At 65.1% G+C, this 42,526-nt stretch carries 38 protein-coding genes; 16 read left to right on the forward strand and 22 right to left on the reverse strand.

Annotated features, from left to right (window positions below; all coding sequences use genetic code 11):
- Nucleotides 1-19: 19 nt before the first annotated feature.
- Nucleotides 20-289: a hypothetical protein gene (locus tag ACE04A_RS04415; protein ID WP_448717595.1), complete on the reverse strand. Its 270-nt coding sequence runs from the start codon at nt 287-289 to the stop codon at nt 20-22.
- Nucleotides 290-401: 112 nt separating this feature from the next.
- Here ACE04A_RS04415 and ACE04A_RS04420 point away from each other — a divergent pair, with 112 nt between their 5' ends.
- The 3 genes from ACE04A_RS04420 (at nt 402) to ACE04A_RS04430 (ending at nt 5,113) form a co-directional block, all read left to right on the forward strand.
- The gene (locus ACE04A_RS04420; protein ID WP_448717596.1) at nt 402-3,557 is read left to right on the forward strand and encodes a CheR family methyltransferase; all 3,156 of its coding nucleotides are present in this window, start codon (nt 402-404) and stop codon (nt 3,555-3,557) included.
- Nucleotides 3,550-3,927: a response regulator gene (locus tag ACE04A_RS04425; RefSeq protein WP_279997452.1), complete on the forward strand. Its 378-nt coding sequence runs from the start codon at nt 3,550-3,552 to the stop codon at nt 3,925-3,927. Before ACE04A_RS04420 ends, ACE04A_RS04425 begins: the two co-directional genes overlap by 8 nt.
- Before the next feature lie 88 nt (nt 3,928-4,015).
- Entirely contained in the window at nt 4,016-5,113 is a 1,098-nt protein-coding gene (locus tag ACE04A_RS04430; protein ID WP_279997451.1) for a mechanosensitive ion channel family protein, read from the forward strand.
- 3 nt (nt 5,114-5,116) lie between these two features.
- Here the strand turns inward: ACE04A_RS04430 and ACE04A_RS04435 are convergent, their stop codons facing one another.
- Nucleotides 5,117-5,371, reverse strand: coding sequence for a hypothetical protein (locus ACE04A_RS04435; protein WP_279997450.1), 255 nt, complete (start codon nt 5,369-5,371; stop codon nt 5,117-5,119).
- Between the two features lie 120 nt (nt 5,372-5,491).
- On the opposite strand from ACE04A_RS04435, the gene ACE04A_RS04440 reads away from it, so the two are divergent.
- From ACE04A_RS04440 to ACE04A_RS04450, 3 genes are all read left to right on the forward strand, one after another.
- Complete coding sequence (locus ACE04A_RS04440; protein WP_279997449.1) at nt 5,492-6,004, forward strand: CinA family protein; 513 nt, start codon at nt 5,492-5,494, stop codon at nt 6,002-6,004.
- A gap of 220 nt (nt 6,005-6,224) precedes the next feature.
- A complete protein-coding gene (locus ACE04A_RS04445) occupies nt 6,225-7,061 on the forward strand; it encodes an alpha/beta fold hydrolase (protein ID WP_259245683.1) in 837 nt (278 codons plus the stop codon).
- 395 nt (nt 7,062-7,456) lie between these two features.
- Nucleotides 7,457-7,879: a GreA/GreB family elongation factor gene (locus tag ACE04A_RS04450; RefSeq protein ID WP_259245682.1), complete on the forward strand. Its 423-nt coding sequence runs from the start codon at nt 7,457-7,459 to the stop codon at nt 7,877-7,879.
- A gap of 117 nt (nt 7,880-7,996) precedes the next feature.
- Here ACE04A_RS04450 and pcaG read toward each other — a convergent pair whose 3' ends face one another.
- The 7 genes from pcaG to mdlC are packed head-to-tail and all read right to left on the reverse strand — an operon-like array spanning nt 7,997 to nt 16,150.
- Nucleotides 7,997-8,602 carry a protocatechuate 3,4-dioxygenase subunit alpha gene (pcaG, locus tag ACE04A_RS04455; RefSeq protein ID WP_259245681.1) on the reverse strand — a complete coding sequence of 202 codons (606 nt, stop codon included), beginning with the start codon at nt 8,600-8,602 and terminating at the stop codon, nt 7,997-7,999.
- Between the two features lie 13 nt (nt 8,603-8,615).
- Entirely contained in the window at nt 8,616-9,326 is a 711-nt protein-coding gene (gene pcaH / locus ACE04A_RS04460; RefSeq protein ID WP_279997467.1) for a protocatechuate 3,4-dioxygenase subunit beta, read from the reverse strand.
- Between the two features lie 25 nt (nt 9,327-9,351).
- Nucleotides 9,352-10,296 (reverse strand): ketopantoate reductase family protein, encoded by a 945-nt coding sequence (locus tag ACE04A_RS04465; RefSeq protein ID WP_279997447.1) that lies wholly within the window; start codon nt 10,294-10,296, stop codon nt 9,352-9,354.
- Nucleotides 10,293-11,744, reverse strand: coding sequence for an MFS transporter (locus tag ACE04A_RS04470; RefSeq protein ID WP_485819889.1), 1,452 nt, complete (start codon nt 11,742-11,744; stop codon nt 10,293-10,295). The genes ACE04A_RS04465 and ACE04A_RS04470 overlap by 4 nt, the downstream gene beginning before the upstream one ends.
- A gap of 28 nt (nt 11,745-11,772) precedes the next feature.
- On the reverse strand, nt 11,773-12,963 hold the full coding sequence (locus ACE04A_RS04475) for a 4-hydroxybenzoate 3-monooxygenase (protein WP_448717602.1): 1,191 nt from the start codon (nt 12,961-12,963) through the stop codon (nt 11,773-11,775).
- A gap of 40 nt (nt 12,964-13,003) precedes the next feature.
- Entirely contained in the window at nt 13,004-14,467 is a 1,464-nt protein-coding gene (locus ACE04A_RS04480) for an aldehyde dehydrogenase family protein (RefSeq protein WP_448717603.1), read from the reverse strand.
- Nucleotides 14,468-14,503: 36 nt separating this feature from the next.
- Nucleotides 14,504-16,150, reverse strand: a complete 1,647-nt coding sequence (mdlC, locus tag ACE04A_RS04485) for a benzoylformate decarboxylase (protein WP_485819890.1) — start codon at nt 16,148-16,150, stop codon at nt 14,504-14,506.
- A gap of 198 nt (nt 16,151-16,348) precedes the next feature.
- Between mdlC and ACE04A_RS04490 the strand changes: the two genes are divergently transcribed.
- Nucleotides 16,349-17,260: a LysR family transcriptional regulator gene (locus tag ACE04A_RS04490; RefSeq protein ID WP_448717605.1), complete on the forward strand. Its 912-nt coding sequence runs from the start codon at nt 16,349-16,351 to the stop codon at nt 17,258-17,260.
- Here the strand turns inward: ACE04A_RS04490 and ACE04A_RS04495 are convergent.
- The 5 genes from ACE04A_RS04495 to ACE04A_RS04515 all read right to left on the reverse strand — a co-directional run bounded on the left by ACE04A_RS04495 (nt 17,257) and on the right by ACE04A_RS04515 (nt 23,469).
- Nucleotides 17,257-19,002 (reverse strand): long-chain-fatty-acid--CoA ligase, encoded by a 1,746-nt coding sequence (locus ACE04A_RS04495; protein WP_259245674.1) that lies wholly within the window; start codon nt 19,000-19,002, stop codon nt 17,257-17,259. The two genes, ACE04A_RS04490 and ACE04A_RS04495, sit on opposite strands and share 4 nt — an antisense overlap.
- Nucleotides 19,003-19,039: 37 nt before the next feature.
- On the reverse strand, nt 19,040-20,191 hold the full coding sequence (locus ACE04A_RS04500; protein WP_448717606.1) for an acyl-CoA dehydrogenase family protein: 1,152 nt from the start codon (nt 20,189-20,191) through the stop codon (nt 19,040-19,042).
- Between the two features lie 26 nt (nt 20,192-20,217).
- Nucleotides 20,218-21,042 carry an SDR family NAD(P)-dependent oxidoreductase gene (locus ACE04A_RS04505; protein ID WP_448717607.1) on the reverse strand — a complete coding sequence of 275 codons (825 nt, stop codon included), beginning with the start codon at nt 21,040-21,042 and terminating at the stop codon, nt 20,218-20,220.
- Nucleotides 21,043-21,059: 17 nt separating this feature from the next.
- Nucleotides 21,060-22,244, reverse strand: a complete 1,185-nt coding sequence (locus ACE04A_RS04510; RefSeq protein WP_485819891.1) for a lipid-transfer protein — start codon at nt 22,242-22,244, stop codon at nt 21,060-21,062.
- A gap of 88 nt (nt 22,245-22,332) precedes the next feature.
- Nucleotides 22,333-23,469 carry an AraC family transcriptional regulator gene (locus ACE04A_RS04515; protein WP_448717609.1) on the reverse strand — a complete coding sequence of 379 codons (1,137 nt, stop codon included), beginning with the start codon at nt 23,467-23,469 and terminating at the stop codon, nt 22,333-22,335.
- Between the two features lie 192 nt (nt 23,470-23,661).
- Here ACE04A_RS04515 and ACE04A_RS04520 point away from each other — a divergent pair, with 192 nt between their 5' ends.
- Nucleotides 23,662-24,831, forward strand: coding sequence for a CaiB/BaiF CoA transferase family protein (locus ACE04A_RS04520; RefSeq protein WP_485819892.1), 1,170 nt, complete (start codon nt 23,662-23,664; stop codon nt 24,829-24,831).
- 54 nt (nt 24,832-24,885) lie between these two features.
- Nucleotides 24,886-25,893 (forward strand): tripartite tricarboxylate transporter substrate binding protein, encoded by a 1,008-nt coding sequence (locus ACE04A_RS04525; RefSeq protein WP_448717612.1) that lies wholly within the window; start codon nt 24,886-24,888, stop codon nt 25,891-25,893.
- Between the two features lie 86 nt (nt 25,894-25,979).
- On the opposite strand, the gene ACE04A_RS04530 is transcribed toward ACE04A_RS04525, so the two are convergent.
- The 5 genes from ACE04A_RS04530 to ACE04A_RS04550 form a co-directional block, all read right to left on the reverse strand.
- Nucleotides 25,980-26,354 carry a tautomerase family protein gene (locus ACE04A_RS04530; RefSeq protein ID WP_448717614.1) on the reverse strand — a complete coding sequence of 125 codons (375 nt, stop codon included), beginning with the start codon at nt 26,352-26,354 and terminating at the stop codon, nt 25,980-25,982.
- A 169-nt stretch (nt 26,355-26,523) separates the two neighbouring features.
- The gene (locus tag ACE04A_RS04535; protein ID WP_259245667.1) at nt 26,524-27,774 is read right to left on the reverse strand and encodes a quaternary amine ABC transporter ATP-binding protein; all 1,251 of its coding nucleotides are present in this window, start codon (nt 27,772-27,774) and stop codon (nt 26,524-26,526) included.
- A complete protein-coding gene (locus tag ACE04A_RS04540; RefSeq protein ID WP_100856960.1) occupies nt 27,771-28,628 on the reverse strand; it encodes an ABC transporter permease in 858 nt (285 codons plus the stop codon). The genes ACE04A_RS04535 and ACE04A_RS04540 overlap by 4 nt, the downstream gene beginning before the upstream one ends.
- Before the next feature lie 369 nt (nt 28,629-28,997).
- On the reverse strand, nt 28,998-29,999 hold the full coding sequence (locus ACE04A_RS04545) for an ABC transporter substrate-binding protein (protein ID WP_279997435.1): 1,002 nt from the start codon (nt 29,997-29,999) through the stop codon (nt 28,998-29,000).
- Between the two features lie 517 nt (nt 30,000-30,516).
- On the reverse strand, nt 30,517-31,803 hold the full coding sequence (locus tag ACE04A_RS04550) for a class I SAM-dependent methyltransferase (RefSeq protein ID WP_448717617.1): 1,287 nt from the start codon (nt 31,801-31,803) through the stop codon (nt 30,517-30,519).
- A gap of 207 nt (nt 31,804-32,010) precedes the next feature.
- On the opposite strand from ACE04A_RS04550, the gene ACE04A_RS04555 reads away from it, so the two are divergent.
- From ACE04A_RS04555 to ACE04A_RS04580, 6 genes are all read left to right on the forward strand, one after another.
- Nucleotides 32,011-33,165: a Bcr/CflA family multidrug efflux MFS transporter gene (locus ACE04A_RS04555; RefSeq protein ID WP_448717647.1), complete on the forward strand. Its 1,155-nt coding sequence runs from the start codon at nt 32,011-32,013 to the stop codon at nt 33,163-33,165.
- 327 nt (nt 33,166-33,492) lie between these two features.
- Nucleotides 33,493-33,729, forward strand: a complete 237-nt coding sequence (rpmB, locus tag ACE04A_RS04560; protein WP_050447723.1) for a 50S ribosomal protein L28 — start codon at nt 33,493-33,495, stop codon at nt 33,727-33,729.
- A 37-nt stretch (nt 33,730-33,766) separates the two neighbouring features.
- Nucleotides 33,767-33,934: a 50S ribosomal protein L33 gene (gene rpmG / locus ACE04A_RS04565; RefSeq protein WP_003810296.1), complete on the forward strand. Its 168-nt coding sequence runs from the start codon at nt 33,767-33,769 to the stop codon at nt 33,932-33,934.
- Nucleotides 33,935-34,086: 152 nt separating this feature from the next.
- On the forward strand, nt 34,087-35,316 hold the full coding sequence (locus ACE04A_RS04570) for an ABC transporter substrate-binding protein (protein ID WP_100856964.1): 1,230 nt from the start codon (nt 34,087-34,089) through the stop codon (nt 35,314-35,316).
- On the forward strand, nt 35,316-37,193 hold the full coding sequence (locus ACE04A_RS04575) for an ABC transporter permease (protein WP_448717619.1): 1,878 nt from the start codon (nt 35,316-35,318) through the stop codon (nt 37,191-37,193). Before ACE04A_RS04570 ends, ACE04A_RS04575 begins: the two co-directional genes overlap by 1 nt.
- Nucleotides 37,190-37,948, forward strand: coding sequence for an ABC transporter ATP-binding protein (locus ACE04A_RS04580; protein ID WP_448717620.1), 759 nt, complete (start codon nt 37,190-37,192; stop codon nt 37,946-37,948). Before ACE04A_RS04575 ends, ACE04A_RS04580 begins: the two co-directional genes overlap by 4 nt.
- A gap of 21 nt (nt 37,949-37,969) precedes the next feature.
- On the opposite strand, the gene ACE04A_RS04585 is transcribed toward ACE04A_RS04580, so the two are convergent.
- From ACE04A_RS04585 to ACE04A_RS04595, 3 genes are all read right to left on the reverse strand, one after another.
- On the reverse strand, nt 37,970-39,793 hold the full coding sequence (locus ACE04A_RS04585; RefSeq protein WP_448717622.1) for a SulP family inorganic anion transporter: 1,824 nt from the start codon (nt 39,791-39,793) through the stop codon (nt 37,970-37,972).
- Nucleotides 39,794-39,912: 119 nt separating this feature from the next.
- Nucleotides 39,913-40,461: a hemerythrin domain-containing protein gene (locus tag ACE04A_RS04590; RefSeq protein WP_279997431.1), complete on the reverse strand. Its 549-nt coding sequence runs from the start codon at nt 40,459-40,461 to the stop codon at nt 39,913-39,915.
- A gap of 114 nt (nt 40,462-40,575) precedes the next feature.
- Nucleotides 40,576-41,736: a D-alanyl-D-alanine carboxypeptidase family protein gene (locus ACE04A_RS04595; protein ID WP_447990771.1), complete on the reverse strand. Its 1,161-nt coding sequence runs from the start codon at nt 41,734-41,736 to the stop codon at nt 40,576-40,578.
- A 287-nt stretch (nt 41,737-42,023) separates the two neighbouring features.
- Here ACE04A_RS04595 and ACE04A_RS04600 point away from each other — a divergent pair, with 287 nt between their 5' ends.
- Nucleotides 42,024-42,482 (forward strand): HU family DNA-binding protein, encoded by a 459-nt coding sequence (locus tag ACE04A_RS04600; RefSeq protein WP_100856970.1) that lies wholly within the window; start codon nt 42,024-42,026, stop codon nt 42,480-42,482.
- Nucleotides 42,483-42,526: the final 44 nt, after the last annotated feature.

Consider the following 42,526-nt stretch of genomic DNA (forward strand, 5'->3'; position numbering starts at 1 on the left):
CGTCGCCCCGCCCCCGCTGTCATGGTTTGCTGCGCGAACCCGCACCCCGATTACGTTGGCTCTGCTGGTCTTGGCCCGTGCCGATCTGCGTGACGTGCCCTTCTTTCTTGGTCCGGTTCTGCGTGTCGCCGTGGCTGGCTTGCGCCTCGCGGGGCGTGTCGTCGGACGAAGGGTTGGGTTTGGTGTCTTTGGGTTTCATCGCAATGCTCCCTTTAACGGTTTGGACCTTGGCAAGCAGCAAGCGGCATTCCTGGAAATAGTCCGGTATAGCGAGCGCGGACAGCACCATTCATGGCTACAGCGCCACACAAGTATGTAGATTTTTCCGTCAGGGACACAGCGCGTTTCAGCATGCTAAGGTCGTCGAATATCATCACGGCTTTCCACCAATTCGGATAAACATGTCCCCAGCCAGCACCGCGTTTGTCGTAGGAATCGGCGCCTCCGCCGGAGGCGTTGAAGCGCTGGAGCATTTTTTTGCCGGCATTCCGCCTTCTCCGAACATGAGCTTCATCGTCGTGACTCATTTGGGAAGCGGGCGTACCAGCCATATGCCGGACATCATCGGGCGCCACACGGCGCTGCCGGTACACAGCGCGCAAGACGACATGCTGGTCGAGAACAACCAGATCTACGTGCTGGCCGCGGATGCCGATATTTCGCTCAGCCAGGGCCGGATCAAGGTTGCAGCCACGGCCGGCGCCCGCAAGGGACGGCGGCCGATCGATCGGTTCTTTACCTCGCTTGCCAAGGATTACGGCGCACGCGCCGTGGGCGTTGTGCTGTCCGGCAGCGACTCCGATGGCACCCTGGGGCTGAAAGCCATCAAGGAGTACGGTGGTATCACCATGGCGCAGACATCCAATGGAAACGGGCCCGCCTATGAAGAGATGTCGGGCAGCGCCATCAGTGCGGGCATCATCGACTTTCCCCTGCCCGCCGAAGAGATGGGCGCGCGCCTGCGCCAGCTTGATACCGACTTCGACCTGCCCTTCGGCCCCATGGCCGAGGATGAAGACAGCGGCGCCGTAGCGCCCGAAATGGAAAACATCAAGTCGGAAATCTACGAACTGCTGCTGACCCGGACCGGCCACGATTTCAGCGGCTATAAAAGCAAGACCTTCATGCGCCGCGTGCATCGCCGCATGAAGGTGAACCAGTCCAAAACGCTGGAGGGCTATCTTGAATTCCTGCGCCAGACGCCGCAGGAAGCGGGCGCCCTGTTCCGCGATCTGCTGATCAGCGTGACGGATTTCTTTCGCGATCCCGATGCCTTCGAGGCCCTTTCGCAGCAAGTCATCCCGCAGTTGCTTGAAGGCCGTGGCGTGGCAGATACGGTCAGGGTGTGGGTGCCTGGCTGCGCCACCGGCGAAGAGGTCTATTCGCTGGCGATTCTGCTGCGCGAGCAGATGGACAAGATGGACCTGCCGCCGCGCGTGCAGTTGTTCGCCACCGATATCGACGAACGCGCGCTCAGCGTCGCGCGGGCCGCGCGCTATCCCGCCGCATTGCTCGATAGCGTGACGCCCGAACGGCGCGACCGCTTCTTCATCGCCGACGGCGAAAGCTATATCGTCAGCAAGCAGGTGCGGGAACTCTGCATTTTTTCGCCGCACAACGTGCTGCGCGATCCGCCCTTTTCCCGCATAGACCTGGTGTCCTGCCGCAACCTGCTGATCTATTTCGGCGGCAACATTCAAAAGCAGGTGATCCCGACGTTCCACTATGCGCTGCGCAGTGGCGGCTATCTGTTCCTGGGCATGTCGGAAAACACCACGCAGTTCTCCGACATGTTCGGCTCCGTCGATAAAAAGCATCGCATCTTCCAGCGCCGCAGCGACATCGGCGTTCGGCCTCGCCCCCATTTCAGTTTGCCCTCCACCGGCATCCCGAACGCCCAGGACTTGCTGCAACGCCGTGTGCCGCCAAGCTCAGCCGGCCTGCGCCAATCCATCGACTCGCAAGTGCTGGGACAGCATGCGCCGCCGCACGTGCTCGTCAACAAGGACGGCGACGTGGTGTATTACTCCGGCCGTACCGGCAAGTACCTGGAAGCGGCCGCGGGCGTGCCCACGCGGCAGATCCTGGCGCTGGCCCGCAAAGACCTGCGCCTGGACCTGCGAGCCTTGCTCAGCGACGCCATGGCCAGCGGTGCGTCCGCCACGCGCCGCAACGTAGCGATAGAGGGCGACGACGGGCGCGTTCAACTGCTGCGCCTGACGGTCGACCCGCTGCTCGACAACCGCGAAGGCGAGCCCCTGTACCTGGTGCTGTTCACCGATGACGGCCCGCCGGTGAGCCGGGAAGAAGCAAACACCTATCTGCATGCCAAACAGTCGGGCATGGCCGAGCAGATCGAAAGCGAACTGCGCGAAACTCGCGACCGCCTGCAATCGACCATCGAAGAGTACGAAACCGCGCTCGAGGAATTGAAGTCGTCGAATGAAGAACTGGTGTCGGTGAACGAAGAGTTGCAGTCGTCCAACGAAGAACTGGAAGCATCCAAGGAAGAACTGGTGTCGCTCAACGAAGAGCTGCACACCGTGAATGCGGAACTGCAAGGCAAGGTGGATGAGCTTGATCGCAGCAACAGCGACCTGCACAACCTGTTTGATAGCACCGCCTTCGCGACGCTGTTCCTGGACGGCAACCTGGTCATCCGCAGCTTCACGCCACCGGTCTGTGAAGTCTTCCGGATCTTACCCAGCGACCGCGGCCGCCCCATCACTGACCTGGCCAGCCGGGTGCCGCTGCCCTCGTTCGCGCAAGACATCCAAGAGGTGTTCCGCGCGCAGACCATCATTGAGCGCCGCATCGACGCCAGTGGCGATGCCAAGCAGTATCTGCTGCGCCTTGCGCCCTACCGCGATTCCAACAACCGCGTGGATGGCGTCGTGGTCACCTTCATCGACATCACGCAGATCACGCAGGCTGAAAAACGGCACCGCATCCTGATCGCCGAACTTCAGCATCGCACCCGCAATTTGCTGGCGCTGGTGCAGAGCATTGCGTTTCGCACGCTGGGCCGTGGCGAACCGTTTGATCGCCTGAACAGCCGGCTGTCGGCGCTGAGCCGAGTGCAGGGTTTGTTAAGCGACGTTTCGCCCGAGGCCATCGATTTCGCGGAAATCGTACGCCGCGAATTGGACGCAGTGGGACACGGGCAGCATGTCTCGGTGCAAGGCGAACCCACCTTCATCAGCGCGGAATGCAGCCAGTCGCTTGCCTTGGCGTTGCATGAACTAGGCACCAACGCCGTCAAGCATGGCGCCTTGAAGCACGCGGGCGGCGAACTTGCCGTGCACTGGCACACGCAGACGCAGGACGACGAGAAAACGCTGGTCATCGACTGGCGGGAATCCGGCCTGCCCACGCCCCCGGACACAGACCGCAGGGGGTATGGACGCGAACTGATCGAACAGGCCCTGGGTTTCACCCTGCAAGCACGCACCACCATGGACTTCCAGCCGGACGGCCTTCGTTGCCGCATCGAAGTGCCGCTACGCGGATCATTCAATACCAACGCGGCACTGAATACGAGGGACCAAGATGGCTGAATCTCTGCCTCTGTCTTCGTGTCGATTATTGATCATCGAAGACGAATACGTCATTGCCGAAACACTGGCCGAGGCGCTGCGTGAAGCAGGCGCCAACATCGTGGGCGTGATCGGATGGCTGGACGAAGCAACGCGCTTTGCCAGCAACCATGCCGGCGAGTTCAACTGCGCGGTGGTGGATATCAACCTGCACGGTGCGCTGTCGTACCCGCTGATCGACATGCTGTCCTCGCAAGGAGTACACGTCGTACTGTTGACGGGCTTCGGCGTGGAGGCGCTGGAAGCGGCTTACCGCGAATTTCCGCGTTGTGAAAAGCCATTCAATCAGGACAGGCTTATCGGCATGCTCTGCTCCAAATTCGGCGCATAGCAGCGTTCAACCCGGTATACCCAACCCGGTATAGCCCACTCGGCACAACATTTGCTGCCCGCCCCCAGTCCAACCCTGCGGAGGCGGTATGTTGAGTTACTGGATTGCGCAGATGCGCGCGCTGTCGGACCACCCCATTGCGCTATGGCTGATTGCCGCAGCGGTGGCCGCGGCTGTTTTTCTCTTGCTGATGGTGGCCTTCCGCTTGGTGCGCACGCGCCTGGAACGGCGGGCCGACATGCCCGGCCAGACCTGGGCGGCGTCCACCCTCCGGGTCATGCAGCGCACCAGCTGGATCCTGCTGGCCATATTCTCTTTGCTGATCGGCATCGATGTGGCGGGCGCGCCCTTCCCCTGGAGCGAAGGCGGCGCGCAGCATCTCTGGTTCGTGCTGATCGCCCTGCAACTGGCGCTGTGGCTGGACCGCGCCGTGGACGTGGGTTTAAGCCGCGCGATGCCGGCGCGGGGCACGGTGACGGCCACCTTGCTCAGCTTCCTGCTGCGCGCCCTGGTGTGGGTCATAGCCCTTTTGGCCATGCTGGACAACCTGGGCGTGAACATCACCGCGCTGGTCGCCAGCCTGGGGATCGGCGGCGTGGCGGTCGCGCTGGCCGTGCAGACCATTCTTAGCGACCTGTTCGCCTCGATATCCATCGGGCTGGACAAGCCCTTCGAGGCGGGGGACTTCATTGTGTTCGGGCAGGTCGCCGGCAGCATTGAGCACGTGGGCTTGAAGACCACGCGCATTCGCAGCCTGGGCGGCGAACAGATTGTCTGCTCGAACACCGAGCTGCTCAAGCAGACCATCCAAAACTACAAACGCATGCAACAACGGCGCATCGTTTTTTCGGTGCGGGTGACGTACCACACCGATGTCGAGCAGGTGGCGGCGGTGCCGGGAATTATCCGCGCTCAGATCGAAAGCCAGGCCGACACGCGCTTCGACCGGGCGCATCTGGCCCGGTTCGGCGAAGGCGCGCTGGAGTTCGAAGCGGTTTATTACGTGCTGACGGCCGACTACAACCACTACATGGATATCCAGCAGGCCATCAACCTGGGCATCATGCGCGCCTTGCAGGCGGCGGGAATTTCGCTGGCGCTGCCCGAGCAGATCCTGCATTTTCGGCGGGAGGCCGCGGCCGACAAGGATCAAACCGGGGACGCCGCCGCGCCCGCCGGGGCTTGAACCTTACAGACCGCGCGTGCTGCGCAGCCATTCCTGGTCGGCTGCGTTCGCATCGCCCAGACGATCAATGCCGGGGGTTTGCTGAGGATCCACGCCGGGCATCGGGTTGGGCAGCGCATCCGGCGGCCAGCGCCCATTCTGGTCGCGCTCCTGCCCCGGCGCGCGGCGGTCGGGGTTTTCGGCGGGTGATTGATCGGGTTGGCCCGAGCCACGCTCTGGGGAAGAATGATCTTGCTGCTTTTTCGAAGGGGTGCTCATCGCAAGCTCCTGGTTTGTGAGGAAATACCGCGGATACGGCACGCGGAGCAACTGGCGTGCCCACGTGGCCGGCAGGCACGCCAGTTGCTCCTTTCCTGACGTCCCCGCAGGAGCCCAGCAATGAACGCTATCGAACGAGTTGCCGCATTCATGCACGAAAACGATCTGACCCTGGTGACCGCCGAGTCATGCACGGCGGGCCTGATCGCGGCCACCCTGGCCGATATCCCGGGCGCGGGCCAACTGCTGGATTGCGCCTTCGTGGTGTATTCGGTGGAAGCCAAGCAGCGCTGCCTGGGCGTGCCCCAATCGACCCTGGCCTCGCACAACCTCACCAGCGAGGCGGTCGCGCGCGACATGGCCTTGGGGGCGGCGCGCAAAAGCCCGGCCAACGTCGCCGTGGCGAACACCGGCGTCACGGATGCCACGGACGACCGCATTCCCAGCGGCACGCAGTGCTACGCCTGGGTGTTCAAGACCGGCAAGGCCGATGCCAGGCCCGTGGTCTACACCGCCACCCGGCGATTCTCCGGAGACCGCAACCGCATTCGCCAGGCTAGTGCCGAATTTGCACTTGAGGGCGTGATGGAGCACTTCCTGGCGATGCGCCAAGGGACGGATCGGTCTCGATGACTCCGCCCCATCCGGCCTAGTCCGGCTCATCCGGCCCGTTCCGGCCTGATCCGCCGCCCTATCCGACCCCAAGATGATTTTGTTCAAAGCTGCTTGATAACGTACAAGCGCGGGTGCCCCGGCGGCGCTACGCTCAGGGTTTGGCGGCGCCGGGGCTTGCCCGAGTCCGCGCCTGTTCCGGCGCCGCCCCACCTGTGGCACCTACCCGGAGTCGACACTCATGAGCACCATCACCACCTCTGACGGCGTGCAGATTTTCTTCAAGGACTGGGGTCCTAAATCGGCCCAGCCCCTGATGTTCCACCACGGCTGGCCCCTGTCCAGCGACGACTGGGACGCCCAGATGCTGTACTTCGTCAACAAGGGCTTTCGCGTCATCGCGCACGATCGCCGTGGCCACGGCCGCTCCAGCCAGGTCAGCGAAGGCCACGACATGGACCACTACGCCGCCGACGCCTCAGCCGTGGCCGAACACCTGGACTTGCGTAACGCCGTCCACATCGGCCACTCCACCGGTGGCGGCGAAGTGGCGCGCTACGTGGCCAAGTTCGGCCAACCGCAGGGCCGCGTCGCCAAGGCCGTGCTGGTCAGCGCCGTGCCGCCGCTGATGGTCAAGACCGAGGCCAACCCGGGTGGCCTGCCCATCGAAGTGTTCGACGGTTTCCGCGAGGCGCTGGCCGCCAACCGCGCGCAGTTCTACGTGGACGTGGCCGCCGGCCCCTTCTACGGCTTCAACCGCTCGGGCGCGAAGGTGTCGCAAGGCGTGATCGACAACTGGTGGCGCCAAGGCATGGCGGGCGGCGCCCTGGCGCATTACCAGGGCATCAAGGCCTTTTCGGAAACCGACCAGACCGAAGACCTGAAGGCCATCACCGTGCCCACCCTGCTCATGCACGGCGACGACGACCAGATCGTGCCGATTGACGATGCCTCGCGCCTGGCAATAAAACTGCTGAAGAACGGCACCCTGAAGGTGTACGAGGGCTTTCCGCACGGCATGCTGACGACGCACGGCGACATCATCAACCCGGACCTGCTGGCGTTCATCAAAGGCTGATTGCCAAGCGGCTACAACTAAGCGGCGAAACCAAGCGGCGAAAAGCAAGGGGCGAAGCAATTTCGCCCCTTTTTCGGAATATTCCGACACTACGACCCGGCTTTGTTCTATATACTCGCCTATTGCCGACAGCAGATTGGGCGCCAAACGCGCAAAACCTGCACGCTTCGACGCTTGAATCAGCCCCATAGGGCACGCTTCGGGTCCATAACCGGCTTCACAGCCGGTCATCAGCCACCAAGGTGGCGCACCCCGACACGATTCGCACCGTACGCTTCGTCGCGGCACCGCTTGAATATTCTCTTCCCAAAGCGCTGTCATCTCCTCCATTGCCTCGTCCCGCGCAGCCCGCAAGGCCTACGCCTAGCGAGGCCTTTCGTCCAAGAAGAACCGACATGAACGCCGTGCCGCAAGACAAACTGATTACCGCCCTGGACCACGCCCGCCTGCTGGGCATGATCACGCGCCCCGCCACCGCCGCCACCTTGCCGCGCGATGCGGTCGACGCGGCGCAAGAACTGCTGGATTCGGCGCCCATCATCGCCATCGAAGAAGTCACCCCGGACATCATCACGATGCGTTCGCGCGTGCGCTTGCTGACCGACAAGGGCGATGAAATGGTAGTCACGCTGTGCTATCCGGCCGACGCCAACCTGGCCCAGGGCCAGGTGTCGGTGATGTCGCCACTGGGCTTGAGCCTGATTGGTTCCCGCACGGGCCAGCGCGTTACCTGGACCGCGCCCAACCAGACCGAACACTCCGCCAGCATTGAAGAAATTCTGTACCAGCCCGAAGCGGCGGGCGACACCACGGCCTGAAGTAGTGGGCTGAAATATTGGGCTGAAACGCAGGCCTGAAGCATCGTCCAGAAGCATCGGCCAGAAATTCCGGGCGCCCCGTGCCAGCACGCGGCCCCCGGCGTACGTATAGGGCCGCTACAGATCAAAGAACACGGTTTCGTACGGCCCCTGCATGTGTACGTCAAAGCGGTAGATCACGTTGCCGCCGCGCACGTCCCGGCGAGCCACAAGCGAGTGGCGCCTTGCCGCGGGCACGGAATTCAACACCGCATCTTGCGCATTCGCGTCGCTCTCATCGTCGAAGTACACGCGCGTGAACACGTGGAGCAATAGCCCGCGCATGCTGAGGATCATGTCGATGTGCGGCGCTTCGCCTTCGGCTTGCGGCCCGGGCTTGACCGTATCGAACGTATAGCGGCTGCCCGGGTCCGTACCGGTGCCACAGCGTCCAAACCCTAGAAAGCCCATGGACGATGCCTCGTATACGTTGCGCGGATACCGGCCCTGCCCATCTGCCTGCGAGATCTCGACCAGCGCGTCCGGGATGGGGACGCCCTCGCCGTCCAGCACGCGGCCTTGCAAGCGGATGCGCATACCGCGCGCATCGTCGCTGGCCAGCGCGGTATCAAACGGCTGGTCAAAATCGTAGCCGTATTGCACCGCCGTCAGGCCATAGGCGAAATACGGACCCACCGTTTGCGACGGCGTCTGCCCAAAGTTGTCTTGCTGTCCCTGCATCATGTCGCCTTTCCTTTTAGCGATGTTCAAGAGGCGTCTGGGCTGCCCCGCGCAGCACGATGTCAAACTGGTAGCCCAGCGCAATGCCCGCTTGCGTCAGGTCCAGGCTGAAATCCGCCACCAGCCGGCTACGCGCTTCGGCGGGGGTGCCCAGGTAGATGGGGTCATAGGCAAGCAGCGGGTCGCCCGGAAAGTACATCTGGGTGACGAGACGGCTGGCGAAGTGACGGCCGAACAGCGACAGATGAATATGCTGGGGCCGCCATGCATTGGGGTGGTTGCCCCAGGGATAGGCGCCGGGCTTGATGGTCACGAATCGGTAGCGCCCCTCGGCGTCCGTCAGGCAGCGGCCCGCGCCCAGAAAGTTGGGATCCAGCGGCGCGTTGTGCCGATCCGTCTTGTGCACATAGCGGCCCGCCGCGTTGGCCTGCCAGATTTCAATCAACGTGTGCGGCACGGGCCTGCCCTGGTCATCCAGCACGCGCCCGGCCAGCACCATGCGTTCGCCGATGGGTTCCCCGTTGCGGCGCGCGTTGCGCGTGAGGTCGTGGTCGCGCTTGCCGACGCAATCGTGGCCGTACACAGGCTGGCGCATTTCGCCCAGCGCCGCCGCCAGCGGCACCAAGGGCAGCACGGGGCCGCGCCAGGCAGTCGATTGGTAGCCGTCGCAGCGGTATGGCGGGTGGCTTTGCCAATCACGTGGGGACAAAGCCGTAACGGCATCCAGAGAACTTTCCATGGTTGTGACCTTTTCAGCGGGAATCCAATTGACGCGCCTGAATCAAGCGGACCAGGCCCAGCAACATGGTGGTGTTCGGCACCGCCACACCGGCCTGCCGCGCACGCGACACCACTTCGCCATTGATCGCTTCGATCTCGGTAGGACGCTTGGCCAAGACGTCCTGCAACATCGACGGCTGGTGCGCGCGATGATGGGCGATGGCGTACGCGACGCTGGCCTGGCAGGCGGCCTCGTCGGCGTCGATGCCTGCCGCGCGCGCCACGGCGATCACTTCCGCCACCACCGCCCGCGCCAGCGCCGGGCCATCACTGGCGTGGGCCAACTGCCCCACCGCGCAACCGGTGACGGCGCACAAGCCGTTCAACGCCGCGTTGAACGCCACCTTTTCCCAGATTGCCGCCCAGACATTGGCATCGACTTCGCATTGCAAGCCCGCCGAGTCCAACGCGCCGGCAATGCGCCGCGCCTGGGCATCCGCTTCACCGTTTGCCGGCAACAGGCGGATCTTGCCCGCGCCGTGCGACCTGACATGCGCGAGGCCAGCCAGATCGGCCGGCCACGTCGTCATGCCAACCAGCAAGCGCGCCGGGTCCACGTGACGCGACGCGGCCTCCAGGTTGCCCAGCCCATTCTGCAAGGTCAGCACCCGCAGCGGTGCGTCAGCGGGCGCCGCGTGCAACAGCGCCGCCACGCTGCGCAGGGCGGCATCGGTGTGCAGGCTTTTGGTGAACAGGATGAGCAGGTCGGGCACGTCGCGGTAGTGCTCGGGCCGCAGCACTGTCAGACCATGAATGCGCCGATCTCCGCGATCGGTTTCCAGCCGCAGGCCCTGGGCGCGTATGGCGTCCAGGTGCGCGTCATTCACATCCAGCAAGGTGACGTCCTGGCCACTTTCACTTAGCAAGCCCCCAAACAGGCACCCCATGGCGCCCGCGCCCAGCATGGCGATCTTCATCGTGAGACTCCCGCCGCGGCAACGCCGCCCACCGGTGCTGCCATGCGCTGGCCGGGAAAATGGCGGCGCACGGACAGCAAGGCAATCAAGGCAAACACCATGACCGTGCCCAACATCGTCAGGTAGCCCTGCGCGCCCCACAGTGTGATGACCGAGGCGCCCACAAACGCGCTGAGAATGGCGCCCAGGCGACCGAAGGCCAGCGCCCCCGCCGTGCCGGTGGCGCGCACGCCAGTGGAATACACATAGGCGCACAGCGCATACATGGTGGACTGCACGGCGTTGACGAACAGCCCATGCACGCCAAACCCGAACACCAGCAGCGATGAACTCTGCCGCACATCCACCAACAACATCAGGAAGGCGCTACCCAGCGCGCCCACGCAGCAGATGGCAAGCGGCACGCGCGAGCCCCAGCGCGTCATGGCGACCGCGCACACCAAGGCGCCGATCACGCCACCCAGGTTGTAGGCGGTCAGCCCCGACCCCGCCACCGACAGTGGCAAACCTTCCGAGCTGAGCATCGTAGGCAACCAACTGAATGCGCTGTACACCGCCGTCAGGCACATGAAGAACGCCACCCAGATGGCAATGGTGTCAAAGCGATAGGTGCTCGTGAACAAGGCCCGCACACCGCCCTGCTGCTTTGACGGCTGCTTTTCAATGGCCTGCTCGACCGCGTCCGTGTAGCGCACGCCTTCCGGCATGGGACGCCCCATGCGGCCCAGCAGCTTGCTCAGTTCGTTCCAGCGCTCGGGTCGGCGCGCCAGGAAACGCGGTGATTCCGGCAGTGCGGCCATCAACGCAAAGCCCAGCACGATGGCCAAGGCGCCGCCGATGAAGAACGACGCGCGCCAGCCATACAGCGGCAATACATGGCCCGAGAAGAACCCCGCCAACATGCCGCCCAGCGGCACGCACACGATGGTGGCGGTTACCGCCAGCGTGCGTCGGCGCGCCGGGGTGAATTCAGCGGTCATGGTGGTGGAACTGGGTAGCGCACCGCCGATGCCCAGCCCGGCGACAAAGCGCAGCACGGCCACGGTCAGCGCGTCCGGGGCCAGCCCAATCGCGCAAGTGGCGGTACCGAATACGAATACGCTGACAATCACCGCCATGCGGCGTCCGTAGCGGTCGGCGAAGAGGCCTGCGCAAGCGCTGCCGATACCCATTCCGATCAAGCCGGATGCGACCGCCGGCGCGAACGCTTCGCGCGTGATGCCCCATTCCTGGATCATCATCGGAATGGCAAAGCCAATCAGTTGACCGTCAAAGCCGTCCATCACGATCGACAAGGCGGCCAGCATCACCACCCATTTCTGCATGCTCGTGAAGGGGCCATCGTCCAGCAAGGCGCCTACGTCGGCACTGCCACGCAAGGGCACCGCCGCGGGTGCCGATGTCGGTGCCGATGTAGACGCCGCGTTGTTCGGTGAAATCCAGGTCATGTCATTCAGCTCCGTAATCTTTCGCGCTTCAATCCCAGAGCGGCCCGACGGGCAGCCCCACATAGTTCTCCGCCAGCGCGGTGCACGCCGCGCGCGAACGGGTCAGGTAATCAAGTTCGGCGTCTTGCAGCTTGCGTTCAAAGGCATCAGCGCCCGGCGCGCGGTGCAGCAACGACGTCATCCACCATGAAAACCGCTGCGCCCGCCAGACGCGGCGCAAGGCCGTGGCGCTATAGGCGTCAAGCAGGTCTTCGCGGTGTTGTCGATAGAACCGGATCAAGGCACGCGACAGCAAGCGCACATCGGACATCGCCAGATTCAGGCCCTTGGCCCCCGTGGGCGGCACCACGTGCGCCGCGTCGCCCGCCAGAAACAGCCGGCCGTGCCGCATCGGTTCAGTAACACTGCTGCGCATGCCGATGACGGTCTTGTCAAAGATGACGCCCTCTTTCGGCTGCCATCCATCGCGGGTGGCCAACCGGGCGCGCAACGTGGACCAGATGCGGTCATCGGACCAATCTTCGGGTTGATCGCGGGGGTCGCATTGCAGATACATGCGCTGTACCTGCAGCGACCGCGTGCTGACCAGTGCGAAGCCGTCGTCGCCCAAGGCGTAGATCAGTTCGTCGGATGACGGCGGGGCCTTGCACAACATGCCCAGCCATCCGTAGGGGTAGCGGTGTTCAACCGTTTGCAGCGCCTGCGGGGCGATGGCGGCGCGGCTGACGCCATGCGTGCCGTCGCAGCCAACGATGAAATCCGCCTGCACGGTTTGAAGCTTGCTGCTGTGGCCGCCATAGCGCACGAAGGGTCGCGACGATGCCAGGTCATGCAGGCTGACGTTGGCCACCTCAAAGCGCAGGTCCCCGCCCGAGGCCAGCCGCGCGTCCACCAAGTCCTTGATGACTTCGTGCTGCGCATAGACCATCACCGCGCGCCCGCCGGTCAACTCAACAAAATCAATGCGCCGGTCCACGCCGCCCACGCGCAGCACGGTCCCTTCGTGCCGGAAGCCTTCGCGGCGCATCCGGCCGCCCAGGCCCGCATCGGACATCAGGTCCACCGTGCCCTGCTCCAGCACACCCGCGCGGATGGTGGCGCAGATGGCGTCGCGGCTGCGGCGTTCCAGTACCACGGATTCAATGCCCTGCAAGTACAGCAAGTGCGACAACATCAGCCCAGCCGGGCCGGCCCCTATGATTGCTACCTGAGTGCGCATGGTCCGCCTCTACTCTTGAAAGCTGTCTGGCGTCATAACGTCAGAACGGGTCGTCGCGCGCGGTGGTCTGCACCGTGATCCAGCGCAGGTCGGTAAAGGCGTCGACACCGGCCTTGCCCCCGAAACGGCCAATGCCGCTGTCCTTGATGCCGCCAAACGGCATCTGTGCCTCATCGTGAACCGTGGGGCCATTGACATGGCAGACGCCGGATTCAATGCGGCCCGCCACGGCGATAGCCCGCCCGACGTCGCGGCCGAACACCGCCGCGGCCAAGCCGTAGTCGTTGTCGTTGGCGCAGGCCACGGCTTCGTCCACGCCGCTCACGCGCACAATGCCCATGACCGGCCCGAACGCCTCTTCGCGGTAAAGCCGCATGCTGGGCGTGACGTGGTCGATCAAGGTGGCGGGCATCAGCACGCCGTCGGCCTTGCCGCCCGTGACCAGACGGCCGCCTTGCGCCAGCGCGTCGTCAATCAGGGCGTTGCAGCGTTCCACGATGCTCATGTCGGCAACCGCCCGCAGCACGGCCGGCTCCTGGTGGGAATCGTTCACCGACAGCGCTGCCGTGCGCTCGGCCAGCAGGGATACGAAGTCGTCCGCCACGGCTTGATCCACGATGATGCGTTCGGTGGCCGTGCAGCTTTGCCCGGCATTGGCGTAGGCGCCAAACACCGCCGCGCGCGTGGCGGCGTCCAGGTCGGCGTCGTCCAGCACCACGAACGGCGTCTTGCCGCTTAGCCCAAGCACGACCGGCTTCAAGTGGTTGGCGCAGGCGGCGGCAATACGCCTGCCGACTTGCGTAGACCCCGTGAAGCTGACCCGGCGCACGGCCCGATGCGCCACCATGGCTTCGACGACGGTGGCCGCCTCGGCGGGTGCGTTCGTAATGAAGTTGACAACGCCCGGGGGTAAGCCGGCCTCTTGCAGGGTGCGAATGATGAGTCCATGCGTGGCCGGGCACATGCCGCTGCCCTTGAGCACCACGGTATTGCCGCAAGCCAGCGGCGTGGCGATGGCGCGCACGGCCAGCACAACTGCGGCGTTCCAGGGTGCAATGCCCAGCACCACGCCGGCAGGCTGCCGAAGGGCCGTCGCCGTATTGCCCGGCACGTCGGAGGGAATGACGTCGCCGTTGATCTGTGTGGCCATGGCGGCGGCCTCAAGCAGCATGCCCGAGGCCAGCCGCACATTGAACGTCGCCCAGCCGGCCGACGCGCCGGTCTCGGCCGCCATGGCCTCGGCAAACAACGGGGCTTTGTCCTGCAACGCCCGCGACGCCTGGATCAGCAGCGCGCGGCGTGCTTCGGGGCCGGTCGCCGACCACGCAGTGAAGGCCGCCGCTGCCGCATCCACCGCGGCCAAGGCATCCTGCACGCTGGCGGCGGGCGCCACTGACGCAACGCTTCCATCCAGCGGATTGCGTCGTTCGAACGTGGCGCCGTCGCGTGCGCCCAGCGGTTCTCCGTTGATCAGCAGCGATACCTGCATGGGAGATACGTGCATGATGTTGCCTCCTTTGGAATGCGTCGCACCGTGCGCTCAGGCCACCCGCACTTCAACCAGGTTGGGGCCGCCGCTGGTCAAGGCCTCGGTCAGCACCGCGCCCAGGCGGGTAGGGTCGGATACGCGCACGCCGGGGCATCCGAGCCCCGTCGCCAGCGCCACGAAATCGATGCCGGGCAGATCGGTACCCATGACCTTGTCGTGCGGACCAAAGCCGAATGCCGGCGCGAAATCTTGCAGGGCGGCGTAGCGGCGGTTATTCAAGATGACGAAGGTGATGGGCAGCTTGTGCTGGCTGGCGCTCCATAGCGCCTGGATCGAATACAAGCTGGAACCGTCGCCAATCAGGCCGATGACACGCCGGCCGGGCTTGCCCAGCGCCACGCCCACGGCAGCCGGCATGCCATATCCCAGCCCGCCGCTGTCCATGGTGTAGAAGGTTTCGCTGCGCACGTGGGGCAGATAGTCCTGCATGACCGGCCGCGCGCTGGGGGCTTCTTCCACCACGATGTCGGCGGGGTCGCGCAGGCTGGCCAGGGTTTGCAGCACGAACGCGACGGACATCGGCGACGATGCCTGGACCGGGGCGCAGGTCTCGCGCCGCGCCGGCAAGGGGCGCATGCAGGGCGCCGGCCGCGTCAGCAAGTCTTGCAGGCAAAGCTTGATGCTGCCTACCGCCGCCCGGCCCGCGGGCGCCCAGGGGGGGGTGTCCGGATCATCCGTCAAGAGGCAGAGCTCGGCGCCGTCCGGCACGTGCGGCCCGGAGCCGTCAACGTGATAGGTGAACGCCGGGGCTCCCACGACCAGGATCAGGTCATGCCCCGCCAGCCGGCTGACGATGCCTTCGCGCGCGGCGGGCAGAAAGCCGGCGAACAGGCGATGGCGTTCCGGAAAGCTGCAGCGCCCCGACATGGGGGCGGCCCAGACACGCGCGCCATGCGATTCGGCAAGCGCAACGATTTCGTTCCAGGCGCCATCGCGGTCCACCGCGGCGCCCACCACCAACACCGGCCGCCGGCAGGCGTCCAGCAAGGCGCCGATGCGCCCGATGGCTTCGGGTTGCGGGCGTAGCGCGGTGCTGACGCAGCGGCGGGCGAGCGGCGGCGAAGGCGCATCCCAATCATCAACCGGCACCGAGACCAGCACCGGGCCGCGCGGCGGCATCATCGCCAAGTAATAGGCGCGCGCGATGGCCAAGGGCACGTCTTGGGCACGCGCCGGTTCGGTGCTCCATTTGACGTAAGGCCTGGGCATATCGGCCGCGTGGCTTGATGACAGAAAGGGATCGAAAGGCAAAATGCCACGCGCCTGCTGGCCGGCCACCACCACCATGGGCGTGCGGTTCTTGAAGGCCGTGAAGAGGTTGCCCATGGCGTTGCCGACGCCCGCCGCGGAATGCAGGTTGACCAACGAGGCGTTGCGCGTGGCTTGCGCATAGCCGTCCGCCATGCCCACCACGCTGGCTTCCTGCAAGCCGAGCACATAGCGGAAGTCGTCCGGAAAGCCGCGAAACATGGGCAGTTCGGTGGATCCGGGGTTGGCGAAAACCGACGTCATGCCGACGCGGCGCATCAGGTCGTAGACGGCGTCGCGAACGGTCAGCGCCGGTGCCGGCAGCGACGCGGCGGCCAGACCGTCGGCTGCGTCCAGCGGGTGCAGTAAACCAAAGGCGGATCCGGTCATTGCTGGGGTCCTTGCGGTGAAGCGCAGTGAAACTGCAGGGGAATTGCCGTGAAATTTCGGTGACGTCGCGAGCAGCCGGCGCGCGCTTTGGCGTGCGTGATGGCGGGCCTTTCGCACCGTCAACGAGGACGGCAGAGTGTCGCCCCCCCTAGCAGACTTGAGAATTGAAATATCGAGACAAAGTCATTACGCTTTGGCATGCCATTCGATCTTCACCAATTGGCGGCATTCAACGCGGTCGTTGCGGCTGGCAGCCTTGGCCGCGCGGCCGACGCCATGCACGTCACGCAGTCCGCGCTAAGCCGCATCGTCCGCCGGCTTGAAGTTCACGTTGGCGCGCCCTTGTTCGAACGGCATTCCAAAGGCATGCAACTGACCGACATTGGCCTGGCCCTGCTGCCGCATGCCACCTCGTTGCTGCGCGATGCCGAAGGCGCCAAAGAGGAAATCCGCGCGCTACTCGGCCTGGCCAAAGGCACGATACGCGTGGGCGCCGTGGGCAGCATCGCCTGTCAAATCTTGCCGACCGCGTTGACCCGCACCTGCCAGCGGTGGCCAATGCTGCAGGTGGAAGTGGTGGAAGGGGTTTGGGACCGACTGGCCGGCGCCTTGCTGTCGCGCGAGATCGACCTGGCTCTGGGCGCTCACACCCACGACACCGACGAGATCATCTCGGTGCCGGATTGCTGTTGGGAAGACACCAGCTACGTGGTGGCTGCCATCGCCCACCCGCTGCGCGAGCGCCGCGCGCTTAGCCTGGCCGACACGCTGACGCACAAGTGGGCCATCATGCCGCGCGGCACCGGCCCGTTCGAACACATGAAAGCGCTATTCACGCGGCATCGGCTGCCCACGCCCGAAGTCACGGTTGAAACGCGGTCCATCACCGTGTTGAAGAACCTGATCGCGCACTCGGATTTTTTGGGGTGGATGCCCGAACCCATGTATTACGCCGAACAGCGCGCCGGCCTGCTGGACCGCCTGCCCATCCCCGGTGCCTCCGACACGCGCACGCTGACGGCGTTCCGGCGTAGCCATGGCTTGCTGCCCCTGCCTGCCGCGAAACTGCTGAACGAATTGCGGCGGTTGGCCACCAACCCGCCGCCTTAGGCTGTCGCGCGTTGCGCCTCCTGCAACTGGCGCCACAGGATTTTCCCGGTGCTGGACTTGGGCAGCGCGTCCACGAACTCAACGATGCGTGGCGCCTTGTAGGCCGCCATGCGCGCGCGGGCCCAGGCAATCACCTCGTCTTCGCGGGCGCTGTCTCGCGCTTCGGGACGCAGCACCAGCAAGGCCTTCACCGTTTCGCCTCGGCAGTCGTCGGGCACGCCCACCACGCACGCCTCGTGCACGGCGGGATGTTCGTACAAGGCGTTCTCGACTTCCGCCGGCCAGACCTTGTAGCCCGATGCGTTGATCATGCGCTTGAGCCGATCGGTGATGAAGAAATAGCCGTCTTCATCCATGCGTCCCAGGTCGCCAGTGCGAAAGTAGCGCTCGCCATCCAGCATGAAGAAGGCCTCGTCATCGGCGGCCGGGTTATTCCAATAGCCTTGCATGACCTGCGCGCCGCGCGTCACCAGTTCACCCACTTCGCCGGGCGGCAACGCTTGCAAGGTGGCGGGGTCGACCACCCGCGTATCGACGCCGAAGGTCGGCACGCCGATGCACTGGCGCTTGTTGCGGTGCATGGGGTTGCAGTGCAGGAACGAAGCGGTCTCGGTCAGGCCGTAGGCTTCGTTGAAGATGATGCCGTAGCGGTCGGCCAGCATCGCCGCCACCGCCTCGGGCATGGGCGCGCCGCCGCCGCACAACAAGGCAAGGCGCGACAGGTCGAACGATTCAATCTCCGGCTGCGCGAAAAAGTCGACAACCATCGCGGGCGGCGCGGCCCAGACGCTGACGCGGTGCCGCGCCATCAGTTGCGCGGCCACCTGACGGTCCCAGCGCGGCAGCAGCACGACCGTGGCGCCCAACAGGATCGGCAGGTTCATGCAGTTCTGCATGCCCAGCAGGTGGAACAGCGGCGCCACGCCCATGATGACGGCTTCCGACGTCAGGCCGCGCCAGAGCTGCGAGCCCGTCACCGCCGCGCCCAGCGTGCCGTGCGTGTGGCGGCAGCCCTTGGGGCGGCCGGTGGTGCCGGACGTGTAGGGCAAGAGGCACAGGTCCTGCGCGCGGCTTTTATGCGGCGCGGGCGGGGCGTTGACCGCCAGCGCGCCATACCAAGGAACAGACCCGGGAACAGACGCGGGCGCAGACGCGGGCACAGCCCCGGACACCGTCCCCGGCACGGCGCCACGCACGCCACCCGATGCCTCGGCGTTGTGGCGCGGCGCGGCGACCCAGTCGGGTGGCACCACCCGGTCATCGTCATCCCCCGCGCCCAGGTAGTCGGAATAGGTGTGGACGATGATGCGGTCCAGGCGCCCGTCCTCAACAAAGCGTGCCAGCCGGGGCGCCAGTTCCTGCGCGGCAAAGGCCACCTGTGCGCCGCTGTCTTGCAGGTAATGCGCGAGCTCGTCTTCGGTGCTCATCGCGTTCACCGGCACCACCACCGCGTCGGCGCGCAGCACCGCGTAGTAGGCAATGATGAATTGCGGACAGTTCTGACTCAGCAACAGCACCCGGTCGCCCGCCTTGACGCCCGCGCCGTGCTGCAAATAGCCGGCCATGGCGTCGACCTCGCGCTTCAGGCGCGCGTAGTCCAGCACCATGTCGTAGAACACGATGGCGGGCTTGTCGGGATAGCGCGTGGCCGCGGCCTCCAGGTTGAAGTACAGGCTGGACCGAGGCTGGCTGATGTGCGTCGGCAGCCCCTTGGGCCAATACCGCAAATGCGCTTGCTGCATCCGTGTCTCCGGGTTCCCGCGCAAGGTGCTGTCCGCGCTAGGCGGTCATGCCCCGCGCGATGATTTCTTTCATGATTTCGTTTGACCCGCCGTAGATCTTTCCCACGCGCGCATCCGCATACATGCGTGCGATGGGCGTTTCCAGCATGTAGCCATAGCCGCCGTGCAGTTGCAGGCATTCATCGATGACCTGGCAGTTCATTTGCGTGGTCCACCACTTGGCCATGGCGGCGGTGGACAGGTCCAACGTACCTTGCAATTGCCGCGTAATGCAGTCGTCGACAAAGCGCGCGGCGATGGTGGCTACCGTTTCGCATTCGGCCAACTTGAAGCGCGTGTTCTGCATGTCGATGAGCGGCTGCCCGAACACCTGGCGCGTGCGGGTATAGGCCAGCGTGTCGTCGATGGCGCGCCGCATCGTGGCCACCGCCCCCACCGCGATCAGCAGGCGTTCGCGCGGCAGTTGCTGCATCAGTTGCACAAAGCCGCGCCCTTCCACTTCGCCCAGCAGGTTGCCGGCCGGCACGCGCACGTCGTCGAAAAACAGTTCGGTGGTGTCCAGGCTTTTCTGGCCCAGTTTTTCAAGCAGCTTGCCGCGCCGAAACCCGGGCAGGTCCTGTGTTTCCACCATGATCAACGAGACCCCGCGCGATCCGGCCGCAGGGTCCGTCTTGGCCACCACGCAGATCAGGTCGGCGTGCAAGCCGTTGGTAATGAACGTCTTGGACCCGTTGATGACATAGGCGTCGCCGTCGCGCCTGGCCGTGGTGCGCACGCTTTTCAGGTCGGACCCGGCGCCGGGCTCGCTCATGGCGATGGCGCCGACAAGTTCACCCGTGGCCATCCGGGCAAGCCAGCGCTGCTTTTGTGGCTCGGTGCCGTAGTTCAGGATGTAGTGCGCCAGGATGGCGCTGTGCACGTTGTTGCTGAAGCCATAGACCATGGCGCGCGCCTGTTCGGCCGCCACAATGGCCTCGTGCGCGAAGCTGCCGCCCGCGCCGCCATAGGCCTCGGGCATGCTGACGCAAAGCAGCCCCATGCGGCCGGCCTTGTGCCAGATGTCGCGATCGGCGTGTTGCTGCTTGCGCCATTTTTCCTCGTCGGGCGCGAACTCTTTTTCGAACAGGCGGCGCGTGGAATCCTGGAACAGCGTCAGGTCGGCGTCCATCCAGCCGGGGCGGGATTCCATTGGAGTATCCATTGACTTATCCCCGATCAAGGACGGCCGCCGCCCACGACCAGCACCTGTCCGCTGACGTAGTTGGATTCGGGCAGGCAGAACAGATACACAGCGCCCGCCGCTTCGGCAGGCGTGCCCGCGCGGCCAAGCGGGATCAGGCTTTCGGCGTTTTTCAGCACCTGCGGATTCACACCCACCTTGATCTGCCGCCCCTCGATGTCCAACGTGGCGTCGCCATCGGCCGCGGCTTCGGTCAGGCGCGTCTTGATCAGGCCGAACGCCACGCTATTCACATTCACTTTGTAGCGCCCCCACTCTTTGGCCATGGCGCGCGTCAGGCCATTGATGCCGGCCTTGGCCGCCGCGTAGTTGGCCTGCCCCGCGTTGCCCATCACGCCCGAGGTGGACGATATGTTCACCACCTTGCGGAACACTTCGCGTCCGTCGGCGGCCTCGGCCTTGGCCGCTTCGCGGATGAAGCCGGACGCGGCGCGCAGGATGCGGAACGGGGCCGACAGGTGTACGGCCAGGATCTCGTCCCACTGCTCGTCGGTCATCTTCTGGATGACGTTGTCCCAGGTGTAGCCGGCGTTGTTCACAATGATGTCCAGCCCGCCGAAGGTGTCGATGGCGGCGCCCACGAAGCGCTCGGCAAAGCCGGGCGCGGTCACGCTGCCGGGGCACGCCTGCGCCTGCCCGCCCGCCTGGCGGATCATGGCGACCGTATCGTTGGCGGGCGCCGGGTCCAGGTCGTTGACCACGACTTTCGCGCCTTCATGCGCCAGCTTCAGCGCAATTTCTTGTCCAATGCCGCGTCCGGATCCGGACACCAGCGCCACCTTGCCGTCTAGCGTACCCATCGTCTTTGTCTCCTGTTTCATGCCGCCTGGTACAGCGTGACGACGCAAGCGCCGCCCAGCCCCAGGTTGTGCTGCAAGGCCAGCCGCGCGCCTTCCACTTGCCGCAGGTCGGCCTGCCCGCGCAGTTGCCAGACCAGCTCGGCGCATTGCGCCAAGCCGGTTGCACCCAGCGGATGGCCCTTGGACAGCAGGCCGCCCGACGGATTCGTCACGACGCGCCCGCCGTAGGTGTTGTCGCCATCCAGGATGAATTTTTCGGCGCTGCCCTCGGGCGTCAGGCGCAGCCCTTCGTAGGTGATCAGTTCATTGGCCGTGAAGCAGTCGTGCAGTTCCACCACGTCGAGATCGTCGGGGTCCACGCCCGCGGCCTCGTAGACCTGGTCGGCGGCGGCCCGGGTCATGTCATAGCCGACCAGGCAGCGCATGTCGCCGGAGTCGAAGGTGGAGGGCGTGTCGGTGGTCATGGCCTGCGCCGCGATGCTGACGGCGGGCTTCAAGCCATGCCGACGCGCGAAGTCGTCCGAGCACAGGATGGCGGCCGCCGCGCCGCAGGTGGGCGGGCAGCATTGCAAGCGCGTCAAGGGCTCGAAGATCATCGGTGCATCCATCACGTCGGCCAGCGTGACGGTCTGGCGAAAGACGGCGTAGGGATTGCGCGCCGCATGCTGGCGCGCCTTGACGGAGATGCGCGCGAAGGTGTCGGCGCGGATGTCGTGCTGCGTCATGTAGCGGCGCGCGGCGCCGCCGAAGAACTGCGCGGCGCGAGGCTTGCCGGTGTCATAGCCTTGCGCGTCGGTCATCGCCTCGATGAATCCGGTCAATGGCGACGGCCGGTCTTCATAAACGCTTTTCAACGCGCCCGGCACCATCTGTTCAAAGCCCACGGCCAGTGCACATTCCACCGCGCCGCTTTCCACGGCCTGACGGGCCAGGAACAAGGCGGACGAGCCGCTGGCGCAGTTGTTGTTGACGTTGAAGACGGGAATGCCGGTCAGGCCCACGCCATACACCACCGCCTGGCCCGACGTGGAATCGCCGTAGACGTAGCCCGCGTAGGCCTGCTGCACGGCGTCGTACGGCACGCCCGCGTCTTGCAGGGCTTCCCGCGCGGCGCGCATGCCCATCACGGAATAAGGCTCGCTTGCGCCGGGCTTGCTGAAGGGGATCATGCCCACGCCGGCCACCCAAACTTTTCTATTCATGCCTGTTTCTCCTGGAGTGCTTTGCGCACCCCCGTTGCCTGGCCCATAGCTTCCCGCCGGGCGCGCAACGCGGCAATGGCCGCAGGCATCAAATGGATTGGCGGAAAGTGTCAGCGCCCGGCATCACGCGGGCGGGGCCGGGGTCGGGGCCGGGGTCGGGGCCGGGGTCGGGGCCGGGGTCGGGGCCGGGGTCGGGGCCGGGGTCGGGGGCCGGGGTGGGGCCGCACGCCAGTTGATTACGGCGATACTCGCCCGGCGACACGCCCGTCCATTTCTTGAAGGCGCGATGAAACGTGCTGGGTTCGGAAAAGCCTAAGCGCTCGGCAATCTCCATCAGGGACAAGTCATGCCGGCCCAGGTATTCAACGGCGGCGTCGCGCCGCAAGTCATCCTTCAGCACCTGAAAGCCCTGCCCTTCTTCGCGCAGATGGCGCCTGAGCGTTTGCGGCGTCATCGACAATTGCGCGCTGACCTGCGCCAAGGACGGCAACTCGGCAGACAGGTCGTTGCGCAGCAGGCGGCGGATGCGGTCGGTCAGCGTGGCGCGGTCTTGATACTTCACCAGCAGGTCAAAGGGGGCGTTGGCCAGAAAGGCATGCAGCGCCTGGGCGTCCTGCACCACGGGCAAGGCCAGCCAACGCGATTCCAGCCACAGGCCGGTGACCGGCTGCCCGTAGCGCACCGGCGCGTGAAAGACCCGTTGCGCGTCGGCGCTGCGCGTGCCCGCGTGGTAGTCCACGCCCAGGATGGGGATGCGGCGGCCCGCCAGCCAGTTGGCCACGCCCAAGGTGAAGAACAGGAAGGTACGTTCGCCATACCACTGCGTGCAGCCGGGTTCGCTTCGGGCGTCCAGCACGATGCGCGCGGTGTCGCCCGCCACGCAAAGCCGCGCGGTGAAGTCGCGCAGCACGCCGTGGTAGTAGCGAAACGCCACGCGCAGTGCCTGGCCCACCGTGCTTTCCTGCACCGCCAGGCGGCAGGCCTGGGCAAAGGCGCCCAGCGGCACCGGGCGCAGTCCCATGCCCAGGAAATCGTCGCGCGTGGCGCGTCGCAGCATCCGCAAAATTTGCGCGAACTGCGCCTGCGACACGCGCGCCATCGGCGCCTGCAACAAGGCAGGCGGCACGTCCGCGCGCCGCAGCACGCGCTCAACGTCCACGCCGCGCGTGCGGGCGCCTTGCAGGATCTGGGCGATGTGCCCCACGGCAATGGTGTGATGCGTCATGGCGGATTCCTACGGCTGGGGCGTGAACCGTCTGCGTCGATGGTAGCGAAAGGCATGCGGGCACGGAACGCCCGGCGTGAGCATTCCCGCCAAGCCGAATCAGCGATTTCGCCATTGGTTCGCCGCAAAGCCCCGCCTAGACTGGCTTTTGCCTTAGTCCGGCCGCCTCTTCGTATTTACCGGAGTCCCTCTTTGGATACGCCGAACACCGCTCCGCTTGCGGGTATCAAAGTCCTGGATCTGTCGCGCTTGCTGCCCGGCCCGCTGGGGGCGCAGTACCTGGCCGACCTGGGCGCCGACGTCATCAAGATCGAAGACACGCAGGCGGGGGACTACGCGCCCCCCGCGCTGCGCGCCGTGTGCAACCGCAACAAGCGGGGCTTGCGGCTGGACCTGAAACACCCCGACGGGCAGGCCGTGCTGGCGGCGCTGGCTCGGCAGGCCGACGTGCTGATCGAGAGCTTTCGCCCCGGCGTGGCCGCGCGCCTGAAGGCCGACTACCCGACCTTGTCGCGGCACAACCCGCGCTTGGTGGTTTGCAGCATCACCGGCTACGGCCAGAACGGGCCGCTGAGCGATGCGGCGGGCCATGACCTGAATTATTCGGCCTACGCGGGCGTGGCCGATCAGATGGGATGCGGGCCGGATCAACCCGCGCTGTCCAACCTGCCGATGGCGGACATTCTGGGCGGCTCGCTGACGGCGGTGATGGGTATTCTGGCGGCGTTGGTGGACGCGCAACGCACGGGGCAAGGGCGCTATGTGGACATCGCCATTGCCGACGGCCTGCTGGCGGGCGCGGTGGTGCCGCTGGCCACGCTGAACGCGCATGGCGACACCCGCCCGGCGGGCGGCGACACGCTGTCGGGCGCGCTGGCCTGCTACGGGCAGTACCGCGCGCAAGACGGGCGCTACCTGGCCGTGGCGGCGCTGGAACCAAAATTCTGGGACACGCTGTGCAAGCGGATTGAACGGCCCGACCTGCTGCCGCTGCACCGCGATGGCGACCCCGCGCGACAGGCGTGGCTGCGGTCTGAACTGCAAGCACTGTTTGCCTCGCGGCCGCTGGCGCATTGGCTGGATCTGCTGGAGGGCGCGGACTGCTGCGTGTCGCCCGTGCTGAAACTGTCTGAAAGCCTGGCGCATCCGCAGTTCACCGCGCGCGGCATGGTGCAGGCGTCCCGGCATCCGGCCTACGGGCCGGCCGCGCAGCTCGCCAGCCCCGTGAAGATGTCCGGCTTTCAGTTCGCCATCCACCGCCAGGCCCCACTGCCGGGCGAACACACTGCCCAGGTCCTGCGTGAAGCCGGCTATGACGACGCCACCATCGCCAGCCTGGCCGAGCGTGGCATCGCGCTGTAAGGCCCAGGCCCGCCCCCTCTTGCTGTGCCCATAACAATCAGGACGGAGACAACCATGACGGATCATCCTTGCAGCATCGCCTTGCCCAGACGCCGCAGCCTGCTCAAGTTGGGCCTTGGGTTGGGGCTTGCCCTGCCCACCGCGCTGGCGCTCAGCCCGGCCGCGCGCGCGGCCACCTTTCCGACGCGGCCCATTACGCTGATCGTGCCCTTTCCCGCCGGCGGCGCCACCGATACGCAAATGCGCGCGCTGGCGGTGGCGGCCTCGCGCGAGCTGGGCCAGAGCGTCGTCATTGCCAACCGGCCAGGCGCGGGCGGCACGCTGGGGCCGGCCGCCATGGCGCACAGCGCCGCGCCGGACGGCTACACGGTGTCGGTGGTGGTGGGCACGCTGTTTCGCTACCCGTTCCTGCAACAGGTGAACTACGACCCCGTGCAGGACTTCACTTACATCGCCTGCATGACGGCTTATTCCTACGGCATCGTGGTGCGCCAGGATGCACCCTGGAAGACGCTGGACGAACTGATCGCCGATGCGCGCGCCCACCCCGAGAAGATCAGCTACGGCGCCACGGGCGCGGGCGGTTCGGGCCGCATCGCCATCGAACGCCTGTCCAGGCTGACCGGCACGACGTTCAATTTCATTCCGTACAAGGGCGCGGCGGAAGAAACCACGGCGCTATTGGGGGGCCACATCCAGATGGTGGCGGACGCGGGCTGGGGCCCGATGATCGACACGGGACGCGCGCGCCTGTTGGCCATCATCGGCGATGCGCGCGCCAAGCGCGTGCCCGAGGTGCCCACCATGACCGAACTGGGTTACCCCATTGTTGCGACCAACCCCGTGGGCATCGCCGGCCCCAAGGGCATGGATCCGAAGACGGTGGTCGTTTTGCAAAAGGCCTTTCACCGCGCGGCACGCGACCCCGAGTACAACCGCGCCCTGGAAACGGCGGACCAGCCGCACATGCTGATGGACAGCGCGGCCTATACGGAATTCGCCGTCAGGCAAGTGGCGGAGGAAAAACGCTTCGTGGCCGAACTGGGGCTGAAGACGCAGTAGCGCGCGGGCCGTAGCTGCCGCGCGACAGCGCTACTGCGTGACCGTGCTGCTGCGCGCGAGCGTGGCTGCGTGGCTGCGCGGCTGCCTTAGCGGCCGGCTGCCTTGGCGCTGATGCCGTTGGCCACGCCCATGTCCATCTTGGGCACGTCGCGGATCAGCACCCGCACGTCGTCACCCGAGATGTCGATACTGGTGCACACGGCCTGGTTCAGCGCGGCGATGAGCGCGGCCTTCTTGGCTTCGTCGCGCCCTTCGATCAGCGCCACGTCCACCCGCACCATGCGCTTGCCGATCTCACCCGCCACGATCACGTTTTCGGCGGGCACTTCCTGCAACACGATACGCACGCTGGGCAGCGGCGCGGCAATGCTTTCAACCACCGCGTTGGACGCGGCCGTGAGCAAGGCGGCCTTCTGAGCGGCCGAATGGCCTTGCAGGATCTGGACATTCAAAATGGGCATGGCGCTTTCCGATTATGCGAATGGGGATGGCCGGGCTAGTGACCGGCCAGCCATCATAAAACGACTTTGCCCGCGTGCAACTGATTGCACGCGGGCAAAATTCAAACGCTGGACGCCGCGGGAAACAGGCAGCGCCATGGGTAGCACGCCAGGAACGGCGCGCCGGTGATCAGGCCGCTTCGCCCCGATGCTCGGGAGCGGGTTGGCCTTCAAGTTCGGCGGTGGCCGGTTCCGGCGTGGTTTCCGCAAGCGCCGGGGTCACCAGCTCCACGACCTTCTTGCGCGACAGCATGCCCAGGAATTCGTCGTCCTCGCCCGTGACGGCTACCGGCTGATCGCTATGCACCAGCTGCGCCAGCACTTCGCCCAGGCCCGCCGTGGCGGGCACCGAGGCCAGGTCCTCAACAAAGCGCGACACGTCGCGCACGCCTTCCTGGATGGCCTGCTCGGCCGCCTTCGCGGTCAACACGCCGGCCAGGCGCTTGCCGTCCAACACCGGCGCGTATTCGTAGTCCATGGCGCGCATGCGGTCCAGCGCGTGCGCCGGACGCGAACGCATCGTGAGGGTCAGGCGCGCCGGGTTCACGGCGTGCGTGGCGTTGAGCACCTTGGTGCGGTTCACGTCTTGCAGGAACGACTGCACGTAATCGTTGGCCGGGTTCAGCAGGATGTCTTCCGGCGTGCCTTCCTGCACCAGCTCGCCGTCCTTCAGGATGGCGATGCGGTTGCCCAGGCGCAGCGCTTCGTCCAGATCGTGCGTGATGAACACGATGGTCTTGTTCAGCTTGGCCTGCAATTGCAGCAACTGGTCTTGCATTTCGCGGCGGATAAGCGGGTCCAGCGCCGAGAACGCTTCGTCCATCAGCAGGATTTCGGCATCGGTGGCCAGCGCGCGCGCCAGGCCCACGCGCTGCTGCATGCCGCCGGACAGTTGGTGCGGGTACTGGTTTTCGAAACCGGCCAGGCCCACTTGTTCCAGCCAGTCCAGCGCCCGCTTTTCACGTTCTGCGCGGCCCACGCCCTGCACGGTCAGGCCGTAGGCGGCGTTGTCCAGCACGGTGCGGTGCGGAAACAGGCCAAAGCGCTGGAACACCATGCTCATCTTCTTTTGACGGAAGACTTCAAGGTCGCGCTTGTTCAAGCTGACGACGTCCACGCCATCCACCAGGATGTGGCCGGCGCTGGGCTCGATCAGGCGGTTGAAGTGGCGGATCAAGGTCGACTTGCCGGAGCCCGACAGCCCCATGATGACGTAGATGCTGCCTTCTTCAATGGACAGGCTGATGTCGCGCAGGCCCAGCGTGTGGCCGCTTTCGGCCAACAGCTGTTCCTTGCTCATGCCGCCCTGGGCGGCTTCCAGCCACTTCTTCGGATGCGATCCAAAGACCTTGTAGATGTTCTTGACTTCGATCTTGCTCATCGCTGGCCTCCCATGCGCATGCGCTGTCCATACGATTGCGTGATCCGGTCGAACAGCACGGCCAGCACCACGATACCCAGGCCCGCCAACAGGCCACGCCCCACTTCCAGGCGGTTGATGCCCAGCAACACTTCATAGCCCAGGCCGCGCGCGCCGATCATCGAGGCGATCACCACCATGGACAGCGCCATCATCGTGGTCTGGTTGATGCCCGCCATGATGTTGGGCAGCGCCAGCGGCAACTGCACGCCGAAGAGCTGCTGGCGCGGGTTGGCGCCAAAGGCGCGCGACGCTTCCAGCACTTCGCGGTCAACCAGGCGGATGCCCAGGTCGGTCAGGCGGATCAGCGGCGGCACGGCGTAGATGACGGTGGCGATGATGGCGGGAATCTTGCCCAGGCCAAACAGCATCACGACCGGAATCAGGTACACGAAGCTGGGCATGGTCTGCATCACGTCCAGTACCGGCAGCATGATGGAACGCAGCCAGTTCACGCGAGCCATCAGCACACCCAGCGGAATACCGATCAGCACCGACAGGCCGGCGGCCATGATCATCAGCGCCAAGGTCTGCATGCCGGCGTCCCACAGGCCCAGCACGCCGATCATGCACAGTAGCGCGCCCATGGCCAGGCTCAGGCCGATGCGGCGGCTGACGCCCCAGGCGATCGCCACGGTGACGCCAACCACGGCCCACCAGGGCGAGCTGCGCAACAATTGCTCCAACCACACCAGGGCGTGCAGCACCGGCTGAGACAGAGTCTCTAGCGTGTCGGCGTAGTTGGTGACCAGGTGATCGACGAACCCGTCGATCGCCGCCCTGACCTGGCGGGCGGGAATAATTTCAGGAAACATAGTTTCGACTCCATTCTTGGGCGCTTTCCGGCGGCAGGGGCCGCCACGCATTCCGGATTCCGGATGGGCATGCGGCCAGAGGGCTTTCTTGACGAAAGCAGGCTGCATGCGGTGCAACGCCTATTGCTGGCGGCCGGGCGCAAGCGCCCTGCCAGCGGCCATCTCAGGGGAAAAAACCCTGGGCGTGAAATCCGCCGTGAGGCTTTTTCCCTTAAGGGCTTTCCCCTTATCGACTTTTCCCTTAAGGGCTATTTCCTTAAAGGCTTTTTCCTTGAGGGCTTTTCACCTGGCGGTGTCCCGGCCTGCCGACACTCGCGGCAAACCGGGCCGGCCCGCGCCATGACGGCGCGCGGCCAACACCGGATACCGTTACAGCGCGCTTTGGACGCGCCCGGCGACGTCAGCAGGAACCCACTTGGTCCAGACGTCGGGCTTGTTCTTCAGGAACCACTTGGCCACGGCGTTGGACTCATCGCCGGACTCTTCCATGTGGGCCAGGGTTTCATTGATGACCGGCAGCGGCACCGATACCTTGGACAGGAACTCGGTCAGCTTGGGCGCTTCTTCCGAGAACTTGGTGTTCACGGCGGTGAAGACGGGGTTGTCGGGGTAGGCGCTAGGTTCGGGTTTGGCGCACTTGGTCGACGTCAGGCACTTGTGCTTTTCGGCGTCATAGGGCGGCATATCCAGCTTGACCAGGTCCATCGCGCCAACCAGCGGCGTGGGCGACCAGTAGTAGAAAACCACGTTCTGCTTGCGCTTGTAGGCCGACATCAGCGCGGCTTTCTGCGCGGCGCCCGTGCCGGGCGAGTACAGCGTGTAGGTGTCGTCCAGCTTCAAGGCGTGGAACAGGTTGTTGCTGGTGACTTCGCAACCCCAGCCCGCCGGGCAGCCGTAGAAACGGCCCTTGCCGGGCTCTTCCGGGTCCTTGAATTCGTCCTTGAACTTCGGCAGGTCGGCGGCCGACTTCAGCTCGGGCAGGCGCTCTGCGGTGTAGCGCGGGATGTACCAGCCTTCGGCGCCCATGTAGATGTCGCCAATGCGCTTGACCTTGCCGGTCTTTTGAGCGCGATCCCAGGGATCGGCCACGCTGTTCAGCCAGATCTCGGTATTGATATCCAGGTCGCCGCGCTCAAGCGCGGCCAGGGCGGGCAAGGTTTCCGTCGGCAGGGTTTCGGTCTTGCAACCGTAGCCCTTTTCCATGATGAAACGTTCGACATCAACCAGAACCAGGTTGGATTCCCAGTTCATGGCGCCGAAATTGACCGGGCGCTTGATCTCGCATTCGGGGGCGTCAGCGGCTTGGGCCACGCCAGCAAAGGCAAACATGACGGCCGCGGCGGCCAGGGTCTTGACAGGGGTAAAACGCATTGGCTTTTTGCCTCCATAGGTTCAAGGACACACGCCAGGCCTGGCCTGGAAGTGCCGTGGAGCTAAGGGGGTTGTGCGGAAGACGGGCAGAACCGCCAATACAAACCGACACTAGCGACAAGAGGAACCGCAAAGGCGCGGATTCTTGCAAGACAGGAGTTTCAAAAACACGATTTTTGAAAACCCACAGAAATTGAACAAAACTGAACGAAGAAGGCAGCATCTTAAACGAAATTGCTGCGGCGCCCAACCCCAAGGCTGAAGCGAACCGATACATTTCAGGCGAAAAAGATCGGGGATTACCCTGAAGCAACCGAGATGAAACCCCGAATTTCCCTGGGGAATATTGGTTTCAAATGACTGATGCATTCAGTAAATATTTTTCTCGTATTAGTACATTCCAGGCGTTTCAGACGCGCCAAAAGTTGAAGGCGGGTCGCTTTGAACGCACGCCGCCCGTCAAATCTCATCAAATATTCAGCAAAGATTCAGCAAATATTCAGTTTATATTCAGGAGTTATTCAGCTTTCGGCGCCCACGACGCCCCGCCGTCCGCATACATGTAGTCGCGCCGCCACGGGTAAGACAAGTCCGGCGGGTTATCCAGTTCGTCCGGCCTGCCCACGGCAGGCGTCTGGCCCAGAATCTGATGCAGGGCAATCCAACCGTGCTCGAACGCCATGGCGCAGCCCGCCAGATACAAGCGATAGGCGCGCAAGGACCGCGCGCCTTGCTCGCCGCTCAACACTTGCGCCGCTTCGGGCAGGCGGGCTTCCAGCGCATCGCTCCAGGCCCACAGCGTGCGCGCGTAATGCGGCCGCAGGTTTTCAACGTCCACCTCTTCCAGCCCGCCGTTGGTCATGGCCTGCATGACCACGCTGATATGCGTCAATTCGCCGCCGGGGAAGATGTATTTTTCAATGAATTCGCCCATGCCGTTGCCCAGCTCGGGGTTGTAGACGCCCGCCGCCGTAATGCCATGGTTCATGATCAGCCCGCCCGGTTTGAGCAGGCGGCGCAGCTTGGCGAAGTAGCCTTCCAACTGTGCCCGGCCCACGTGCTCGAACATGCCCACCGAGGCAATCTTGTCGTAGGGCGTGGACTCGTCGAGCTTGCGGTAATCCAGCAGTTCCATGCGAACCCGGCCGGCCAGGCCCTTTTCCTGGATCAGCTTCGTCACATGCGCATGCTGGTTGCGCGACAGCGTGATGCCGGTGGCGTCCACGCCATAGTGCTCGGCGGCCCACAGCAGCAGGCCGCCCCAGCCCGCGCCCACATCCAGAAAGCGCTCGCCTGCGCGCAGGCGCAGCTTGCGGCAAATGAGGTCAAGCTTGGCTTCCTGGGCTTGCGCCAACGTCATGTCCGGCGTGCGGAAGTACGCGCAGGAATAGACGCGGCGCGGGTCCAGCCACAGGGCGTAGAAATCGTCGGACAGGTCGTAATGGAACTCGATCTGCTTGGCGTCCCGCTCAATGGAGTGGCGCCACACCGACATCACGCGGCGCACCAGTTCGGTCAGCCATCCGCTACGCGCCGCCTCCACCGGCGAGCCGGGCAACAACGCCGCCGCCGCCGCCATCACGTCGCGCATATTGCCTTCGATATCGATGCGCCCTTCCACGTAGTCCTGCCCCAGCACGCCCACGCCGCCTTCGGCCAGATGGACAAGCGCCGCCTTGTCATGCGTTACGAAGCGCACGCGCGGGTCAGGCGGCCCCAGCACCGCGCCATCAGGCAGCACCAGTTGGACGGGCACAGGCAGGGCTTCAAGTTTGCGTTGCACGACAGACAGCAAAGGATTCACGGTTTCTCCTCTGAACATGAGCGGGTCGTCGGCGACTTTATCGGATAGTTCCCGACATTTTGCTGTAAGGCGGCCCGTGATACAGTCGCTCGCTTGGCGCACGGCTGGCGGGTAACTGTCGGCGCGCCCTGTCCCCTGCGTTTTACCGCGATCACCATGTCCCCATCATCTGTTTCCCGTAGCGGCCTGCCCGGCTGGCTCATCCTCATGGGCGCGCTGACTGCGATCGGCCCGTTCGCCATCGACATGTATCTGCCCGCATTCCCGACCATTGCGGCGAATCTGGGCGTGTCCCGAGGCGATGTCGAACGCACGCTGGCCGCCTACCTGATCGGCCTGGCGCTGGCGCAGGTGTTCTACGGGCCGATGGCCGACCGCTTTGGCCGCAAGCCGCCGCTGATGGTCGGCCTGGCGCTTTTCATGGTGGCCTCGTTGGGTTGCGCGCTGTCCAGCTCCGTTGAAGCGTTGACCGGCTGGCGCGTGGTGCAAGCCATGGGCGGTGCGGCGGGCATCGTGATCCCACGGGCGGTCATCCGCGACCACTATGAAACCCACGAAGCGGCGCGCGCCATGTCGCTGCTGATGCTGATCATGGGCCTGGCTCCCATCCTGGCGCCGTTGCTGGGCGGGCAATTGCTGGCCATTACGTCCTGGCGCAGCCTGTTCTGGATCATGCTTGCCGGCGGCGCGATGCTGATGTTCGCCGTCGCCAAGATCATGAAGGAATCGCTGGCGCCCGAGCGCGTCGTGCCGCTGCGCTGGAGCACCATCCTGCGCAACTACCGTGATCTGTTCGCGCATCGCGGCTTCATGGCGCACAGCCTGGCGGGCGGATTTGGCCAGGCCGGTATGTTCGCCTACATCATTGGTTCGCCGCGCGTGTTTATCGAACTGTATGGTGTGGCGCCCCAGTATTACGGCCTGCTGTTCGGCACCAACGCGCTGTCGCTCATCATTTGCTCGCAAATCAGCGCCCGCCTGCTGCGCACCTACACGCCTCGCGAGTTGCAGCGCAAGGCGCTGATCTCGCTGGCTTCGGCCAGCCTGGTGGCGGTGGCCCTGACATTGGCCGGTTGGATGACGCTGCCTCTCTTGATGGTGTGCCTGATCGGCTACATGGGTAGCCAGGGCTTCGTGAACCCGAACTCGGCGGCGCTGGCGCTGTCGGAGCAAGGCAAGCGCCTGGGCGCGGCGTCCGCCTTATTGGGGACGCTGCAATTGTCCTGCGGCGCGCTGGCCGGATTCGCCGTCAGCGCCTGGCAAACGGATAGCGCCCTGCCCCTGACCACCACCCTGGCAACCTGCGCCTGCCTGTCGTGGATTTCGGGTCGTGTCGCGCAAACGCACACCGCGCAAGCTTGACCGCTTGATCTACAGGCAATATTCGTATTAGAATCTTGGTCTTCACATGAAGTTTCCCGTGCGGGACTACTATGCTTTGTAGTTCAGCACTCTGACCCCAACCGCGCATTTCGGTACTTTGGTAGATACCTCAAGTACACGGCGGATGGCAGGCAGCGGGTATAAGCACGGGGCAGGTTTCACTTGCCCCTCATCCACTAAGACTGGGTGGCCGGCAACGCAGCGCAATACAACGCGCACCAATGCGAACTACACAGCCCGGCGGCTAAAACCCTGTCTACCTCCCCCAAGCGATGCGCGACAAGAACGACATAAAGAGGTGCATCCATGGCACGCGTATGCCAAGTGACCGGCAAAGGCCCGATGGTGGGCAACAATGTTTCGCACGCGAACAACAAGACCAAGCGTCGCTTCCTGCCGAACCTGCAATCGCGCCGGTTCTGGGTTGAAAGCGAAAACCGCTGGGTTCGCCTGCGTGTTTCGGCTAAGGCCATCCGCACGATCGACAAGAACGGCATCGAAGCCGTGCTGGCCGAAATGCGTGCCCGCGGCGAAATGGCCTAATCGGCCTCCCCGCCAATCTACATACTAGGAGCACGACATGGCCAAAGGTATCCGCGAAAAGATCAAGCTCGAGTCGACTGCCGGCACGGGTCATTTCTACACGACCACCAAGAACAAGCGCAACATGCCCGAGAAGATGCTGATCAAGAAATTTGATCCGGTCGCTCGCAAGCACGTTGACTACAAGGAAACCAAGCTGAAGTAATTCAGCCGGTTTCTGGTGAGTCGAAAAAGGCCCTGCCGCAATGCAGGGCCTTTTTCATTGCAGGATCATAAAAGAGCATGTTTCAATTGGCCGCTACCGGCTGCGCGCCGCGCGCCTGGCCCCGCTTGAAACCTCTCGCCTGCGATACCGCCATGCTCCCCTCCTGCCTTACTTTGCTGCGCCGCGCGCTTGCGCCCGCACTCCTGGCCCTGGCGCTGACGCCCGTCGGCGTTGCCGTCGCCAAGGACAAGGAACCGCCGATACGCATCGGCGAAATCAACAGCTACAAGGCCATTCCCGCCTTTCTGGGCCCCTACAAGAAGGGTTGGCAGTTGGCGGTGGAACAGGTCAACGCCGAAGGCGGCGTGCTGGGCAGGAAGCTGGAAGTCATCTCGCGCGACGACAACGGCAACCCGGGCGATTCGGTACGCGCCGCGCAAGAGCTGATTGCCCGCGAGAAAGTGGAACTGCTGTTTGGCGGTTTCCTCTCCAACACCGGCCTGGCGCTGACCGACTTCGCCAAACAGCAAAAGGTGTTCTTCCTGGCCGCCGAGCCGCTTACCGACAAGATCACCTGGCAAGAGGGCAACCGGTACACCTACCGCCTGCGCCCTTCCACCTGGATGCACGTGGCGGCGCTTGCGCCCAAGGCGCTGGCGTTACGCAAGAAGCGCTGGGCCATCGTCTACCCCAACTACGAATACGGGCAATCCGCCGTGGCCACCTTCAAGGCCATGATGAAGTCGTTCCAGTCCGATGTGGAATTCGTGGCCGAGCAGGCCGTGCCGCTGGGCAAGGTGGACGCCGGCGCGGTGGTGCAGGCCTTGGCCGACGCCAAGCCCGACGCCATTTTCAACGTGCTGTTCGCCGCCGACCTGACCCGATTTGTCCGTGAAGGCAATACCCGTGGCCTGTTCGAAAACATGCCCGTCGTGTCCGTGCTGTCGGGCGAGCCGGAATACCTGGAACCGCTGGGCGCCGACACCCCCACCGGCTGGATCGTGACCGGCTACCCCTGGTATGCCATCGACACACCCGCCAACACCGCCTTCGTCGAGGCCTACAAGAAGCGCTACAACGAAACGCCCAAAGTGGGGTCAGTGGTGGGCTATGCGTCACTGATGTCCATCGCCCAGGGCTTGAAAGCCGCCGGCGCCGTGGACACCGAGAAACTGGTGGACGCCTTTGCCGGCCTGAAGGTGGACACGCCTTACGGCCAGATCCAATACCGCAAGATCGACCATCAATCGACGATGGGCGTCTACGTGGGTGTGACGGCCGTGGAAGACGGCAAGGGCATCATGAAAGACTTCGCTTATATCGACGGCGCCCGCCTGCAACCGCCGGATGAGCAAGTGCGCAAGATGCGTCCCGCGCACTGATGAACCTGTCGGGGCTGCTGTCGCAGCTGCTTAACGGCCTGGCGGACGCCAGCGCCTTGTTCCTGGTGTCCGCGGGTCTGTCGCTGATTTTCGGCGTGACCCGCGTGGTGAATTTCGCCCACGGCTCGTTCTACATGCTGGGCGTCTACCTGGCCTGGACCTTCACCACCTGGTTCGGCGACGGCCCCGCGTATTGGGCGGGCCTGTTGCTGGCCGCGCTGGCCACCGGCCTGGTCGGCGCCGCGGCCGAATGGCTGGTGCTCAAGCGCCTGTACCGGGCGCCCGAACTGTTCCAGTTGCTGGCCACCTTTGCGCTCGTGCTCATCATCGGCGATGCGGCGTTGGCCATCTGGGGACCCGAGGATTTATTCGCCGCGCGCGCCCCCGGCCTGTCCGGCGCGGTCCAGATCCTGGGCCGCCGCTTTCCACAATACGACCTGCTGTTGATCGCCGCCGGGCCCATCGTGCTGGGCCTGCTGTGGCTGCTTTTGATGCGCACGCGCTGGGGCCGCCTGCTGCGCGCCGCGGCGGAAAACCGCAGCATGCTGGCCGCGCTGGGCGTGAACCAGGCCTGGCTGTTTACCTCCGCCTTTACCTTGGGCGCCTTCCTGGCCGGACTGGGCGGCGCGCTTGCCGCCCCCCGTGTCCCCGCCACCTTGGGGCTGGACCTGGAGATTATCGCCAGCGCGTTCGTGGTGGTGGTGGTGGGCGGCCTGGGGTCGATACCCGGCGCCTTCCTGGCGGCGCTGCTGATCTGTTCCGTCAAGGCCGTGTTCGTTTTCCTGGGGCAAGTGCACATCGGCCCCTGGGTGTTCAACCTGTCGAAACTGACCCTGTTGGCCGAGTTTGCCGTGATGGCGGTGGTGCTGGTGGTACGCCCCTGGGGCTTGCTGGGCAAACCGCCCGCCCCAAGCTCCCATGCCAGCGCGCCCGAACGCCCCATTGCCCCGGCCGGCCGCCGCCTGCGGCTGGCCTATGGTCTGCTGCTGCTTCTGCTGGCGCTGGTGCCCGTCGCAACCTTGCAGTGGCCCTATCTGGGCATCTTGATGACCGAGATCCTGATCGCCGCCCTCTTCGCGGCCAGCCTGCATTTTCTGACCGGCCTGGCGGGCATGACCTCTTTCGGCCACGCCGCGTGGTTTGGCCTGGGCGCATACGGCGCCGCGCTGCTGCTCAAACTGGCGGCCGTGCCAATGGAAGCCGCCCTGCTGCTGGGCCCCTTTGCGGCTGCGTTCGGCGCGCTGCTGTTCGGCTGGTTCTGCGTGCGCCTGTCTGGCGTGTACCTGGCCATGCTGACACTGGCCGTCGCGCAAATACTCTGGGCGCTTGCCTATCAATGGGATGACGTCACGGGCGGCAGCAATGGCCTGATCGGGCTGTGGCCCTCGCCGTGGCTGACGCAAGGACCTTGGTTCTATTACCTGACGCTGGCCGTGTGCGCGGCGGGCATCGCGTGGCTGCGCCGCCTGGCTTTTTCACCGCTGGGTTATGCCCTGCGCGGCGTGCGCGATTCGCCCTTGCGCGCCGAGGCGCTGGGCATGGAGGCCCGGCGCGTACAGTGGGCAGGATTCGTCGCGGCGTCCTTCGCCGCCGGCATGGCGGGGTCGCTCTATGCGTTTTCCAAAGGCAGCATCGCCCCCGACGTGATGGCGGTGAGCCGCTCGGTGGACGGGCTGGTTATGGTCTTGCTGGGCGGCTTGCAAACACTGGCGGGCCCGCTGGTGGGCGCGGCTGCCTACACCTGGCTGCAAGACACCGCCGCGCGCAGCACCGAGTACTGGCACGCCGTGTTGGGCCTGGCCATCCTGGCGCTGGTGATGGTCTTCCCGGACGGCTTGGCGGGCGCCGCGGCGCGGCTACGCGGGAGGCGCGCATGACGAAGACCGGCGCCCTGCTGCAAGTGGAAGGCTTGCGCAAATCCTTCGGCGGCATCGACGCACTGGCCGGCGTGTCCTTCACGCTTGAAGCGGGCCGGATGCTGGCCTTGATCGGCCCAAACGGCGCGGGCAAGTCCACCTGCTTCAACGTGCTGGGCGGCCAGCTACGGCCGGACGCCGGATCCGTGCGGCTGGACGGCCGAGAGCTGGTGGGCCTGTCGGCCGGCAAGATCTGCCGGCTAGGCGTGGGCCGCACCTTTCAGACCGCCGCCACGTTCCGGTCGATGACGGTGCGCGAAAACGTGCAGACGGCACTGCTGGCGCGCGACCGCCTGCTGTTTCGCCCCTGGCGCCGCGCCGACCAGCACGCCGCCGACGAAGCCATGGCCTTGTTGTCGCAAGTACAAATGGCGGACAAGGCCGAGTCGCCCTGCGGCACCCTGGCCTATGGCGACGTCAAGCGGGTAGAGCTTGCCATGGCGCTGGCCCACCAGCCGCGCCTGCTGTTGATGGACGAGCCCACGGCCGGCATGGCCACCAACGAACGGCACGCACTGATGCGGCTGACGCGCCAGTTGGCCGACACCCAGCGCATCGCCGTGCTGTTCACGGAACACAGCCTGGACGTGGTGTTCAAGCACGCCGACCACATCGCGGTACTGGTGCGCGGCGCGCTGCTGGCCGAAGGCGCCCCCGCCGTCATCGCGGCGGACGAACGGGTGCGCGCCGCCTACCTGGGCACCGAAGCGCCCTGAATCCCGTGCGGCAATGCGGCGTCAAGCCGCGCTTTGACCCGTGCGGCCTGACCCGTGCGGATCAACCATGTTCTGGGGATTGGGCGGCGGGCATTCCCAGAAGATCCTGGCCTGGCAGCCGGCGCAGATATCGGGGTCCAGCCGGGCGTAGATCGAACGCAGCGCCGTTGCCTTATCGGGGTAGATATGGTCGGCGCCCAGCCGATCCAGAAAGCCCGTGCGCCGCCACATGTCCATCACTTCAGGCCGGGGGCGGTGGAAATACAGGTCGCCCCCCATCGCGCGGCGCGCGGCCAGTTCGTCTTCCCAGACCTGTGCCCCGGCCAGGTCAATGAAGTTCATGCTCTTGGCCATGACCAGCAGGTGGCGCGGCGCATTGGGCACGGCGCGCAGCTCGTGCAAGCGCTGTGCCACGTGGGCCGCCGCGCCGAAGTAGATAGACCCTTCCATGCGCAAGAGCTTCAGTTGCGGGCATTCGGGCAAGGCGTCGGGCTGGTGCTCAAGCACCACGAAACGCCGATCCGGTGCGCGCGAATCAAACCCCATCGTGCGCATCGCCGGGCGTGAAGTGCGATGCAGATACGCCATCAACGACAGCACGGTGCCCAGCAGAATTGCCACTTCCATGCGGATGGTGACGGTGGCGGCCAGCGTGGCGGCAGCAATCGCGCACTCGCCGGGCTGCATGCGGATCAGTTGCCGCCAGCGCGGAATATCCAGCAGCGTCCATGCCACCAGCAACAGCAACCCGGAAATGGCGGCGTTCGGAATCATGGCCAGCAACGGGGCGGACAAAGCCACCAGCACCACCAGCAGCACGGCGGAGAAAACCGCCGCCAGCGGCGTCCTGGCGCCCGCTTCAAAATTGGGAATAGACCGGTTCAACGACCCGCAAGACAAATAGCAGGAAAAGAAGCCGCCGACGATGTTCGATAGCCCCTGCCCCACGAATTCCCGATTGGCGTCAATGCGCTGGCCAGACCGGGTGGCCACCGCCTTGGCGATGGAAATAGATTGCGCCAAGGCCACGATGGTCAGCGCGAACGCCAAGCTGAGCAGGTCGGGCAAGGCGCGCCAATCCACGCTCGGCACATGAAACGGCGGCCACGGTTGCGCGATGGCGCCCACCACCGACACAGGACTCCCGCCCTGCGTGGCGACCCAGGCGTTGAATGCGGCGGCCGCCAGCGCACCGGCCACCAGACCAAACAGCATGTAGGGCTTGCGCTTATCAAGCCGGCGCGCCAGCAAGGCCACGCCCAAGGTCACAAGCGTCACCATCACCGCGCCCGGGTGTATCTGGTCCAGATGCGTGCCCACGCTGACCAGCAACGCGCCCGCACCATGAGAGTCCGGCGACGGCACGCCCAGCCCGTCCTTCAAGGCATGCACCGCGATCAGGATGGCCGCGCCGCTGGTAAAGCCAAACAGGGCCGACGGTGAAATGAAGTGCGCCAGCGACCCCAGGCGCAGCGCGCCCACGAGCCACTGCATGAGTCCGACCAGCACGGTAACCGCCAGCGCCAGTTCGATGTAGCCAGGGCTGCCGGTAACGGCCAGCGGTGTCAGCACCGCGAACAAGGCCAGCGAATTGGCATTCGTCGGGCCCGACATGACATGGCGGCTGGACCCGAACAGCGCCGCGACAATACAGGGAATGATCGCGGAATACAGGCCGTATTCGGCGGGCAGCCCGGCCAGCGTGGCAAAGGCCACGCCCTGCGGCAGCACCAGCAAGGCCCCTAGCAGGCCCGCGGACAAATCCGCACGCAAGGTCACGCGGCTGACGTCTTCCACCCATGAACCGAATAGGCGGGTCGCCAGTTTGCTTGCCCCTTGCGTCATCTTGTCGCCTGCTCCATCTTGTTGCCCGCGCCGTGTCGTCGTCGGCGGCTTGATGTGTGGAAAGCCGTCTAGCGTAATCCCTCGCGGTGACACGCGCAACGCAAGCGGGGTAGGACGGCTCAGGCCGCCCCGCCGCCGCGCCGCGCCCGCATGGCGTGTCCCATGGCCATCAGCGCGTCGTCGGACACCAGCCGCGCCGCCATCGGCAAGAGTTCGTCTTCTTCGCGCTGGATGTGGGCGGCATAGGCCTGCGTGAATTCCTGGACCTGCTCGGCGGGCAAAACCGCCGGCCTGCCCGCCGCCACCTCGGCAAGCTCCGCCCGCAACGGCGCCCACAAGCTTTCCAAGCGGCGATGTTCGTCCATCAGACCCTGCACCAGCGCGTGCAGGCAACCCGCATCCGAGCCCGCCATGGATTCAATCAAGGCGGGAAACAGATCTTGTTCTTCGTCCTCGTGATGGTGCGTGGCCGCGGTATCGAAATAACGCGACACGCTGGCGGCGGCCGTTTGCGCGGCATCGTCGCTGCCGTGCAGGGAAAGATGCGCGGCCAGACGCGTCAGCGTTGCGCATTGGCGCGCGATGCGCCCGTGGCACGCCGACAGCAGCGCCAACGGGTCATCCGCCCCCGGCGCAGGCGCCGGACCTCCAGGAAAGCTCACCACCATCGCACACCTCCGGGCAAGCGCGCCGTCGTGACGAGCGCGCCTGTACTCGCGCCCCTGTACTCGCGCCCCTGAACAAGCGCCCCTTAACAAACGCCCATTTAGCAGGCGCGCCCCCTAACCAGAATGGCCACGCCACCACAATCGGACCGAGTCCCAGGCGCGTCCCGCGAATCCCGCTTCAGCCACGGGCTCCAGCGCCACTACCGGAAACTGCATCGCCGGCTTGCCGTCCACCATCACGCGCAAGGCCCCCACCGTTTGCTGCGCCACGATGGGCGCGACCAACGGCTGCTGCGGCGTCCACACCGGCTCGACTTTGGCGCCGGCCGGCACGGTCACATAGGCATCCCGCGCGAAGCCCGCCTTCAGGCTGTCGCTTTCGCCTTTCCAGACTTCGGGCGACGCCACCGCCTGGCCGCGCGCGTACAGCTTGATGGTATTGAAACCCTGGAAACCCCACTCCAGCAACTGCCGGCTTTCCTGCGTGCGCAGCTTGTCGGACGCCGTGCCCACCACCACCGTGATCAAGCGCCGCTGGTCGGCGCCATTGGGACGGCGCGCGCTGGCGATGATGCAATAGCCGGCGGAATCGGTGTGCCCCGTTTTCAGCCCGTCCACGCTGGGGTCCAGCCACAGCAGGCGGTTGCGGTTGGGCTGTGTGATCTTGTTGAACGTGAACTGCTTGGCCGAATCGTAGGTCTTGTACAACTGCGGGAAATCGCGGATGAAGCGCGTCGCCAGGATGGACAGGTCACTGGCCGTGGAATACGTCCCCGGATCAGGCAGGCCGTGCGGGCTGGCAAAGTGCGTGGCGTGCAGGCCCAGCCTTGCCGCCGTATCGTTCATGCGCGCCACGAAGGCTTCCACGCTGCCGGACACGGCTTCAGCCAGTGCAATGGCCGCATCGTTGCCGGACTGGATCATCAAGCCGCGCAGCAGGTCATCCACGGTCACTTTCGAGCCGGGCTCCAGGAACATCTTCGAGCTGCCCGCGGGCACTTTCCAGGCCCGCGTCGAGATGACCACCATTTGCCCCGGCGTCACTTCCTTATTGTTCAAGGCCTCGAACACGACGTAGGCCGTCATGATCTTCGTGAGCGACGCCGGCTCAATCCGGGTAGTGGCCGCGTGCGACGCGATCACTTGGCCGCTGGTCTCATCCAGCAACAGCCAGGCCTTGGCCGACAACACCGGTTCGGGCATCGGCTGCGCCATTGCGCTGGACAGGCATGCGGTCGCGACGAGCAAGCTCGCCGCCAGTTTCTTCATCAGCATATAAGTACGTTGAATCCATGCATTTTGGTTTTTCGCACGCAATTGGAACACGGCGGGCTTGCTTGGTTCAGTGCGGCGCCACGCCTCAAAAACAGGGCTTTGCGCGGCGTCATTTCAGACGGAACCCTTGCAGCAAGCACTTTTCTGCGTCGAAAACAACAAACAGTGGCTTAAATGCCGGAGGAAAGCCGCTAGAACCGCGAGTCTTCCGCTATCATCGGGCGCGTAGCGTTAATTGCCGATACCCGGCGCGCGCTGCCCCATGTCCTCAACTACGGATTTTGACCATGGCCACGAAAGCAAAAGCTCCTGCCAAGAAAGTCACCAAGCCCGCCGTCAAGGCGCCCGCAAAGAAGGCAACCGCCACCAAGGCCGCTGTGAAGCCCGCAGCAAAGAAGGTCGTCGCCGCCAAGAAGGTCGCTGCTGCACCCAAGGCCATCAAGGCTGCCCTGAACAAGACCCAACTGGTCGCTTACATCGTTGAGCAATCGGGCGTTGAAGCCAAGGCCGTCAAGGCCGTTCTGGCTAGCCTGGAAACCTCGGTGCTGGGTTCCGTGGACAAGAAGGGCGCTGGCGAATTCACGCTGCCCGGCCTGTTCAAGGTTGCCGTGCAGAAGGTTCCCGCCAAGGCCAAGCGCTTCGGCAAGGACCCGTTCACGGGTGAAGAGCGTTGGTTCCCCGCCAAGCCGGCTTCGGTCAAGGTGAAGGTTCGCCCGCTCAAGAAGCTGAAGGACGCCGCGCAGTAATTCGCGCGACCATCCGGTCAAGCCGGAAAGGCCCCCCTCGAAAG

The sequence above is a fragment of the Achromobacter colocynthidis genome, assembly GCF_057334535.1.

What these genes read in the sequence shown, in the direction of transcription:
- ACE04A_RS04570 (WP_100856964.1), top strand. Translation starts at nt 34,087, where the DNA reads ATGCTCCCCTCCTGCCTTACTTTGCTGCGCCGCGCGCTTGCGCCCGCA.
- ACE04A_RS04555 (WP_448717647.1), top strand. Translation starts at nt 32,011, where the DNA reads ATGGGCGCGCTGACTGCGATCGGCCCGTTCGCCATCGACATGTATCTG.
- ACE04A_RS04475 (WP_448717602.1), bottom strand. Translation starts at nt 12,963, where the DNA reads ATGCGCACTCAGGTAGCAATCATAGGGGCCGGCCCGGCTGGGCTGATG.
- ACE04A_RS04425 (WP_279997452.1), top strand. Translation starts at nt 3,550, where the DNA reads ATGGCTGAATCTCTGCCTCTGTCTTCGTGTCGATTATTGATCATCGAA.
- rpmG (WP_003810296.1), top strand. Translation starts at nt 33,767, where the DNA reads ATGGCCAAAGGTATCCGCGAAAAGATCAAGCTCGAGTCGACTGCCGGC.
- ACE04A_RS04530 (WP_448717614.1), bottom strand. Translation starts at nt 26,354, where the DNA reads ATGCCCATTTTGAATGTCCAGATCCTGCAAGGCCATTCGGCCGCTCAG.
- ACE04A_RS04445 (WP_259245683.1), top strand. Translation starts at nt 6,225, where the DNA reads ATGAGCACCATCACCACCTCTGACGGCGTGCAGATTTTCTTCAAGGAC.
- ACE04A_RS04500 (WP_448717606.1), bottom strand. Translation starts at nt 20,191, where the DNA reads ATGGAATCCCGCCCCGGCTGGATGGACGCCGACCTGACGCTGTTCCAG.
- ACE04A_RS04545 (WP_279997435.1), bottom strand. Translation starts at nt 29,999, where the DNA reads ATGCGTTTTACCCCTGTCAAGACCCTGGCCGCCGCGGCCGTCATGTTT.
- ACE04A_RS04580 (WP_448717620.1), top strand. Translation starts at nt 37,190, where the DNA reads ATGACGAAGACCGGCGCCCTGCTGCAAGTGGAAGGCTTGCGCAAATCC.
- ACE04A_RS04510 (WP_485819891.1), bottom strand. Translation starts at nt 22,244, where the DNA reads ATGAATAGAAAAGTTTGGGTGGCCGGCGTGGGCATGATCCCCTTCAGC.
- ACE04A_RS04525 (WP_448717612.1), top strand. Translation starts at nt 24,886, where the DNA reads ATGACGGATCATCCTTGCAGCATCGCCTTGCCCAGACGCCGCAGCCTG.
- ACE04A_RS04585 (WP_448717622.1), bottom strand. Translation starts at nt 39,793, where the DNA reads ATGACGCAAGGGGCAAGCAAACTGGCGACCCGCCTATTCGGTTCATGG.
- ACE04A_RS04480 (WP_448717603.1), bottom strand. Translation starts at nt 14,467, where the DNA reads ATGCACGTATCTCCCATGCAGGTATCGCTGCTGATCAACGGAGAACCG.
- ACE04A_RS04440 (WP_279997449.1), top strand. Translation starts at nt 5,492, where the DNA reads ATGAACGCTATCGAACGAGTTGCCGCATTCATGCACGAAAACGATCTG.
- ACE04A_RS04435 (WP_279997450.1), bottom strand. Translation starts at nt 5,371, where the DNA reads ATGAGCACCCCTTCGAAAAAGCAGCAAGATCATTCTTCCCCAGAGCGT.
- ACE04A_RS04595 (WP_447990771.1), bottom strand. Translation starts at nt 41,736, where the DNA reads ATGCTGATGAAGAAACTGGCGGCGAGCTTGCTCGTCGCGACCGCATGC.
- ACE04A_RS04590 (WP_279997431.1), bottom strand. Translation starts at nt 40,461, where the DNA reads ATGGTGGTGAGCTTTCCTGGAGGTCCGGCGCCTGCGCCGGGGGCGGAT.
- rpmB (WP_050447723.1), top strand. Translation starts at nt 33,493, where the DNA reads ATGGCACGCGTATGCCAAGTGACCGGCAAAGGCCCGATGGTGGGCAAC.
- ACE04A_RS04490 (WP_448717605.1), top strand. Translation starts at nt 16,349, where the DNA reads ATGCCATTCGATCTTCACCAATTGGCGGCATTCAACGCGGTCGTTGCG.
- ACE04A_RS04515 (WP_448717609.1), bottom strand. Translation starts at nt 23,469, where the DNA reads ATGACGCATCACACCATTGCCGTGGGGCACATCGCCCAGATCCTGCAA.
- ACE04A_RS04600 (WP_100856970.1), top strand. Translation starts at nt 42,024, where the DNA reads ATGGCCACGAAAGCAAAAGCTCCTGCCAAGAAAGTCACCAAGCCCGCC.
- ACE04A_RS04505 (WP_448717607.1), bottom strand. Translation starts at nt 21,042, where the DNA reads ATGGGTACGCTAGACGGCAAGGTGGCGCTGGTGTCCGGATCCGGACGC.
- ACE04A_RS04450 (WP_259245682.1), top strand. Translation starts at nt 7,457, where the DNA reads ATGAACGCCGTGCCGCAAGACAAACTGATTACCGCCCTGGACCACGCC.
- pcaG (WP_259245681.1), bottom strand. Translation starts at nt 8,602, where the DNA reads ATGATGCAGGGACAGCAAGACAACTTTGGGCAGACGCCGTCGCAAACG.
- ACE04A_RS04575 (WP_448717619.1), top strand. Translation starts at nt 35,316, where the DNA reads ATGAACCTGTCGGGGCTGCTGTCGCAGCTGCTTAACGGCCTGGCGGAC.
- ACE04A_RS04420 (WP_448717596.1), top strand. Translation starts at nt 402, where the DNA reads ATGTCCCCAGCCAGCACCGCGTTTGTCGTAGGAATCGGCGCCTCCGCC.
- ACE04A_RS04495 (WP_259245674.1), bottom strand. Translation starts at nt 19,002, where the DNA reads ATGCAGCAAGCGCATTTGCGGTATTGGCCCAAGGGGCTGCCGACGCAC.
- mdlC (WP_485819890.1), bottom strand. Translation starts at nt 16,150, where the DNA reads ATGACCGGATCCGCCTTTGGTTTACTGCACCCGCTGGACGCAGCCGAC.
- ACE04A_RS04540 (WP_100856960.1), bottom strand. Translation starts at nt 28,628, where the DNA reads ATGTTTCCTGAAATTATTCCCGCCCGCCAGGTCAGGGCGGCGATCGAC.
- ACE04A_RS04415 (WP_448717595.1), bottom strand. Translation starts at nt 289, where the DNA reads ATGGTGCTGTCCGCGCTCGCTATACCGGACTATTTCCAGGAATGCCGC.
- ACE04A_RS04470 (WP_485819889.1), bottom strand. Translation starts at nt 11,744, where the DNA reads ATGACCTGGATTTCACCGAACAACGCGGCGTCTACATCGGCACCGACA.
- ACE04A_RS04465 (WP_279997447.1), bottom strand. Translation starts at nt 10,296, where the DNA reads ATGAAGATCGCCATGCTGGGCGCGGGCGCCATGGGGTGCCTGTTTGGG.
- ACE04A_RS04430 (WP_279997451.1), top strand. Translation starts at nt 4,016, where the DNA reads ATGTTGAGTTACTGGATTGCGCAGATGCGCGCGCTGTCGGACCACCCC.
- ACE04A_RS04535 (WP_259245667.1), bottom strand. Translation starts at nt 27,774, where the DNA reads ATGAGCAAGATCGAAGTCAAGAACATCTACAAGGTCTTTGGATCGCAT.